This window comes from Georgenia sp. Z1344 (genome assembly GCF_049856295.1).
Taxonomy (GTDB): Bacteria; Actinomycetota; Actinomycetes; order Actinomycetales; family Actinomycetaceae; genus JB111.
Genome location: NZ_JBNDMZ010000004.1, coordinates 222,250 through 279,256, shown reverse-complemented (window position 1 = coordinate 279,256; position 57,007 = coordinate 222,250). Strand labels below are relative to the sequence as shown.

General features: G+C 72.9%; 50 protein-coding genes and 2 tRNA genes (2 of these 52 running past the window's edge). 19 read left to right on the top strand and 33 right to left on the bottom strand.

What is annotated here, in order from left to right:
• Together ACPYO6_RS06300 and ACPYO6_RS06295 are read right to left on the bottom strand one after the other, a co-directional pair.
• A protein-coding gene (locus ACPYO6_RS06300; protein ID WP_425714043.1) for a class E sortase crosses the window boundary here: on the bottom strand, positions 1-502 show its 5' portion. It extends 209 nt beyond the left edge of the window; the window shows 502 of its 711 coding nt (coding positions 1-502); the start codon lies at positions 500-502; its stop codon lies beyond the left edge, outside the window.
• Between the two features lie 89 nt (positions 503-591).
• Positions 592-1,380 carry a DUF881 domain-containing protein gene (locus ACPYO6_RS06295; protein WP_425714042.1) on the bottom strand — a complete coding sequence of 263 codons (789 nt, stop codon included), beginning with the start codon at positions 1,378-1,380 and terminating at the stop codon, positions 592-594.
• Positions 1,381-1,500: 120 nt separating this feature from the next.
• On the opposite strand from ACPYO6_RS06295, the gene ACPYO6_RS06290 reads away from it, so the two are divergent.
• Entirely contained in the window at positions 1,501-1,776 is a 276-nt protein-coding gene (locus tag ACPYO6_RS06290; protein ID WP_425714041.1) for a cell division protein CrgA, read from the top strand.
• Between the two features lie 395 nt (positions 1,777-2,171).
• Here the strand turns inward: ACPYO6_RS06290 and ACPYO6_RS06285 are convergent, their stop codons facing one another.
• Together ACPYO6_RS06285 and ACPYO6_RS06280 are read right to left on the bottom strand one after the other, a co-directional pair.
• On the bottom strand, positions 2,172-3,149 hold the full coding sequence (locus ACPYO6_RS06285; protein WP_425714040.1) for a rhomboid family intramembrane serine protease: 978 nt from the start codon (positions 3,147-3,149) through the stop codon (positions 2,172-2,174).
• Positions 3,146-3,667, bottom strand: a complete 522-nt coding sequence (locus ACPYO6_RS06280; RefSeq protein WP_425714039.1) for a peptidylprolyl isomerase — start codon at positions 3,665-3,667, stop codon at positions 3,146-3,148. The genes ACPYO6_RS06285 and ACPYO6_RS06280 overlap by 4 nt, the downstream gene beginning before the upstream one ends.
• Before the next feature lie 235 nt (positions 3,668-3,902).
• On the opposite strand from ACPYO6_RS06280, the gene ACPYO6_RS06275 reads away from it, so the two are divergent.
• Complete coding sequence (locus tag ACPYO6_RS06275; protein ID WP_425714038.1) at positions 3,903-4,721, top strand: hypothetical protein; 819 nt, start codon at positions 3,903-3,905, stop codon at positions 4,719-4,721.
• Positions 4,722-4,797: 76 nt separating this feature from the next.
• Here the strand turns inward: ACPYO6_RS06275 and ACPYO6_RS06270 are convergent, their stop codons facing one another.
• Entirely contained in the window at positions 4,798-5,442 is a 645-nt protein-coding gene (locus ACPYO6_RS06270; protein ID WP_425714037.1) for an NADPH-dependent F420 reductase, read from the bottom strand.
• A gap of 75 nt (positions 5,443-5,517) precedes the next feature.
• Between ACPYO6_RS06270 and ACPYO6_RS06265 the strand changes: the two genes are divergently transcribed.
• Complete coding sequence (locus ACPYO6_RS06265; RefSeq protein ID WP_425714036.1) at positions 5,518-6,543, top strand: LLM class flavin-dependent oxidoreductase; 1,026 nt, start codon at positions 5,518-5,520, stop codon at positions 6,541-6,543.
• 39 nt (positions 6,544-6,582) lie between these two features.
• On the opposite strand, the gene ACPYO6_RS06260 is transcribed toward ACPYO6_RS06265, so the two are convergent.
• The 3 genes from ACPYO6_RS06260 to fdxA all read right to left on the bottom strand — a co-directional run bounded on the left by ACPYO6_RS06260 (position 6,583) and on the right by fdxA (position 7,929).
• The gene (locus ACPYO6_RS06260) at positions 6,583-7,107 is read right to left on the bottom strand and encodes a hypothetical protein (RefSeq protein WP_425714035.1); all 525 of its coding nucleotides are present in this window, start codon (positions 7,105-7,107) and stop codon (positions 6,583-6,585) included.
• Between the two features lie 95 nt (positions 7,108-7,202).
• Entirely contained in the window at positions 7,203-7,538 is a 336-nt protein-coding gene (locus ACPYO6_RS06255; RefSeq protein ID WP_425714034.1) for a cupin domain-containing protein, read from the bottom strand.
• 34 nt (positions 7,539-7,572) lie between these two features.
• Entirely contained in the window at positions 7,573-7,929 is a 357-nt protein-coding gene (fdxA, locus tag ACPYO6_RS06250) for a ferredoxin (RefSeq protein WP_425714033.1), read from the bottom strand.
• Positions 7,930-7,967: 38 nt separating this feature from the next.
• Between fdxA and ACPYO6_RS06245 the strand changes: the two genes are divergently transcribed.
• Positions 7,968-8,351, top strand: coding sequence for a cupin domain-containing protein (locus ACPYO6_RS06245; protein ID WP_425714032.1), 384 nt, complete (start codon positions 7,968-7,970; stop codon positions 8,349-8,351).
• A 37-nt stretch (positions 8,352-8,388) separates the two neighbouring features.
• Here ACPYO6_RS06245 and ACPYO6_RS06240 read toward each other — a convergent pair whose 3' ends face one another.
• Entirely contained in the window at positions 8,389-8,811 is a 423-nt protein-coding gene (locus ACPYO6_RS06240; protein WP_425714031.1) for a VOC family protein, read from the bottom strand.
• A 249-nt stretch (positions 8,812-9,060) separates the two neighbouring features.
• On the opposite strand from ACPYO6_RS06240, the gene ACPYO6_RS06235 reads away from it, so the two are divergent.
• Entirely contained in the window at positions 9,061-9,456 is a 396-nt protein-coding gene (locus ACPYO6_RS06235; RefSeq protein WP_425714030.1) for a (R)-mandelonitrile lyase, read from the top strand.
• 97 nt (positions 9,457-9,553) lie between these two features.
• Here the strand turns inward: ACPYO6_RS06235 and ACPYO6_RS06230 are convergent, their stop codons facing one another.
• Positions 9,554-10,351, bottom strand: a complete 798-nt coding sequence (locus tag ACPYO6_RS06230; protein ID WP_425714029.1) for an ABC transporter permease — start codon at positions 10,349-10,351, stop codon at positions 9,554-9,556.
• Complete coding sequence (locus ACPYO6_RS06225) at positions 10,344-11,351, bottom strand: ABC transporter ATP-binding protein (RefSeq protein ID WP_425714028.1); 1,008 nt, start codon at positions 11,349-11,351, stop codon at positions 10,344-10,346. Before ACPYO6_RS06225 ends, ACPYO6_RS06230 begins: the two co-directional genes overlap by 8 nt.
• Before the next feature lie 93 nt (positions 11,352-11,444).
• Between ACPYO6_RS06225 and ACPYO6_RS06220 the strand changes: the two genes are divergently transcribed.
• Both ACPYO6_RS06220 and ACPYO6_RS06215 read left to right on the top strand, forming a co-directional pair.
• Positions 11,445-12,275, top strand: coding sequence for a TetR/AcrR family transcriptional regulator (locus ACPYO6_RS06220; RefSeq protein ID WP_425714027.1), 831 nt, complete (start codon positions 11,445-11,447; stop codon positions 12,273-12,275).
• A gap of 46 nt (positions 12,276-12,321) precedes the next feature.
• A complete protein-coding gene (locus tag ACPYO6_RS06215; RefSeq protein WP_425714026.1) occupies positions 12,322-13,416 on the top strand; it encodes a DNA glycosylase AlkZ-like family protein in 1,095 nt (364 codons plus the stop codon).
• Positions 13,417-13,466: 50 nt separating this feature from the next.
• Here ACPYO6_RS06215 and ACPYO6_RS06210 read toward each other — a convergent pair whose 3' ends face one another.
• The 13 genes from ACPYO6_RS06210 to dnaA form a co-directional block, all read right to left on the bottom strand.
• Positions 13,467-14,426 (bottom strand): N5-glutamine methyltransferase family protein, encoded by a 960-nt coding sequence (locus ACPYO6_RS06210; RefSeq protein ID WP_425714025.1) that lies wholly within the window; start codon positions 14,424-14,426, stop codon positions 13,467-13,469.
• Complete coding sequence (locus tag ACPYO6_RS06205) at positions 14,423-14,959, bottom strand: ATP-dependent endonuclease (RefSeq protein ID WP_425714024.1); 537 nt, start codon at positions 14,957-14,959, stop codon at positions 14,423-14,425. The genes ACPYO6_RS06210 and ACPYO6_RS06205 overlap by 4 nt, the downstream gene beginning before the upstream one ends.
• 111 nt (positions 14,960-15,070) lie before the next feature.
• Positions 15,071-15,146, bottom strand: a tRNA-Ala gene (locus tag ACPYO6_RS06200).
• A 100-nt stretch (positions 15,147-15,246) separates the two neighbouring features.
• On the bottom strand, positions 15,247-15,414 hold the full coding sequence (locus ACPYO6_RS06195; RefSeq protein ID WP_425714023.1) for a DLW-39 family protein: 168 nt from the start codon (positions 15,412-15,414) through the stop codon (positions 15,247-15,249).
• A gap of 33 nt (positions 15,415-15,447) precedes the next feature.
• Positions 15,448-15,521, bottom strand: a tRNA-Ile gene (locus tag ACPYO6_RS06190).
• Positions 15,522-15,763: 242 nt separating this feature from the next.
• Positions 15,764-16,072, bottom strand: a complete 309-nt coding sequence (locus ACPYO6_RS06185) for a DUF3566 domain-containing protein (RefSeq protein WP_425714022.1) — start codon at positions 16,070-16,072, stop codon at positions 15,764-15,766.
• 206 nt (positions 16,073-16,278) lie between these two features.
• A complete protein-coding gene (gene gyrA / locus ACPYO6_RS06180) occupies positions 16,279-18,894 on the bottom strand; it encodes a DNA gyrase subunit A (RefSeq protein ID WP_425714049.1) in 2,616 nt (871 codons plus the stop codon).
• A gap of 154 nt (positions 18,895-19,048) precedes the next feature.
• Positions 19,049-21,163, bottom strand: coding sequence for a DNA topoisomerase (ATP-hydrolyzing) subunit B (gene gyrB / locus ACPYO6_RS06175; protein ID WP_425714021.1), 2,115 nt, complete (start codon positions 21,161-21,163; stop codon positions 19,049-19,051).
• Between the two features lie 310 nt (positions 21,164-21,473).
• Positions 21,474-22,121: a DUF721 domain-containing protein gene (locus ACPYO6_RS06170; protein ID WP_425714020.1), complete on the bottom strand. Its 648-nt coding sequence runs from the start codon at positions 22,119-22,121 to the stop codon at positions 21,474-21,476.
• Positions 22,118-23,371: a DNA replication/repair protein RecF gene (gene recF, locus ACPYO6_RS06165; RefSeq protein WP_425714019.1), complete on the bottom strand. Its 1,254-nt coding sequence runs from the start codon at positions 23,369-23,371 to the stop codon at positions 22,118-22,120. The genes ACPYO6_RS06170 and recF overlap by 4 nt, the downstream gene beginning before the upstream one ends.
• On the bottom strand, positions 23,372-24,298 hold the full coding sequence (gene gnd, locus ACPYO6_RS06160) for a phosphogluconate dehydrogenase (NAD(+)-dependent, decarboxylating) (RefSeq protein ID WP_425714018.1): 927 nt from the start codon (positions 24,296-24,298) through the stop codon (positions 23,372-23,374).
• Between the two features lie 26 nt (positions 24,299-24,324).
• A complete protein-coding gene (dnaN, locus tag ACPYO6_RS06155) occupies positions 24,325-25,455 on the bottom strand; it encodes a DNA polymerase III subunit beta (protein WP_425714017.1) in 1,131 nt (376 codons plus the stop codon).
• A gap of 445 nt (positions 25,456-25,900) precedes the next feature.
• Positions 25,901-27,376, bottom strand: a complete 1,476-nt coding sequence (dnaA, locus tag ACPYO6_RS06150) for a chromosomal replication initiator protein DnaA (protein WP_425714016.1) — start codon at positions 27,374-27,376, stop codon at positions 25,901-25,903.
• Positions 27,377-27,751: 375 nt separating this feature from the next.
• On the opposite strand from dnaA, the gene rpmH reads away from it, so the two are divergent.
• The 8 genes from rpmH (at position 27,752) to ACPYO6_RS06110 (ending at position 35,427) form a co-directional block, all read left to right on the top strand.
• Positions 27,752-27,889, top strand: a complete 138-nt coding sequence (gene rpmH / locus ACPYO6_RS06145) for a 50S ribosomal protein L34 (RefSeq protein ID WP_425707255.1) — start codon at positions 27,752-27,754, stop codon at positions 27,887-27,889.
• Between the two features lie 3 nt (positions 27,890-27,892).
• Entirely contained in the window at positions 27,893-28,276 is a 384-nt protein-coding gene (rnpA, locus tag ACPYO6_RS06140; protein ID WP_425714015.1) for a ribonuclease P protein component, read from the top strand.
• A complete protein-coding gene (gene yidD / locus ACPYO6_RS06135) occupies positions 28,269-28,808 on the top strand; it encodes a membrane protein insertion efficiency factor YidD (protein WP_425714014.1) in 540 nt (179 codons plus the stop codon). Before rnpA ends, yidD begins: the two co-directional genes overlap by 8 nt.
• Before the next feature lie 15 nt (positions 28,809-28,823).
• Positions 28,824-29,996 (top strand): membrane protein insertase YidC, encoded by a 1,173-nt coding sequence (gene yidC / locus ACPYO6_RS06130; RefSeq protein ID WP_425714013.1) that lies wholly within the window; start codon positions 28,824-28,826, stop codon positions 29,994-29,996.
• A 260-nt stretch (positions 29,997-30,256) separates the two neighbouring features.
• Positions 30,257-30,727 (top strand): protein jag, encoded by a 471-nt coding sequence (locus ACPYO6_RS06125; protein ID WP_425714048.1) that lies wholly within the window; start codon positions 30,257-30,259, stop codon positions 30,725-30,727.
• Positions 30,728-30,887: 160 nt separating this feature from the next.
• Positions 30,888-31,547: a 16S rRNA (guanine(527)-N(7))-methyltransferase RsmG gene (gene rsmG / locus ACPYO6_RS06120; protein ID WP_425714012.1), complete on the top strand. Its 660-nt coding sequence runs from the start codon at positions 30,888-30,890 to the stop codon at positions 31,545-31,547.
• 1,468 nt (positions 31,548-33,015) lie between these two features.
• Positions 33,016-34,110 carry a ParA family protein gene (locus tag ACPYO6_RS06115; RefSeq protein WP_425714011.1) on the top strand — a complete coding sequence of 365 codons (1,095 nt, stop codon included), beginning with the start codon at positions 33,016-33,018 and terminating at the stop codon, positions 34,108-34,110.
• Between the two features lie 3 nt (positions 34,111-34,113).
• Positions 34,114-35,427, top strand: coding sequence for a ParB/RepB/Spo0J family partition protein (locus ACPYO6_RS06110; protein WP_425714010.1), 1,314 nt, complete (start codon positions 34,114-34,116; stop codon positions 35,425-35,427).
• Positions 35,428-35,551: 124 nt separating this feature from the next.
• Here ACPYO6_RS06110 and ACPYO6_RS06105 read toward each other — a convergent pair whose 3' ends face one another.
• The 8 genes from ACPYO6_RS06105 to ACPYO6_RS06070 form a co-directional block, all read right to left on the bottom strand.
• Complete coding sequence (locus tag ACPYO6_RS06105) at positions 35,552-36,553, bottom strand: D-alanine--D-alanine ligase family protein (protein ID WP_425714009.1); 1,002 nt, start codon at positions 36,551-36,553, stop codon at positions 35,552-35,554.
• 84 nt (positions 36,554-36,637) lie between these two features.
• The gene (locus ACPYO6_RS06100) at positions 36,638-38,005 is read right to left on the bottom strand and encodes a PLP-dependent aminotransferase family protein (RefSeq protein WP_425714008.1); all 1,368 of its coding nucleotides are present in this window, start codon (positions 38,003-38,005) and stop codon (positions 36,638-36,640) included.
• 257 nt (positions 38,006-38,262) lie between these two features.
• Positions 38,263-38,583, bottom strand: coding sequence for a thioredoxin family protein (locus ACPYO6_RS06095; RefSeq protein ID WP_425714007.1), 321 nt, complete (start codon positions 38,581-38,583; stop codon positions 38,263-38,265).
• A 4-nt stretch (positions 38,584-38,587) separates the two neighbouring features.
• The gene (gene trxB / locus ACPYO6_RS06090; RefSeq protein ID WP_425714006.1) at positions 38,588-39,637 is read right to left on the bottom strand and encodes a thioredoxin-disulfide reductase; all 1,050 of its coding nucleotides are present in this window, start codon (positions 39,635-39,637) and stop codon (positions 38,588-38,590) included.
• A 94-nt stretch (positions 39,638-39,731) separates the two neighbouring features.
• Positions 39,732-42,644 carry a hypothetical protein gene (locus ACPYO6_RS06085; protein WP_425714005.1) on the bottom strand — a complete coding sequence of 971 codons (2,913 nt, stop codon included), beginning with the start codon at positions 42,642-42,644 and terminating at the stop codon, positions 39,732-39,734.
• A 199-nt stretch (positions 42,645-42,843) separates the two neighbouring features.
• Positions 42,844-45,543, bottom strand: coding sequence for a murein biosynthesis integral membrane protein MurJ (murJ, locus tag ACPYO6_RS06080; RefSeq protein ID WP_425714004.1), 2,700 nt, complete (start codon positions 45,541-45,543; stop codon positions 42,844-42,846).
• A complete protein-coding gene (locus tag ACPYO6_RS06075; protein WP_425714003.1) occupies positions 45,540-48,005 on the bottom strand; it encodes a DUF6049 family protein in 2,466 nt (821 codons plus the stop codon). Before ACPYO6_RS06075 ends, murJ begins: the two co-directional genes overlap by 4 nt.
• Complete coding sequence (locus tag ACPYO6_RS06070; RefSeq protein ID WP_425714002.1) at positions 48,002-48,523, bottom strand: NUDIX hydrolase; 522 nt, start codon at positions 48,521-48,523, stop codon at positions 48,002-48,004. The genes ACPYO6_RS06075 and ACPYO6_RS06070 overlap by 4 nt, the downstream gene beginning before the upstream one ends.
• Positions 48,524-48,726: 203 nt before the next feature.
• Between ACPYO6_RS06070 and ACPYO6_RS06065 the strand changes: the two genes are divergently transcribed.
• A complete protein-coding gene (locus ACPYO6_RS06065) occupies positions 48,727-50,142 on the top strand; it encodes a CCA tRNA nucleotidyltransferase (protein WP_425714047.1) in 1,416 nt (471 codons plus the stop codon).
• A 169-nt stretch (positions 50,143-50,311) separates the two neighbouring features.
• Positions 50,312-53,140 (top strand): cation-translocating P-type ATPase, encoded by a 2,829-nt coding sequence (locus ACPYO6_RS06060; protein ID WP_425714001.1) that lies wholly within the window; start codon positions 50,312-50,314, stop codon positions 53,138-53,140.
• On the opposite strand, the gene ACPYO6_RS06055 is transcribed toward ACPYO6_RS06060, so the two are convergent.
• Positions 53,115-54,188, bottom strand: coding sequence for an inositol-3-phosphate synthase (locus ACPYO6_RS06055; protein ID WP_425714000.1), 1,074 nt, complete (start codon positions 54,186-54,188; stop codon positions 53,115-53,117). The two genes, ACPYO6_RS06060 and ACPYO6_RS06055, sit on opposite strands and share 26 nt — an antisense overlap.
• A gap of 248 nt (positions 54,189-54,436) precedes the next feature.
• Here ACPYO6_RS06055 and ACPYO6_RS06050 point away from each other — a divergent pair, with 248 nt between their 5' ends.
• On the top strand, positions 54,437-56,695 hold the full coding sequence (locus tag ACPYO6_RS06050) for a transglycosylase domain-containing protein (protein WP_425713999.1): 2,259 nt from the start codon (positions 54,437-54,439) through the stop codon (positions 56,693-56,695).
• A gap of 234 nt (positions 56,696-56,929) precedes the next feature.
• A protein-coding gene (gene rpsF, locus ACPYO6_RS06045; RefSeq protein ID WP_425713998.1) for a 30S ribosomal protein S6 crosses the window boundary here: on the top strand, positions 56,930-57,007 show its 5' portion. It continues 213 nt past the right edge of the window; 78 of the gene's 291 nt are visible here — the first part of the coding sequence; the start codon lies at positions 56,930-56,932; its stop codon lies off the right edge, out of view.

Sequence of the window (57,007 nt, the reverse complement as noted above, 5' to 3'; positions counted from 1 at the left end):
CCGAGCCCGTGACCCGGTAGACGTAGAAGGTGTCGGCGGTCTCGACGACGATCGGGTCCCCCACCTCGAGGTCGGCGACCTGGCCGAGCGGGGAACCGTGGGTCTGCCGGTGCCCGGCGACCGCGTGGTTGCCGATCTCGCCCGGCAGCGCCGTGCCCGGGTAGTGCCCGAGCGCACCGAAGTCTATGACGTCCATGCCGACCCCCTCGAGCAGCGGCAGGGCGTGGTCCTCCCCCCACGCGGGGACGTGCACGACCCCGAGCGCGGTCATCCCGTCGGGAAGCTCGAGGTCGGCGGACGCGAACGGGGGCGCGTCGTCGGTCCGTGCCTCGCCGACCCCGTCCGCCGCGGCACCGATCGCGCCCGCGATGGCGGCCACGGACTCCTCCTGACGGGCGTGCCCCTCGAGGTCGGTCCACCAGAGCTGCCACACGACGTACAGCCCGAGCACGACCCCGGCCGTGAGCAGCAGCTCGCCGAGCACGCCGACGGCGCCCCACACCCGCGACGGCCGTCGCCCCCTGCCGCGCCGTGTCCCCCGCGCCTTCCCGGCGGTCGCCGGCGCATCCCCGGTGGACGAGCTCGGCGCCGTCACGACCCGGACTCGGCGTCGTCGGACCCGGCGCCACGCGCGTCGTCCGCGCCCGGATCGGTGGACGCGCCCGGATCGCCGGTCTCGAGCGGCTCGGCGTACCTCGTCGACACCGACGTCGACGGCGGGACGTCGAGCTGGTCGTGGACCGTGACGGTGTAGCCCAGCCCGATGAGCTCGACCCACTGCCGGTAGACGTCGACGGCCTCGGACTCCTCGAGGGCGTCGGTGAGCTCGTCGGGGTCACCCACGGCCCCGACGACGAACGGCGGCGAGTAGACGCGCGTGCCGACGTAGAGGACGTTCCCGACGCACCGCACCGTGGTCGTGGGCAGGAGGCGCTGCCCCTGGACGGTGAGCGCCTCCGCGCCCCCGGCCCGCAGCGCGTTGATGACCCCCTCGACGTCCTGCTGGTGGACCACGTAGTCGTCCGCCACCCGGTCGGCGGGCATCCCGGACTCCGGGACCGGCGCGTCGTCGAGCGCGACCTCCACCCCGGGACCGCTCACGGGCGCGGCACCGGCGGCGACCAGCACCTCGTCCGGGGGCGCGCCGACCTCGGCGTCGTGGCTCTCGAGGTAGGGCTCGATCTGCTCGCGCAGCTCCTCGTTCTCGCCCTCGAGCGTCTCGATCCGCGTGGTCTGCGCGCGGGCGAGCGAGACGAGGTCGGTGGCGGCGCGCGCGGGGTCCTCCCCGGCGTCGCGGGCGTTGACGGCGATGACGAGTCCGGCGAGCACGCCGACCGCCGCCACGCGGAGCGACGCGGGCGGCACGCGGAACCCGGCCATCGGGCCACCTCCTCGACGTCGCCGCTGCTCTCGAAGACTAGGCTAGGTCCGGGTCGCGCCGCGTGCGCGCACAGACATTCCGCAACCCGCCCCGACGGCGGGACACCACTGGAGGACGACGTGCCGGTCTCGAAGAAGCGCAAGCGCAAGGACGGCTCCCCGGTCAGCCGCACCCCGCAGGAGGAGGCCGAGCTCGAGGCGGCCGCCGCGGGCGAGCCGAGCCCCAGCTGGTGGGCGCCCACGATGGTCACGCTCATGCTCGTCGGCCTCGTCGTCCTCCTCGTCACCTACCTCACGTCCGCCGCGTACCCGGTCCCGGGGATCGGCAACTGGAACCTCGCGATCGGCTTCGGCATCGCGATGATCGGGTTCCTCATGACGCTGCGCTGGCGCTGACGCCGGCACCCGCTCCCCGCTCCTCCGGAGAACGTTCCCGCCGAGCAACCGGTCGATCGACCCCTCCCCGTCCACAGGGATACCCACAGGTGGGGAGGAATGACAGCCGTGTCGTTCGCCCCGACCCCGCCGCTGGGGACGAACGAACGACAAACGTGTGATTCCCACAGGGATACTCACACCTGGGGACGAATGACAGCCGTGTAGTTCCACAGCTGTGAGTTCACATGTGGACGGCGAGCACGGTGCCCGACGACGACGCACGGCCCGGCGTCGAACTGCGTCAGGGCGCCCGCAGGCTCGGGGCGGCGAGGAGTCGCGATCGTCCGACGGCGGCGTCGCAGGTGTGTGTTCCCCGCCCGCGCGGACGCACGGGAGCGTGGAGGCGGCGGGGCTCAGGCCCCGACGGCGCCGAGGTAGACGAGGCAGGCCGCGACGAGTGCGGCAGCGACGGCCACCGACGAGAGCACGGCGACGGCGGTCGGCCGGCGTCGCCAGGTCGACCAGGTCAGGCCGAGCGCGAGCCCGACCACCATCCCGCCGAGGTGCGCCTCCCACGAGATGTTCCACCCGGGGACGAACCCGATGGCGATGTTGATGACGAGGAGCACGAGGAGCTGGCTCGACTCCTGGCCGACGCTCCGCTGGATCGCGAGGACGGCGGCGAACAGGCCCATGACGGCGCCGGAGAACCCGACGACGCCGGTGACCCACCCCTCCGCACCTGGACCGCCGGACAGGAGGAGGACCGCGGTCGAGCCGCCGAACGCGCTGAGGAGCATGAGGACGGCGAGCCGCCACCGCCCGACGACGGGTTCGAGCGCCTGTCCGGCGATCCACAGCGCGTACATGTTGAACGCGAGGTGGGCGAGGCCGCCGTGGAGGACGGCAGCCGTCAGCATGCGCCAGGGCTCGTGCTCGGTCACGGCCGGCCAGTAGAGGAGGTCGGCCTGCAGGCCGGTGGCCCGCTGGAGCAGGTAGACCACGCCGAGGACACCCATGACGGCGAAGGTGAGGTACGGCGTCCCGCCACGCACGCGGACACCGACGGGCGCCGAGCGCCGGGCGGCGCCGCGCTGCGGCCGGTTGTCGGGGTGCGGGGGTCCCGGCACGGGGTGCGGCGGGGGCTGCTGCCCCGGTGCGACGTAGGCGCCGAACCCGGGTGCTGGCGCGTAGTGCGGGGAGCCGGGCGGGGCGTCGGCCCGCCCGGCGGGGCCGTTCGCGCCGCCCCCGTACGGATCGGCGCCGTGGGCGCTTCTCCCGTACGGATCGGCGCCGTAGGCACCGGCGCCGTACGGGTCGGCGCCGTGCACGCCCGGGCCGTCCGGCCGGCGTGGGTCGCGCGGCTCGTCGGGCCCGGGCGCGGAGGTCACTCGACGATCTCGACGGACTCGATGACGACCGGCTCGACCGGGCGGTCGGCGGCACCGGTCGGGACGGCCCCGATCGCGTCGACGACGGCGCGCGAGGCCTCGTCGGTCACGGCGCCGAAGATCGTGTGCTTGCCCTGGAGCCAGGTGGTCGGCTGGGTCGTGATGAAGAACTGCGACCCGTTGGTGCCGTGGCCCATGCGCTTGCCGGCGTTGGCCATGGCGAGCACGTAGGGCTCGGTGAAGCCGAGCTCGGGGTGGATCTCGTCGTCGAAGGTGTAGCCCGGGCCACCGGTGCCGGTGCCCTCGGGGCAGCCGCCCTGGATCATGAAGTTGGGGATGATCCGGTGGAACGTGAGGCCGTCGTAGAACGGCCGGGTGACCTTCTCGCCGGTCTCCGCGTCGGTGAACTCCTTGGTCCCGCGCGCGAGCTCGACGAAGTTGCTGACCGTCTTGGGGGCGTGGTTCGGGAAGAGTCGGATCGACACGTCGCCGTGATTGGTGTGGAGGATGGCGTCCATGGGTCGATCCTCGCACGGTCGGGGGCCCGCGCACACGACTGCCCCGGTGGGTCGGGGCGTGGCGACACCCCGCCGGGGAGCCACCTGTTGTCCAGGTCCGTGTCCTGACTCACCTGGTCTACTGGCAGCACCGGTCCTGATACGGAACTATGGGGGTGGGGCGGATCCAGGCCCGCCGCGAACGACGCGCAGGTCGGGTCCCGACCGCACGACCGCTACGAATGGAGATACGCACATGTCGCGCAAGACCAAGCGCACGTCCACGACGACGGAGCCCGAGCAGGCCGACGTCGGCGCGAAGCTCGCCGAGCTCGGCACGGCACTCTCCGAGCAGGCGAAGATCACGGGGGCACGCGCCGCCGAGCTCGCGCAGGAGGGCGTCGACTGGGCGACCCCCAAGGTCCAGAAGGCCTTCGAGGACGCCCGGACCGCCGCTGCTCCCACGATCGAGCAGGCCCGCACCTCGGCCGCGACCGCGCGGGACAAGGTGAAGGACGACTACGTCCCCCGCGTCCAGAAGGCGGCCCAGTCGGCCGCCGAGGCCGCCCGGTCCGACGCCCCGATCGCCGACCGCGCGAAGGAGGCCTCGAAGGCTGCCCGCTCGTCGCTGGAGAAGCCCGCCGACAAGAAGAAGGGCGGCGCCGGCAAGGCGCTCGGCTGGGTCCTCGTGGGCACGGCCGTCGCCGGTGCGGGCTACCTCGTGTGGCGTCGCACGCAGCCGGTGGACGACCCGTGGGCCGAGGAGTACTGGGACGACACGACCGTCTCGAGCCCCACCGACTCCTCGGGCTCGCTCGGTGACAAGGCCGCGGGCCTCGCGGGCAAGGCGAAGGACGCCGCCTCGTCGGCCGCCGGCGCCGTCAAGGACAAGGCCGCCGACCTCACCGACCGCGGCTCCTCGGAGACCGGCGAGGTGAGCGACGCGGCTGACGCCGCGGACGACGCCACGGCTGCCGACCTTCCGGTCCAGGCCGCGGGCACCGGCGTGACGACCGAGGACACCCCGGTCTACAACGACACGGTGGACCCGACCACGGGCACCACCCGCTCCTGACCCACCGACGACGGGGGCCGACCACGAGGTCGGCCCCCGTCGTCGTGCCGGGACACGGGTCGCTCCCCCCGGCGGTTCAGGCGGCGCGCGCCCCGGCGAGGACGGCCTCGAGGTCGGCGCGCTCGAGCCGGCGGCCGAACACGGGGCCGGACGGCTCGAGCAGGTGGGCGTCCGACGCGGGGACCGGTAGCGGATCGAATCCCGCGCGGTCGACGACCTCGGCGGCCACGCGCACCGCATCGACGTCGTCGCCGGCCACCGCGAAGGCCCGGCGCCCGGGGGCGCCCACCGGTCGGGCGTCCGCGAGCAGGTCCGCGTAGGCCGCGTGGTTGAAGGTCTTGACGATCCTCGCGCGGGGGTGCGTGGCGGCGAGGGTCGCGGTCGTGCCCACCTCGTGCGCCGTCGTCGCGTCCGTGTCGTACCAGACGTTGGTCGCGTCGACGACGACACCCCGGAACGCCTCGATGTCGAGGCCGCGCGCGGCCGCCATGGGCACGGCGAGGACGACCACGTCGGCCCGCTCGGCAATCTCGTCGAGACCCACCAGCTGCGCCTCCGGCAGCACGCTGCCCACCACGAGCTCGAGGTGTGCGGCGTCGGGGCGGTCGGTGACGAGGAGACGGTAGCCGGCGTCGGCGACGAGCCGGCCGATCGCGGTGCCGAGCCGGCCGGCGCCGACGATGCCGATGGTCGTGGTGCTGCCGCCGACGGGAAAGGTCATGCCGGGGGAACGTCGCCCGCCCGGCGCGCTATTCCGCGCCGGAATAGCCCTGGTGCGCCGCGGGTTGGCGCTGTCATGGCACTCGAGCTCGGGATCGACACCTTCGGCGACGTCACCATGGGGGCGGACGGCGAGCTCCTCAGCCATGCCCAGACGGTCCGCAACGTCGTGGAGGAGGGTGTCCTCGCCGACCAGGTCGGGCTCGACGCGATCGGTGTCGGGGAGCACCACCGGGACGACTTCGCGGTGTCCTCCCCCGAGATGGTCCTGGCCGCGATCGCGGCGCGCACCGAGCGGATCCGCCTGGCGTCCGCCGTCACGGTGCTCAGCTCGGACGACCCGGTCCGCGTGTACGAGCGGTACTCCACGCTCGACGCGATCAGCTCCGGCCGCGCCGAGGTGGTGCTCGGCCGGGGCTCGTTCACCGAGTCGTTCCCCCTGTTCGGGTTCCGCATGGAGGACTACGAGGCGCTGTTCGAGGAGAAGCTCGAGGTGTTCTCCCGGCTGCGCACGGCCCAGCCGGTGACCTGGCGCGGGACGCACGTCCAGAACCTCGACCAGGTCACCGTCTACCCGCCGGTCGAGCACGGGCCGCTGCGGGCCTGGGTGGCCGTGGGCGGCAGCCCGCAGTCGGTGGTCCGGGCCGCCCACCACGATCTGCCCCTCATGCTCGCCATCATCGGCGGGCCGGTCCCCCGCTTCGCCCCGTTCGCGGACCTCTACCGCCGGGCGCTGGAGCAGATGGAGCGCGAGCCGCGGCCGGTGGGCTACCACTCCTACGGGCACGTGGCCGAGAGCGACGATCAGGCAAAGGAGGAGATCTACCCGCACTACGTCGAGCAGGTCGAGCGGATCGGTCGCGAGCGCGGCTGGAGCCGGCCCTCGCGCGCCTCGTTCGAGCACGAGGCCGAGCACGGCGCGATGGCGGTGGGCTCGCCCGAGACGGTCGCGCGGAAGATCGCCGAGGGTGTGCGCGCGCTCGGCGCCGAGCGGTTCGACCTCAAGGTGAGCACGGGCCGGCTCCCGCACGAGAAGATCATGCGCAGCATCGAGCTCTACGGCACGACGGTCGCCCCGATGGTGCGCGACATGCTGGCCTGAGGGTCCGCGCGACACTCCCCCGTGGACCGCTGCCGCGCCCTACTGGACGGCGTCGCCGGTCTCGGCCGGGTCGATCGGGTCGGCGCAGTAGGCCAGCGGCCCGTCACCCTCCCCGTGGAACCGGAACTCCTCGCCGTCGACGGTCAGGACGAGCAGCCGCCCCTCGACGAGCGCCTGCGTGTAGGCCTGGCCCGGGGTCGGGCAGCCGATCGACCCGTCCGACCAGGTGACCTCCTCGAGGGAGACCACCTCGATGTCGGCGTCGGCGCTGCCGGTGTCCGCGGCGAGCTCGTTGATCGCGGCTGCGACGTCGGGGTCCTGGTCCGGGCCGGCCGCTCCGTCCGACGGCGTGCCTCCGGTCCCCTCCGACGGTGCCTCGCCGGTCGGGCTCTCCGCGGTCGGTGACTCCCCGCTCGGCAACTCCTCGCCGGGCCCCCCCGACGGGTCGTCGGGCGCCTGGGTCGTCGTCGGCTCGTCCGGTTCCTCGGTCGGGTCCTCGCTGCACGCGCCGAGCGCGAGGAGCGCGGCGGCCGCCACGGCGAGCAGTCTGGGGTTCGTCCTCATCGTCGATCACCTCCGGTGCTGACACCGTAGGCGGTGGCACTCCGCCTCGCACGGGCCGAGGTCCCCACCTGCGCCCGGGCCGACGGCCGCTGCCGTCAGTCCCGGTTGCGGGCGACCGTCAGCACGCACGCCGAGTCCTCGAGGGCGCGGACGCCGTGCCGCTCGGGCGGGATCTCGGCGAGGTCGCCGGCAGCGAGCTCGACCTCGTCGTCTCCGGCGTGCAGGATCACCCGTCCGCGCAGGACCTGGAGCGTCGCCTCACCGGGGCTCTCGTGCTCGGCCAGCTCGGTCCCGGCGAGGAGCACCATGAGGTGCTGCCGGAGGCGGGAGTCCTTGTCCCCCACCAGCGCGGTCGAGGACCGACGGGCCCGGGCCTCACCGGCGAGGGCGAGGTGCTTCTCGGTCAGCGCGGCAAGGTCGATGCGGTCCATGTGGTCTCCCTGGTGTCGGTCCCGTGTCGTCCAGTCACTGCCCGCGTGCGCCCGCTCCCGGCGGGGCGCCCGCGACGAGCTCGGTGTCCACGCCGAGGCGGCCGAGGCGCTGGGCGCCGCCCGGCGACCCGATGGGCTCGTCCCGGCCGGGCAGAGTGTCGTCGAAGAAGCCGGCGTTCTCCACGAGGTACGGCCGCAGGGTCTCGGGCAGGTCGTCCTCGTAGTAGATGGCAAGGACGGGGCAGACGGGCTCGCAGGCCCCGCAGTCGACGCACTCGTCGGGCTGGATGTACAGCATCCGGTCGCCCTCGTAGATGCAGTCCACCGGGCACTCGTCGACGCACGCCCGGTCGAGGACGTCGATGCACGGCTGTGCGATCACGTACGTCATCCGGCCAGCCTAATGACGCCGCCGGATACTCTCGAGGCATGTCGGCAGGCGGATCGAGGCGTCCACGGGTCGTCACGTCGACGACGTCACTCACCCCCGCGGTCGGCGATCGGCGGGCGACGGGCGCCCTCTGGAACCTCACCGGCCCGGACCGCGGGCTCGACGCCAACGTCGTGCAGCTGCCACCGGGCGGGCGGATCGAGCCCCACGAGGGTCCGGCGCTCGACGTCCTCTGGCACGTCGTCGCCGGCACCGGCACACTTCTCACGGCCGACGACGACGAACCCCCGCTCGCTCCCGGCGACGTCGTCCACCTCCCGCGCGGCACGGTCCGCGGTGTGGCGGCCGGCGCGGAGGGGATCCGCTACCTCACGGTGCACGACCGCAAGCCACCGCTCGGGATCGGCCCCACGCGCGGCTGACGGCCGGCTCCGCGCCTCGGCCGACCCCGCGCCTCGGTCAGGCCGGCGGCGTCCCCGCGACGTTGAACGCCCACATCACCCCGTACCGGTCGAACATCTGCCCGTAGTGGTCGCCCCACGGGGCCTCCTCGAACGGCATCTGGACGCTCCCGCCCGCCTCGAGCATGGCGACGCCGACCCGCTGCGCCTCCTCGACCGAGTCGAAGGTGAGAAGGAACGAGTAGGCAGAGCCGCGCAGGGGGTACTCGCCGTCGTCGACGGCGTCCGAGCCGGCCAGCACCCCTGCCGGCGTGGCGAGCATGGCGTGAGCGACGGCGTCGGCGGGCATGTCCACACCGGGCATCGGCATGTCGCCGTACGTGACGATCTCGAGCTCACCGCCGAACAGGTCGCGGTAGTGCTCGAAGGCCTCGCGGGTCTGGCCCTGGAAGGCGATGTAGGTGGCGATGGTCGAGAGCATCTCGGATCTCCGTCGATCGGGGCGGTCAGCCGCGGGCGCCGCTGCCAGAAGAAGTGTGGCGACCGCGGCCGCAGGAGCGCCAGCCCTTCGGGGGCACATTCCCCACGACGAACCCCTCGTCCGGCACATCCCGACCACCGACAAGCCTCTCCCACGCCCCTCTCCCGAACAGGACCCGGCGTCGCTAGCCTGGGTGCGACGGTCGGGCGTCGCCACCGGCGGCCCGCGGCGCCGAGGAGAGGAACGATCATGGACATCCGCTCGAACGCCGCGGCGGTCCGCGGGCCCGAGGACCGCTTCACCGGCGACGTGTGGCTGACCCCCATCACCACCGGTGACACGCCGTCGAAGGTGCACTCGGCGGTGGTGCGCTTCGCCCCGGGCGCCCGGACGGCCTGGCACATGCACCCGGTGGGTCAGACGATCTACATCACCGAGGGCCTGTGCCTCGTGCAGGTCGCGCAGGGCCAGGTGCAGGTCTTCCGGGAGGGGGACGTCGTCCGCTTCCACGGCGGGCTGTGGCACTGGCACGGCGCCGGCCGCCACACGTTCATGAGCCACATCGCGGTGACCGACGGCCCCGAGGTCGGCGCCGAGACCGAGTGGGGCGCCCTCGTGCGGGACTCGGAGTACAACCAGCACTGACCCGTCCCGCCCACGGGTGCGAGGCTGCGCCCGTCCCGGTCGGCACCGACGAGCACCGGGCCGGCGCGGGTGCCCGGCATCCGTCCTGCTCGAGCGGTCAGTCGCGCTTGACGAGAGCGCGGAGCGTGACCGTCAGCCCGAGCACGCACCACACCCCGAGGACGAGCACGTCACGGCCGCTCGCGTCGTAGCTCTCCGACAGCAGGCCGGCCCGGACGAGATCCCCGGCCGGCTGGACCGGGAGCCATGCGTGCACGTCCTGGAACCAGCCGGGCAGCCGGTCGGCGGGGAACGTGATCGGCGAGAACAGCAGGACGAAGAAGACAAGCACCTGGCTGATCACCTGCGCGAGCATCGGCGGAAGCACCACCGCGATCCCGTACCCGACGGCCGTGGCCGTCAGCGCGGTGAGCACCGACGCCAGCACGAGCACGGGCCAGTCGATCGCGAGGTCGAGGTCGAACCGGAGCTGGGCGACGATCACGGCGACGGCCACGCCCGGCAGCGCGACGAGCAGCCAGACGAGGAGGTCGGCGAGGAGGACGAGGGCGCGCGGCACCGGGAGCGCCCGCTGGTAGGTGAACGTCCCGTTCGCCTTCGCCTGCGCCACTCCCTGCGGGACGACGACGAGCCCCACCGTGAGCAGGAGGACCGTGGGGGCACCCGTCGAGAGGAAGGCCGCCTCACCACCGTCGACGTCGGGGATGAGCAGTCCGAAGCCGATGATGATGCCCGCGGCAAGAAGGGCCTGGACCACGATGATGAGCGGCAGCATCGGGCCGGTCTGCGCGAGCGTCCACCGCAGGAGGGTGCCGAGGATCGTGCCGGTTCCGGCGCGCGGCGGGATCGCCGCCGGGCCGCCGGACGTGCGGGGGGCGAGCGCGGTGTCAGTCATGGTCGGCCTCCGAGCCGGTCGTGGCGAGGGCGCCGGGCCGTTCTTCGGCCGCGTCGTCGTGGTTCGCCGAGGTCAGCCCGAGGTAGGCGTCCTCGAGGGTGACGGGCGCGAGCGTGTAGCCGTCGATCAGGCCGTCGGCGCGCAGGGCGGTGGCCCAGGCGACCGCCCGCTCGGCGTCGTGCGCCCCGATCGTCAGGAGGACGCGCCGCCCCACCCGGACGTGGCGCGTGAAGGTGACCGGGACGTCGCCGTCGGACGGATCCGTGCCCTCCGGCACGAGGGCGAGCTCGAGACGCAGCCCGGAGTCCTCGCCGCCCCGGATGCGGGCGGGCGAGCCGGCGGCGACGACTCGGCCGCGGTCGAGGATTACGAGCTCGTCGACGACGCGCTCGGCCTCGGTCACGTTGTGCGTGACGAGCAGGACCCCGGCGCCCTCGTCGCCGATGCGGCGGACCGTGTCCCACAGGCGGCGTCGGCGGGACGCGTCGACGTCGTTGGTCGGCTCGTCGAGGACGAGCAGCGGCACCGGCGCGACGGCGGCCATCGCGAACGCGGTGAGCCGGCGGACGCCGCCGGACAGCCCGGTCCCGTCGGTGGCGGTGCGCCGCGTGTACCACTCGTGGAGGTCGAGCTCGTCGGCGAGGGCGTCGGCGGCGGCGCGGGCGTGCCGCGGGCTCATCCCTCGGAGGCGCCCGGCGATCTCGATGGCCGAGCGCGGGCTCAGTCCGTCGAGGGGCGCCTGCGACTGGCCCTGGAGGGCGACGGCGCGGCGCGCGACGGCGGGGTGGGCGATCGCGTCCACGCCGGAGACGGTGATCCTTCCGGCGTCGGGCCGCAGGAGGCCGACGACCTGGGAGACGAGCGTCGTCTTCCCGGCCCCGTTGTGGCCGAGCAGGCCGACCACCTCGCCGGGCCGGACCCGCAGGTCGATCCCGTCGTTCGCCACCACCTCCCCGAAGCGTCTCGTGAGGTTCTCGATCTCGAGCACGGCGTCGCCCATGGCTGTCCTTCCGTCGGGCCGCGTCGACATACTCACGGTATGTCGATACTGACAGTATCCACGTACTGTCGGTACGTCAACTAGGTTGAGGGGATGGCGAACGACGAGACGGCGACACCGGGACGACGCACCCGGGCCGAGCAGCGCGAGGACACGCGCCGGCACCTCGTCCTCTCGGCCCTCGCGAACTTCACGAGCGACGGCTACCACGGCGCCAGCCTCGAGAAGATCGCGGCCGACGCCGGCTACTCCAAGGGCGCGGTCTACTCCAACTTCGCCGGCAAGGCGGAGCTGTTCCTCGCCGTCATGGACCACAACATCGCGTTCGCCGACGACGCCGGGTGGGACCCGATGACGTACCCCGGTCGCCACGGGCTCGAGGACCCGCCCTCCCCGTACGACGGGGTCGAGGAGCACGATCCCGACGAGCCGACCCCGGCGGAGGCGGCGCAGGCGTTCGGGCTCGCCACGCTCGAGTTCATCGGCGCGACCGCCCGGGACCCGGCGATGCGCGAGGCGATCGGCGAACGGATCGGCGTCCTCGTGCGGACCTACTCCGGCTACGTGGCCGACCGCCGACCGGTCGGCGAGGACCTGACGGCCGAGGAGGTCTCCTTGCTGCTCACGGCTCTCGACCAGGGCACCGCGGTCCTCTCGCTCGGTGGCGTGGAGGTCGATCCCGCGCTCCTGCGCGTCGGTCTCCACCGGCTGATGGACCCGGCCGCTGCCGCAGCCACAGGACGCGAGGGCGCGGCCGCCGGTGACGACGCGCCGACCTGGAGCAGCATCGAGAAGGTGCGCGAGCTCATCGAGCAGGTGCGGGCGGAGGACCAGGAGCTGCGCGGTCGGCGGGACGCGACCGACGGCACCGGCAACGGCAACGGTCACGGCGACGACGACAACGGCGACGAGCGATCCGGCTGATCACCCCCGTCCGTCACCGTGGGTCGCGCCCGCTACCGTGCCGGGCATGACGCCTCGCCTCAGCCCGGACCAGGCCCGGCGCGCCCGGCTCGACGCCCACCTGCTCGCCGGTTCCGACCTGTCCCCGACCGAGGTCGTCGACCGCGCCGTGGCCCTCCAGGGGCAGGACCTCGCGGGCGTGCTCCGTGCCGTCGCTATCCGCTCCCGCCCAGGGACCACGCTCGACGACGTGCGCGCCGCCTTCGACGCCGGCGAGATCGTGCGGTCCTGGCCGATGCGCGGCACCCTCTTCGCCACCACTCCCGCGCACCTGGCCACGCTCCTCTCGCTCACGGCCGAACGGATCCAGCGTCAGGACGCTCGGCGTCGGGGCGAGCTGGGCCTCGACGACGCGGTGGTCGCACGCGCAAGGGAGGTCCTCGGTGCGGCGCTGGCCGAGCGGCCCCGGACCCGCGCCGAGGTGCTCGAGCTGTGGACGGACGCCGGCATCCCCACCGACGCCGGCCGCGGCTACCACCTCATCGCGCACCTCGCGATCGACGGGGACGTCCACTGGGGCTCGTTCGTCGACGGCGGGTCCGAGCAGCTGCTCACGGCGTCCTCCCCGACGTCGGCGGCGGACCCCGAGCAGGCGCTCGCCCAGGTGCTGCGGGGGTGCGTGGCCGCCCGCGGGCCGGTCGCCGAGGCCGACCTCGCGTGGTGGCTCAAGCTGCCGAAGACCCAGGTCCGGCGGGCAGCGGCCGAGGCTGAGGACGTCGTCGAGGTGGAGGTCGACGGGACGGTGGCGTGGATGATCGAAGGCGCGCTCGGGCGCGACGAACGGGCGTCCGGTCGTGAGGAGGAGTCGTCCGGTCGTGGCGCCCCGCGGGTCGACCTCGCCCCCGCCTTCGACGAGTGGATCCTCGGTTACCAGGACCGCTCCCTCGTCGCTAGCGCGGCGATGCTCGACGCGATCGTGCCGGGCCGCAACGGGGTCTTCCGCCCGACCATCCTCGTGGACGGGGTCGCGGTCGGGACGTGGAGGTTCCCCGCGGGTCGAGGGCGCGCCGACGCCGGGCCGGTCGTCGAGATGGTCGAGCGGGTGCCGGCGCGCACGCGCACCGCGATCGACCGTGCGCTGGCGGGGTGGCCGCACCGGTAGCCGCGCCCGCGCGGTGACGGGCGGGGCAGGGACGCCGGACGTCGACACCGTCAGCCCAGGTGCAGCTCGAGGACGACGGTCTGGAGGTCGGCCTCGTCGGGCTCGTCGTCAGGCTCGTCGTCGGGCTCGTCGTCGGGCTGGTCGTCGTCGTCCGGGAAGGTGCCGGTGGCGACGGGACGCGGGGCCGACCCGGCGTCGTCGTTCTCCGCGACGTCGTCCGTGTCGATCGTCGAACCCTGCCCGACGACGACCAGCCCGTTCGCCCGGGCATGCGTCGCCGCGGCCGCAACCTGGGAGCGGTGGAGCTCGAGGAGGAGCAGTCCGTCCGCGGCGAGGAAGCACGGTGCCTGCTCGACGAGAGCACGGGCGAGGTCCAACCCGTCCGCGCCGCCGAGCAGGGCGGCGTGCGGCTCATGGTCCCGGGCCTCGTGCGGGAGGAGGTCGAGGCGGCCGTCGGGAACATAGGGCGGAACGGCCGCGATGACATCCACGCGTCCGCGCACGTACTGCGGGAGGCCCACGAGGACGTCCCCCCGATGGACGCCGCGACCGGCACCGAGGTTCGTCCGTGCGTGCCGGAGCGCCGCCGGGGAGCGGTCGATCGCGTGGATCTCCGCGTCCGGGAACGCCCGCACGATCGCCGTCGCTACGGGTGCGACGCCGCAGAACGCCTCGACGACCACCACCGACTGCGACGACGCGCGCGGGCGCCGGCCCCGAGCGGACGCCTCACCCACCGCTTGCGCCGCCCGCACCGTGTCGAGAGTGCGGTTGAGGAGCGCCCGCGTGCGCTGCCGGGGGACGAAGACGCCCGGTCCCACCGACAGCTCGAGGCCGGCAAGCTCGACCCGGCCGACGACGTGCTCGAGCGGCTCGCCCCCGAGGCGGCGGCGCACGAGCGACTCGAGGGTGTCGTCGTCGTGCGTGGATCGCCGAAGGAGCGCCGCCTCGTCCTCCGCGAAGACCGAACCCGCCGCGCGGAGCCTGTGGACGATGTCGTCCGACGTCACCGGGTCAGGCCCTCGGCGTGCTCCCCGGCACCTGTGGTCCCGCGCCCATCGGTGTCGCGGACGGCGGCGAGGAGGGCGTCGATCGGCGGCGGGACGGCGTCGAGAGCGACAGCCTCGGCCAGGAGCGCCGCATAGCGCACCTTGTTGCCGCTCCTACCGGCGAGGAACCGCACGAGCTGGTGCGCCTGCGAACGGCCGCGCAGCTGCGGCTGGCGCTGGAGCCGGCGGAAGGAGCCGAGCTCGCCCTGCGCGTCGATGACGGCCTCCACACCGGTGACGCCGAGGGCACGGATGAGCTCGGACTCCAGATCGGGGTCGCAGACGAAGACTCGGTCGATGACGCGCTCGAAGTCGCGGCGCTCGGGGGCGTCGACGAGGCCGAGCAGCCGGTCACCCATGTGGTGGGCAACCGCGCGGCGCGCACCCTTGGACCCGCGGACCGGCAGCACTCGCGGGGCGCTCATGTCCAGGCGCCGGGCGAGGGTGCGGACGGCGACGGCATCGCTCTCGCCCTCGACCAGCACGATCGTCACCTGTGCATCGTGGCATCCCGCCCTCTCGGGCGTGCAACGACCACGCGGCTGCTGCCCCGGAACGGCGAAACGGCCGGACCTCGTGGTCCGACCGCCGTCGTGCCGATGTGCTGGTGGAGCCACGGGGACTCGAACCCCGAACCCCCTGCTTGCAAAGCAGGTGCGCTACCAGTTGCGCCATGGCCCCTCGGTGCCGGTCTCCCGGCCGGCCGACCTGCCGGTCGTGCCGTGCGACGACCCTAGCGGTCGGCGCCGCCACCGAGGAGGACTCGGCGGCGTGAAGCGGGTCAGCCCTCGGTCGGCTGCGTCGGCAGGGTGACGCCCGGGGCGTCCGCCGGGTTGGGCTCGTCCGTGACCTCGGCCCAGATGGCCCGCTCCTCGCGGTCCTGCTGCACCTTGATCCAGACGGCGTATCCGGCCACCGCGGCGGCCAGGACGATCAGAACCTTCTTCATGGTGGTCCTCCGGTGCGACGAGGGTGAGGAGAGTGGGCCTGAATGGACTCGAACCATCGACCTCTTCCTTATCAGGGAAGCGCTCTAACCGACTGAGCTACAGGCCCGTGCCCGCGTCGTGCGGGCGAGGCGCGCACGTGGCGCGCCGACGTGCGAGTTTAGCCCACGTGCGCGGTGCTCCCCAACCCGATCGGGCCGCACCGGTCGTGAGTTCCCGCACTGCCGCTCCGTGCCGAACGTCCGGGTGAGCCTCTGCTCCGCACTCTCGACCCGTCTGATGTCGAGAGTGCGGTCGGGGCCAACCGCACTCTCGACGCGCACCAACCGCAGTCTCGACGAAAGAGCCGGGTCAGTCGTCCGTGAAGGTGACCGAGAGGCCGCCGACCAGGGCCGCCACGAGGTTGTAGAGGAACGCGGCGAGCGCGCCGAGCACGGTGAGCAGGAGGACGTCGAGCACGGCGATGATCGCGGCGAGCGACATCACGCGGTCGAACTCGAGGAGCTGCATGAGCTCGAGGAAGCTCGCCGACCCGATCGTGGCGAGGAGCTCCTCGATCTCCGAGAAGACGTACATCCGGTCGAGCACGAACCACACCGTGGCGACCGCGACGACGAGCATGATGCCCGCCGCGATCGACAGCAGGAACGACAGCCGCATGGCGGACCAGGGGTCGATGCGGGCGAGCGTGAGCCGCGCGGTGCGAGCCCCGGCAAACCTGCCGCTCGGCCGCGAGCTCGAGGAAGGCGCACGACCGGAGCCGGAGGAACGGGCCGGCGCTCCGGAGGAGGACCGCTGCGACCGCTCGTCACCGGGCGGCGGCGGTGCGGTATGCGACCGACCTCCGTCGCGGGTCGATGCCTCGCTCACGCGTCACCTCCGTCGTCGTCGGTGCCGACCCCCGGCACCTGCTCGCCAGACGCTACCCGCTCGTCGTCCGCTGCCGGGGACGGGGTGGCCCCGTTCTCACCGGAGTCGCGGTTCTCGCCGGCGTCGGCAGTCTCGCCGGTCTCGGCGCCGGTCTCGGTCTCGGTCTCCGCGTCCGCCTCGATGCGCTCGACCTCCTCGGCGACCTCGCGCTCAGCGTTCTTCGCCACGGCGATGATGCGGTCCCCGTCGTCGACCCGGGCGAACGAGACGCCCTGGGTGTTGCGGCCGGTGAGCCGGACCTCGTCGACCCGCGAGCGCACGATCTTTCCGCCGGCCATGATGACGAGGACCTCGTCGTCGTCGGTGACCGTGAGGGTGGCGACGAGGTCGCCGCGCGCCTCGACGAGGTTGGCCACCTTGATGCCGAGGCCGCCACGGCCCTGCACCCGGTACTCCTCGACCTCGGTGCGCTTGGCGAAGCCGCCCTCGGTGACGACGAAGACCTGGTCGCCGGGGTGGACGACGTCCATCGACAGCAGGTGGTCGCCGTCCCTGAACTTCATGCCGGTGACGCCGGAGGTGGCGCGGCCGGTGGCGCGCAGGGCGTCGTCGGTGGCCGTGAAGCGCAGGGACTGGCCCTTCTTCGACACGAGCAGCACGTCGTCGCCCTCGTCGACGAGCCGCGCGGCGATCACGCGGTCGGGCTCGCCGTCGCCGTTCTCGCGCAGGTTGATGGCGATGAGGCCGCCCTGGCGGGCCGACTCGTAGTCGGACAGCCGGGTCTTCTTCACCAGGCCCCGCTCGGTGGCGAGCACGAGGTAGTCCGCGGCCTGGTAGTCGGCGATGTCGACCACGGACGCGATCGACTCGCCCGGCTGGAACGCCAGGAGGTTGGCCACGTGCTGGCCCTTGGAGTCACGCCCGCCCTCGGGCAGCTCGTAGCCCTTGGCGCGGTAGACGCGGCCGAGCGTGGTGAAGAACAGCTGCCAGTTGTGCGTGGAGGTGACGCCGAAGTGCTCGACGACGTCGTCCTCCCGCAGCTGCGTCCCACGGATGCCCTTGCCACCGCGCCGCTGCGCCCGGTAGGAGTCCGTGCGGGTGCGCTTGACGTACCCGCCGCGGGTGATCGTCACGACGACGTCCTCGCGCGGGATGAGGTCCTCGACCGTCATCTCACCGTCGAACGGGAGGATGGTCGTGCGTCGGTCGTCGCCGTAGCGCTCGACGATGGCCGCGAGCTCCTCGGACACGATCGTCCGCTGCCGCTCGGGCCTGGCGATGATGTCCTCGAGGTCCTCGATCTTCGCGGCGAGCGCGGCGTGCTCGTCGAGGATCTTCTGCCGCTCGAGCGCGGCGAGCCGGCGGAGCTGGAGGGCGAGGATCGCGTCCGCCTGGTCGGTGTCGATCTCGAGCAGGTCCATCAGGCCCGTGCGCGCGTCGTCCGCGGTGGGCGAGCGGCGGATGAGCGCGATGACCTCGTCGAGAGCGTCGAGCGCCTTGAGGTAGCCGGTGAGGATGTGCATCCTCTTCTGCGCCTCGCCGAGCTCGAACTCCGCACGACGACGAACGACCTCGAGCTGGTGGGTGACCCAGTGGCGCACGAACCCGTCGAGGGAGAGCGTGCGCGGGACACCGTCGACGAGGGCGAGCATGTTCGCCGGGAAGTTCGTCTGCAGCTGGGTGTGCTTGTAGAGGTTGTTGAGCACGACCTTCGCGACGGCGTCCCGCTTGAGGACGACGACGAGACGCGTGCCGGTCCGCGAGGAGGTCTCGTCCCGGACGTCGGCGATGCCAGGGGCACGGCCGTCGCTCACCGACTCGGCGATCTTCTCCAGCAGCCGGTCGGGGTTGACCTGGTACGGCAGCTCGGTGGCGACGAGGCAGGTGCGCCCGTCGATCTCCTCGACCTCGACGACCGCGCGCTGGACGATCGAGCCGCGTCCGGTGCGGTACGCCTCCTCGATGCCGCGCGTGCCGAGGATCGTGGCGCCGGTCGGGAAGTCCGGGCCCTTGATGCGCTGCATGAGCTCGCCGAGCAGCTGCTCCTTGGTGGCGTCCGGGTTCTCCAGGTACCACTGGACGCCGGCCGCCACCTCCCGCATGTTGTGCGGCGGGATGCGGGTGGCCATGCCGACCGCGATGCCCTCGGAGCCGTTGACGAGCAGGTTGGGGAAGCGCGCCGGCAGGACGACCGGCTCGGAGTCGCGGCCGTCGTAGTTCGCCTGGAAGTCGACGGTTCCGGAGGTGATGTCCCGGACCATCTCCATCGCCAGCGGGGCCATCCGGACCTCGGTGTACCGGTGGGCGGCGGCGCCCTGGTCGCCGGGCGAGCCGAAGTTGCCCTGCCCGGCGGCGAGCGGGTACCGCATCGTCCAGTGCTGGACGAGGCGCACGAGCGTGTCGTAGATGGCGCCGTCGCCGTGCGGGTGGAACGTCCCCATGACGTCGCCGACCACGCGGGTCGACTTCGAGAACGCCGACTCGGGACGGTAGCCGCCGTTGTACATCGCGTAGATGACCCGGCGGTGCACGGGCTTGAGGCCGTCACGCACGTCGGGCAGCGCGCGTCCCACGATGACGCTCATGGCGTAGTCGAGGTACGACCTCTGCATCTCGTCCTGCAGGTCGACCTGCGTCACGCCGGTCTGCTCGGGTGTCTCGCTCACTGGTGTCCTTCGGTCGGCTGGTGTGCCAGAGGGTGGGGGCCGCGACGGCGGTGCGCGGCTCGGGGTCCCGGCCCGGCTGGGGCGGACGGGGACCGCGGGGTCAGATGTCGAGGAACCGGACGTCGTGCGCGTTGCGCTGGATGAACCCGCGGCGCTGCTCGACGTCCTCCCCCATGAGGATCGCGAAGATCTCGTCCGCGGCCGCGGCCTCGCCGAGGGTGATCTGCTTGAGGGTGCGCGTGTCCGGGTTCATCGTGGTGTCCCACAGCTCGGAGTCGTTCATCTCGCCCAGACCCTTGTAGCGCTGGATCGGTCCGTCCTTCTCCTTCGGCAGCCGCTTGCCGTTCGCCAGGCCGTCGGCCACCACGGCGTCCCGCTCCTTGTCCGAGTACACGTACTCGTGGGGCGAGTTCGTCCACTTGATGCGGAAGAGCGGCGGCTGCGCGAGGTAGACGTGGCCGCCCTCGAGCAGGGGTCGCATGTAGCGGAACACCAGCGTGAGCAGCAGCGTGGCGATGTGCTGGCCGTCGACGTCGGCATCGGCCATGAGGACGATCTTGTGGTACCTCAGCTTCTCGATGTCGAACTCCTCGCCGACACCCACGCCGAAGGCGGTGATGAGGTTGCGGATCGTCTCCGAGCCGAGGGCCCGGTCGAGGCGCGCCTTCTCGACGTTGAGGATCTTGCCGCGGATCGGCATGATCGCCTGGATCCGCGGGTCGCGGCCGCCCACGGCGGAGCCGCCGGCCGAGTCACCCTCGACGATGAAGATCTCGCACTCGCGCGGGTCCTTGCTCGAGCAGTCCTTGAGCTTGCCCGGCATGGACGCCGACTCGAGCACGGTCTTGCGGCGCGTGGCCTCGCGGGCCTTGCGGGCGGCGAGGCGCGCGGCGGCGGCCGACTGCGCCTTGCGGATGACGTCGCGCCCCTCGTTCGGGTGCTGGTCGAGCCAGTCGGCGACCTGGGAGTACACCTGGGTCTGGACGTAGGTCCGGGCCTCGGTGTTGCCCAGCTTGGTCTTCGTCTGCCCCTCGAACTGCGGCTCGCCGAGCTTGACCGAGATGACGGCGGTGAGGCCCTCGCGGACGTCGTCGCCCGTGAGGTTGTCGTCCTTCTCCTTGAGCAGGCCCTTGTCGCGGGCGTACTTGTTGATGACCGAGGTCATCGCCGAGCGGAAGCCCTCCTCGTGGGTGCCGCCCTCGGTGGTGTTGATCGTGTTCGCGTACGTGTGGACGGACTCGCTGTAGCCGCCGGTCCACTGCATGGCGAGCTCGAGGGAGATCTTCTTGTCCGTGTCCTCGGACTCGAACGCGACGACCTCGGGGTGCACGACCTCGACCCGCTTGGCCGCGTTGAGGTGCTTGACGTAGTCGACGAGCCCGTCGTCGTAGCGGTAGGTCACGGTGCGGAAGCCGGGCACCGGGTCGTCCGCCGTGCCCTCCTCGTCCCCCGTCACCTCGTCGCCGGAGTCGACCGCCTCGGGGCGCTCGTCGGTCAGCGAGAGGGTGAGGCCCTTGTTGAGGAACGCGTACTGCTGCAGGCGCGAGCGGAGCGTCTCGTAGTCGTGGTCGACCGTCTCGAAGATGTCGGCGTTGGGCCAGTACCGGACCGTCGTCCCGGTCGCGGTGGTCTCCTCGCCCTTCTCCAGCGGGCCGGTCGGTACTCCGTCGACGAACGACATCCGCCAGACGTGCCCCTCGCGGCGGACCTCGACCTCGAGACGGTGGGACAGCGCGTTGACCACCGAGACGCCGACGCCGTGCAGGCCGCCGGAGACCGCGTACCCGCCGCCGCCGAACTTGCCGCCGGCGTGCAGGACGGTGAGCACGACCTCGACGGCGGGCTTGCCCTCGGTCGGGTGGAGGTCGATCGGGATGCCGCGGCCGTCGTCCACCACGGTCACCGAGCCGTCGCCGCCCAGGGTCACCGAGATCTCGCCCGCGTAGCCGGCGAGGGCCTCGTCCACCGAGTTGTCGACGACCTCGTACACGAGGTGGTGGAGCCCCCGGGGGCCGGTCGACCCGATGTACATGCCGGGCCGCTTGCGGACGGCCTCGAGCCCCTCGAGCACCTGGATGTTCTCGGCGCCGTACTGCCCCTGGGGACGCGCGGAGCCGGCCGGGTCCTGGCCGGGGGTCGACGGGGAGCCCGGTGCAGCTGCGGCCGTCCCGTCGGCAGGGGTCTCGGGGGACGATGCGCTGCTCTCTGCTGCCACGGTCGACGGTTCTCCTCGGCTCTCGAACGACACGGGGACGGGTGCCCGCCCCCTCGGTCGCCTCGTGTCCGACCCCGGGGCGCGCTGCCCCGGACGACGCCGGACCGGTCAGGGGATTCTACCGCGGACAGCGCTCACCACCCAATCATCCACAGGCTGTGTCCACAGGCTGTGGGGTGTTATGTCCCACGCCGGTCCGCGGGATCGTCGGGACCGCGCGCCACCGCGCCGCGAGCCCCGCCGCCCCGCGTCCCCGCCACTGCTCGCAGCCGCATCCACGGTGTCGCACGCCGCTGCCGGCGAGCGAGGGTCAGCCGTACGTGTCGCGTGGCCCCCGCCCCCCGCGCACGGCGAACCGGCCGTGCTTCCAGCTCGGGCCGCCCGGTCCGAGCACGGTGATCGACGTGACCGTCCCGGCGCCGGCCTCCTCCTCGATCCGCCGCTCGAGCTGCGGGAGCAGCAGCCGCACCTGGGTCGCCCACGCGGTCGACGACGTGCGCAGGACGAGCTCCCCCTCGGCGAAGGTCTCGACCTCGCAGTGGTCCGCGACCTGTTCGCCGACGATCTCCCGCCACCTGGTGACGACGGTCGCGAGGGAGAGCTCGCGTCCCCAGCCCCGACGTCGCACGAGCTGCGCCCCGATGCTGCCGAGGAGCTGGGGGTCCCGGCGGGACGGCGAGGATCCTGAGCCGGCCCACCCGAGTCCGGGCCCCGGGCGCCACGGCCGGCCGGACCCGCTCTCCTGCGGCGCCGTCCCGTCGTCGGTGTCGTCCGTGTCGTCCGGCCCTCCGCGCACCCACCCCCCACGACGACGAGGGGCGGGCGTGGTGCGCAGCCCCTTGTCCCATGCTGCAGCGCGCGCACGCGCGAGCACGGCGTGCGCGAGCGCGTCGGGCGAGGCGGGCAGGACGTCCGCCGCGTCGACGTCTTCGCCCGTGGTCGGCCCGTCGGCGCTCATGCCGCACCTCGCACGGTCGCGGTCCCGTCGGCGACGTCGACCCGGGTGCCGGCGAGCTCCTCGGGAACGTCCTCGTCGACGGCGGCGGTCAGCAGCACCTGCTCGGCCTCGGCGACCATGCCGGCGAGCCTGCTGCGCCGGCGGGAGTCGAGCTCGGCGAAGACGTCGTCGAGGACGAGTACCGGGTCGCCCCCACCGGTCTCGGCCGCGGCGTCGCGCAGGACCCGCCAGGCGGCCAGCCGCAGCGCGAGGGCGTAGGACCAGGACTCGCCGTGGCTCGCGTACCCGCGCGCCGGCAGCGGACCGAGGGCGAGGGCGAGGTCGTCGCGGTGCGGGCCGACGAGGCACACGCCCCGCTCGACCTCCCGCGGGCGGGCCTCCCCCAGGGCGGCGAGCATCCGCTCGGCGACGGCGGCCGGTTCCATGAGCGCGGCCTCGAGCTCGGCCGCGCGGTCGCGAGCCGCGCGGGCGGCGTCGTCGTCGACGGTGTCCGGCCCCGTGACCCCGGCGAGGACTGCCGCGTCCGGGTCGGGCCCGCCCTCGGCACCCACCAGCGAGGTCCGCGCGTCGATCCGCGCCTCCCCCTGCCCGCCCGAGACCTGCTCGTACGCCTCGGCGACGTGGGGACGCAGGCGCGCGACGAGGTCCGCGCGCGCGGCGACGATCTCGGCACCGGCCTCGGCGAGCTGGGCGTCCCACACGTCCAGTGTGGACAGGTCGACGCTGCGACCCGCACGGGCGGCGGCCCCGGCGGACTTCAGCAGCGCGACGCGTTGACGCAGGACCCGGTCGTAGCGCTGACGCACCTCGGACAGTCGCGGGCGCAGCTGGACGAGGAGGTCGTCGAGGTACCGCCGCCGCCCCGAGGGGTCGCCGCGGACGAGCTCGAGGTCCTCGGGCGCGAACACGACGAGCCGCAGGTGCCCGAGCAGGTCCCGCGGGCGGGCGGGGTGCCGGTCGAGCCGCGCGCGGTTGGCCCGGCCGGCGATGATCTCCACCTCGAGGAGGGTGTCCCGGTCGTCGTCACGCACCTTCGCCCGCACGACGGCGCCGGGCGTCCCTCGGCGGACGAGCGCCGTGTCCGCCGCGACGCGGTGCGAGCTGAAGGTGGCGAGGTAGCCGACGGCCTCGACGATGTTCGTCTTGCCCTGCCCGTTGGGTCCGACGAACGCCGTGACTCCCGGCTCGAGGGCCAGCACGAGCTCGCGGTAGGAGCGGAAGTCGCTCAGCGCGAGGTCGGTGACCCGCACCTAGCTCGTGGCGGGCCCCACCGGCGGTTCCCCGGCGGGGTCCTGCGCCGGCTTGGTGGCGTGCGCGCCGAACTGGTTGCGCATCGCCGCGACCATGCGCATCGCGGGCGAGTCCTCCTGGCGGGAGGTGAAGCGGGCGAACAGCGAGGCCGAGATCGCGGGGACCGGGACCGCGGCGTCGATGGCGGCGTCGATCGTCCACCGGCCCTCGCCGGAGTCCTCGACGTAGCCGCGGATGTCGTCGAGGTCCGGGTCGCTGTCGAGCGCGAGCACCATGAGGTCGAGGAGCCAGGACCGTACGACCGTGCCCCGGCGCCAGGCGTTGAGGACCGCGCCCGGGTCGTCGACGAGGTCGTCGCGGGCGTGCATGAGCTCGTAGCCCTCGGCGTAGGCCTGCATGAGGCCGTACTCGATGCCGTTGTGGACCATCTTGGTGAAGTGGCCGGCGCCGACCGGGCCGGCGTGGACGAAGCCCTCCTCGCGGGGACCCTCGGGGCGCAGCGCGTCGAAGACCGGCATGAGCCGCTCGACGTCCTCGGGCGAGCCGCCGACCATGAGCCCGTAGCCGACCTCCTTGCCCCAGACGCCGCCGGAGACCCCGGTGTCGACGTAGTGGATGCCGTTCTCCGCGAGCCGGGCGGCGTTCGCCTGGTCCTCCTCGAAGTGCGAGTTGCCGCCCTCGACCACGAGGTCGCCCTCGTCCAGGAGCTCGGCGAGCTCGGCGAGGGTGCCGCGCGTCGGGTCGCCGGCCGGGACCATCACCCACAGGTTCCGCGGGGCGGGCAGGGCCTCGACCAGCTCGGCCAGGGTGGCGACGTCGGACACCTCCGGGTCGCGGTCGTAGCCCGTGACGGCCAGTCCCGCGGTACGCAGCCGCTCGGCCATGTTGCCGCCCATGCGGCCCAGACCGATCATCCCGAGGTGCATGCGAACTCCTTCGTCTGACCGGCCGATCAGCCGGCGAAGCGGATGGGCATGAGGAGGTAGCGGAACTCTCCGGAGTCCTCGCCGTCGGCCTCGTCCTGTCCCGTGAGGGTCGCCGGCTTGGAGGGGTGGGTGAAGGAGAGGCGGGCGAGCGGGCGCGTGAGCGCGCCGAGGCCGTCGAGCAGGTAGACCGGGTTGAACGCGGTCGTGATCGGCTCGCCGACGAGGGTGGCCTCGAGGGCCTCCGACGCCTGCGCGTCGTCCCCCTGCCCGGCCTCGAGGACGACCTGCCCCTCGGTGAACGACAGGCGGATCGGGGTGTTGCGCTCGGCCACGAGGCTCACGCGCTTGGCGGCGGCGATGAGCTCGGCCGCGTCGACGACCGCGTGGGTCGGCGTCTCGTCGGGGAAGAGGCGGCGCACCGGCGGGTAGTCGCCGTCCACGAGCAGCGAGGTCGTGCGGCGGCCGCCGGCCTCGAAGCCGATGAGCGATCCGGCGCCGGAGGTGTCGAGGTCGACCTCGACCGCCCCCGCGGAGGTCAGCGACTTCGCGACGTCGGAGAGCGTGCGGGCGCGGACGAGCGCGACGGCGGAGACCGGCTCGTCCCCGGCGGGGTGCCAGGGCAGCTCACGCATCGCGAGCCGGTACCGGTCGGTGGCGAGCAGCGTGATCGTGTCGCCCTCGATCTCGACGCGGACGCCGGTGAGCAGCGGCAGCGTCTCGTCGCGGGACGCTGCGGTCGTCACCTGGGCCACGGCCTCGGCCAGCACATCGGCGTCGATGGTGCCCGCCGTGTCCGGCATCGCCGGCAGCGCCGGGTACTCCTCGACGGGCATGGACGTCAGGGTGAACCGCGAGGCGCCGCAGGTGAGCGTGACGCGGGTGCCGTCGACGTCGACGTCGACCGGCCGCGCCGGCAGCGAGCGGCAGATGTCGGCGAGCAGGCGCCCCACCACGAGGACCGTCCCGGGCGTCTCGACCTCGGCCTCGACCACCGACCTCGCGGAGATCTCGTAGTCGAAGGTGGCGAGCGTCAGCTGCCCGTCGGCCGCCTCGATGCGGACACCGGCGAGGACGGGGACGGGGGGACGTGCCGGCAGCGAGCGTGCCGTCCAGGACACGGCCTCGGCCAGGACGTCGCGGTCAACCCTGAACTTCACGGTGGATCACTTTCTCTCAAGACTGGTTGCGCTCTCCATCGGCGAGGGTGCGGCGCACCGCACACCTTACGTGCTCGGGAGCTCCTTGCGGTCGGTGGCGGGGGCGGCTGGGGAGAGGGACGGTCGATGTCGGTCCGAGGGGGGATCGTCGGCATGTGCGGATGAACGACAAAGTCCGAGATCTAGGGTTCGTCATCGTCATCGCACCTGTGGAACCTGGGGATCATCGTCGTCGTGCCTGGTCAGAGGCTTGTCATTCATGTGGACGACGCTGCGGACGGCGGCGTGGACGAATGACACGGTCCGTGGATGTCATTCGTCCGTCCACGGGGACGGCGCCGTCGTCCCCAGCTCGTGCACGGATCGGGGCCCGCTCGTCCACGCCGACCCACAGGCTCGTCCACACGGCCGGCCGGTGGTGTGGTTCTCACCGCCGCGGCCGACGTCACCCCTCGCGGGCGCGGGTCTTGATGCGGGCGGTGAGCTCGGAGACCTGGTTGTAGATCTGGCGCTTCTCCGCCATGAGGTCCTTGATCTTGCGGTTGGCGTGCATGACGGTCGTGTGGTCGCGCCCGCCGAACAGCTGGCCGATCTTGGGCAGCGAGAGCTGGGTGAGCTCGCGGCACAGGTACATCGCGATCTGCCGCGCGGTGACGAGGACGCGGGAGCGGTCGGCGGAGGTGAGGGCCTCGAGCGAGATCGAGAAGTAGTCCGCCGTCTGCGCCATGATGAGGCTCGGCGTGATCTCCTCGCTCGCGGGGTCCGTGATGATGTCCTTGAGGACCATCTCGGCGAGCGGCCGGTCGACGTCCTGCCCGTTGAGGTTGGCGAATGCGGTCACGCGGATGAGGGCGCCCTCGAGCTCGCGGATGTTGGTCGAGATCCGGGACGCGATGTACTCGAGCACCTCGGGCGCGGCGTTGAGGCCGTCGTTCTCCGCCTTCTTGCGCAGGATCGCGATGCGCGTCTCGAGGTCGGGCGGCTGGACGTCCGTGAGCAGCCCCCACTCGAAGCGCGAGACGAGCCGCTGCTCGAAACCGTTGAGCTGCTTGGGCGGGACGTCCGAGGTGATGACCACCTGCTTGGAGTCGTTGTGCAGCGTGTTGAAGGTGTGGAAGAACTCCTCGACCGTCTGCTCCTTGCCGCCGAGGAACTGGATGTCGTCGATGAGCAGGACGTCGACGTTGCGGTAGCGACGCTGGAACGACTCGGCCTTGTCGTCCCGGATCGAGTTGATGAAGTCGTTCGTGAACTCCTCGGAGTTCACGTAGCGCACCCGGATCCCGGGGTAGAGGTTGCGGGCGTAGTGGCCGATCGAGTGCAGCAGGTGCGTCTTGCCCAGCCCCGACCCGCCGTAGATGAACAGCGGGTTGTAGGCCTTCGCCGGCGACTCGGCGACGGCCGTCGCCGCCGCGTGGGCGAACCGGTTCGACGAACCGGACACGAAGGTCTCGAACGTGAACTTGGGGTTGAGACGCGAGGCCTGCTCGCCGTTGTCCTCGGCGTGCGAGATGCCCCGGCTCTGCGAGGACCGGTCCGGGGTGGGGCGCTGCTCGTTCCCCCGGTCGGCGGGCGGGACCGACCGCGGCGGGGTGGCCGCGCTCGGCGGGACCGGGAGCTCGGTGACGGTGGGCCGCGGGGGCGTGGGCTCGTCGAGCAGCGAGGGGTCGACCGTGACCGCGATCCGGACCGTGCTGCCGTGGATCTGCGACATCGCGGCGATGATCTGCTCGCGCGCCTGCATCTCGAGGTAGTCCTTGGCGAGGTCCGAGCCGACGGCGAGCAGCAGCGTGTCGTCGATGATCCCCAGGGCCCGGGCCTGACGGACGAAGGCGAGCTGCGCCGGGCGGATGTCGCCGCTGTCCGAGAGACGCGAGACGGCGAGCTGCCATGCCTCGGCGATGGATTCCGCCACGCCCACACCACTCCTTGCGCACCAGTCGCCCGACCGGTGCCGGACGGGTCCCTTACTGTGTCACGGAACGGCCACATCCACATAGTTCTCCACAGTTGTGCGCATCCGGTCGGGGCGCACGAGGCGCGGCACCGTGCCGATCCCGGAGCCGGGCGCCGGCGGGCGGGGGGCAATCCGTGGACGACGACGTTCCACAGGTCACGCCCGCACGCCGTTGACCGGGTGCGGCCGCCGCCCGTAGCCTGGGGCGTCCACTCGTGTGGACACCACTCAAACCTGGGCCCGAGGTCGGGCCCGTGCGCGCGCCCGTCAGGGCTCGAGCGCGGGGGTCGGATCCTCCAGGGCCAGCCAGCACGTCGAGACACGTCAGGGGTACCAGCCGTGAGCAAGCGGACTTTCCAGCCGAACAACCGTCGCCGGTCCAAGGTGCACGGCTTCCGTCTGCGGATGCGCACCCGCGCCGGCCGCGCCATCCTTTCCGCGCGCCGTTCCAAGGGCCGCGCGAAGCTCTCCGCCTGAGTCGTGCTTCCGGCGCACCACCGGATGCGCCGCGCGGCCGACTTCACCGCGACCGTCCGGAAGGGCGTGCGGGCCGGCAGCGACCGACTCGTCGTCCACAGGCGACCGACCGCCGACGAGGACCCCGTCCTCGTCGGCTTCGTCGTCTCCAAGGGGGTCGGCGGGGCTGTGGTCCGCACGGAGGTCAAGCGGCGCCTGCGGCACCTGATGGCTGACCGGGTCGCCGGCCTCGAGCCGGGCACGCGGGTCGTCGTCCGCGCCCTGCCGCGCGCCGCCGGGGCGACCTCCGCCGAGCTCTCGGTCGACCTCGAGCGGGCGCTGCGCGGCACCGCCCGGAAGATCGAGCGGACGCGGACCACCGACGCCGTGGCACCGGGGCATGCCTGAGGAGGGCCCGGGCCGGGAGCGATCTCCGGGAGGCGGTGCACAGCGGCGGGCCGACGACGATCGCCGGCGCGTGGTCGGCGGGGACCAGCACGCCGAGGGTGACGACCGAGGGGGCAGCCGCTTGGAGCGCGGCCGGGTCGGGCCGATCACGTGGCTGCTCCTCAAGGCGGTCCGTGGCTACCAGCTGATCGTCTCCCCCTGGTTCCCGCCGACGTGCCGCTACTACCCCTCGTGCTCGGCGTTCGCCGTCGGGGCCCTGCGGACGCATGGTGCGGGCAAGGGTTTGCTCCTCGCCGTGTGGCGGGTGCTGCGGTGCAACCCCTGGTCACGGGGCGGGGTCGACCACGTGCCCGAGCGCGGAGCCTGGGTCGGCAGGCGTGTCCCGCTGCCCGACCCGGACGAGCCGGGTGAGCAGCCTCACCAGGCGGGCACGGGTGGCCCCGGGCACCCGACGACGCCCGGACCTCCCGGTGCGTCTACCCTCGGGGGGACAGATCGAGGGGCGTGCGACGGCACGCCGCAGGACCTATAGGGAGTCACCGGGCTGATGGATGCCATTCTCGCGCCGATCAGGTGGGCCGTTGCCTGGGTGATGGTGCTGATCCACGACGGCGCCGTCGCCGTCGGGTTCCCCGAGGGGTCCGGCTGGGCCTGGATCATCTCGATCGTCGGCCTCACGGTCGTGGTCCGGATCCTCATCATCCCGCTCTTCTTCCGGCAGATCCGTGCCTCGCGGGCGATGCAGCTCGTGCAGCCGGAGCTGAAGAAGCTCCAGGACAAGTACAAGAACAAGAAGGACCCGGCCTCCCGGCAGCGCTTCCAGGAGGAGATGCAGGCGCTCTACAAGGACGCCGGCACGTCCCCGTTCGCCTCCTGTCTGCCGCTCCTGCTGCAGATGCCGATCTTCTTCGGTCTGTTCTCGGTGCTCAACTCGCTCGACAACATCGCGGCCGGCACCTCCGACGCCATCGGCCCGCTGACCCAGGACCTCGCCCGCGAGGCCGAGAACTCCCTGCTCTTCGGCGCACCGATCTCGTCGACCTTCATGCAGACGTTCGGCGACAGCGCGGCGAACCTCGACGCCGACCTCACGTCGGTCCGGGTCGTCACGGTCGTCCTCATCATCGCGATGTCGCTGTCGACCTTCTTCACGCAGCGTCAGCTGACGATGAAGAACATGCCGCCGGCGGCGCTCGAGAGCCCGATGTTCCGGCAGCAGCAGATCCTGCTGTACATCCTCCCGGTCGTCTTCGCCGTCACCGGCGTCAACTTCCCGATCGGTGTCCTCATCTACTGGTTCATCTCGAACCTGTGGTCGATGGGCCAGCAGTTCTACACGATCAAGCGGCAGCCGACCCCGGGCTCCGACGCCTACAAGGCGATGGTGGAGAAGAAGAACGCCAAGCGTGCGCGCAAGGGACTTCCCCCGCTCGAGGAGGAGATCCCGACCCTCAAGCGGAGCGCGTCTGCCGGTCAGCGCAAGCCGCAGCCCAAGCGTGGGACCGAGGTGGCGGGCGCGACGGCCGCCGACGACGCGGCAGGCTCCGCCGATGAGGCCGGCGACGACGGCGAGTTCGAGGTCCGCGGCAAGGATGGTCTGACCGCCGCCGAGCGCGCGCAGAAGCGGTACGAGCGCAGGCAGGCCGAGCGCAGGCTCGCGGCCGAGAAGCGGCGCAAGCGCGAGGGCGGCTCGTCCTCCGGCGGCGCGAAGAAGAACTGACACCACCGGCCCGGACCGGGGTTGGACACCCGGGCGAGGCCCCACCACATGGCAGGCGCCCCCGAGGGCGTCGGACGAAGGAGCACATCGTGAACGACGACCTCACCACCGAGGAGACCGCTGCCGGCGACGACGCCGGTACCACGCAGGAGACGACGACGCCGGATGAGCAGGCGACGGCGGCCCCGACGAAGGAGACGGCCGACGACGGGCAGACGGCCGACGACGCGAAGGACGCAGAGCCCACCCGGTCCTCTCGGGTGAGCCGGCTCGAGGAGGAGGGGGACGTCGCGGCGGACTACCTCGAGGAGCTCCTCGACATCGCCGACCTCGACGGCGACATCGACATCGAGGTCGACCACGGCCGCGCGGCCGTCTCGATCGTGTCCGAGGAGGACGGCGACCGCTACCTCTCGCGCCTGGTCGGCGACGACGGCCACGTGCTCGATGCCGTCCAGGAGCTCACCCGGCTCGCCGTGCAGGCGAAGCTGGGTGACCGGTCGCGGATCATGGTCGACATCGCCGGTTACCGGGAGGGTCGACGGGTGTCGCTGACCGCGCTGGCGGAGGAGGCGATCGAGCGGGTCCGTACGAGCAAGGAGGACGTGGCCCTCGAGCCGATGAACCCGTTCGAGCGGAAGATCGTGCACGACGCGGTCTCCGCCGCCGGGCTCGTGTCGGACTCCGAGGGCGTGGAGCCGCGCCGGCACGTGGTCATCCGACCTGCCTGATCCCGTGCGTCACGACGACGAGCAGCCCGACCGCTCCCTCGCCGGCGCCCCTGCGGGTGACGGACCCGAAGGTGTCGAGAGTGCGGCTCAGACGGCCGGCGCCGGTTCACCGGCTGCTGTCCCTTCCGGTGTCGCGAGTGCGGCTGAGGACGGTGATCCGGTGTCGTCTGACGTCGACCTCGAGGCTGCCGAGAGTGCGGTTGAGGTCCCGGGCGCCGGGGTCGCCGAGCTGTTCGATCTTGCCTGGGCACCCGCCCAGCACTTCGCCCAGATGCTCGCCGAGGAAGGTGAGCTCAGAGGTCTCATCGGCCCGCGGGAACTACCGCGCCTGTGGAGTCGGCACATCGTCAACTCCGCCGCCGTTGCTCAGTTCGTGTCCGAGGACGACTCGGTCGTCGACGTGGGCTCAGGTGCGGGGTTCCCCGGTGTGGTCGTGGCGATGTTGCGACCGGACGCAGCGGTCCACCTCGTGGAGCCGATGGAGCGGCGGGTCGACTGGCTGCACGACGTGGTCGATGAGCTCGGTCTCGACAACGTCGAGATTCATCGGGCTCGTGCGGAGGAGATGCACGGGGTCCTCAAGGCGTCGGTGGTGACGGCGCGTGCAGTCGCGGCTCTCGACAGGCTCTCCCGATGGACGATGCCGCTGGTGGCAGGTGGCGGGCGTCTGGTCGCGCTCAAGGGTGAGCGGGCGAGCATCGAGGTGGAGAAGGCGCGGAAGGTCCTGCGCAAGCTTGGTGCCGCGAGCACGACCGTCGAGTCGGTGACTCCGGTCCCGGGCGGCGAGAGCACGACCGTGGTAGTTGTCAACAAGCGTTGACTATCTTGCGTCCCCGGAACGCGCGGACGGGCCGCGCGGTTGGCCTCGTCGATCTCGGTGGATCGATGCCTATGCATGGTTTGTGTGACTGCATGAGTTTTGCGCTCGGCCAGTTGAGTGGTGCCGCGAGGCTGCCTTCTGGGAGTGCTGCTGGCCACGGAGCCGCCTCCAGGTTGGGGGGCGTCCCGAGAGATCGCGGTTGAGTTGTCTCGGCTCTGCACTCCGCAATGTCGACCCATGGTGGTGTGCATGCCACAGGTGCGCCGGGTGGCCGGCGCCGAGGCGCGCTGCGTGCGGATCGTGGGGGTGCGTCGGTGCCGGGTACTGGTTCTCAAGAGGGTGGTGCGGCGGTCCCCCGGTCTCGGCCCGGATCCCTGTGGGCATCCTTTGCCGGCAGGCACGTGCGCTGCTTCTGCTGTTGAGCTCCCCGGGTCGCCAGCAATCCTGGCCCATAGGTCGGAGGCCATGTGTCTTCCAGGAGTCCGTCGATGAGGCGTGGCTCCGCTAAGCCGCCTGGTTCAGTGCTGGGCCCGAGCGGTCAAGTGGCGATCTCGAGTTTCACGTGAAACCGGTGTCGCCCAAACTCTGAAGCGAATCAAGCTGCAGATGCGCTGTCGAACGTCCGGTGACCGCGTCGATGACTCGGTGGTGGCACGACAGAAGTAGTGCTCGTGCTGGCACCTGACCATGAGTGCTCACGGTGCTCGAGGCGCTGCCTCGCGACGGACGGTGGAACCAGGCACGACGCGGTTGGTCGATGTAGGCACGACAGCACGGTTTCACGTGAAACGGGATCAATCCATTGGAGCGGTGCTCGAGCACTGAGAGTAGAACTCCGAACGGGCGAGCCAGGTGGTCCCCGAGTGAACGCCGCAAGAGGCCGGCACCCTGCTTCTGGCGTGGCCGATATATCGCATCGTTGCTGGATGTTCGAGGCGGCGAAGACCTGAGCATGCGTCCCGTCCCGTCGCGTTTCACGTGAACCAAGTACGCACAGTGTCGTTGTGCAACCTCGGAGCTTGGTCGGCGGCTACGCAACGACAGATGGTTCATGCTGCACTAGCTCGAGGTACAGGCGGGGGCGACGGATGTGTCCATACGACGGTGAACAACACTCTGGTGGCGGCCGATAGGTGCCCTCGGCCGGAAGGATTCACGTGAAACAGCCGGCGAGCACAAAGCCGCGACTAGTAGCCAGCGGAACGCGACGCCTGGCTGCAGAGGTGCACTCACCATATGTGGTCGGTGCGCTCATGTTGTCGACCGATTGCGCGCATCAAGTGCCCCACCACCGAACGTCCTACATCCTCGTGCGCACAGCTACGGCGATGCGTGCCAAGACGGGTGCCCGGCGAACGGACAGATTGGTGGGTGACAACAGTGCCGTCACCACCTCTGTGCACGATGACGACTACACGGGGGTGGTGTTCCACGTGGAACACCACCCCATGGAGCTGCTCCTCCGTGAGTGGCAAGCCACGGGACAGGCTGTGGACGGACATCAGTTATCGCCAGAACCGGCATAGACTCGGACAGCCTTACACCTCAGGGTCTGGAGACAGGACGCATGGCAGATCGTACGACCGACGCCGCTCAGGACGACGTCCACGGACTTGCGGCCGTGCCGGAGGACGACCAGGACGACGCTCTCTCGCACACCACGTTCGATGCCGACGAAACGACGCCGCTCGCACAGGAGCTCGCTCAGCAGGCGGAGCGCCGACGGCGCCTGTTCGGCAAGGACATGCCAGAGCCCACACAAATGCGGACCATAACGGTAGCCAATCAGAAGGGCGGTGTGGGAAAGACCACAAGCGCCGTGAATCTGGCTGCTGCGTTGGCCGAGGGCGGCCTGCGGGTTCTCGTCGTCGACAACGACCCCCAGGGAAACGCCTCGACGGCGCTCGGCGCCGGGCACGACCCCGGGACGCAGTCGCTGTACGACGTCCTCATGGGGGAGCTGACCATCGCCGACGTCGTGGTGCCGGCACCGTTGCTGCCGGGCGTCGAGGTCGTGCCGTCGACGATCGACCTGTCGGGTGCCGAGATCGAGCTGGTCTCCGAGGACAACCGCGAGCGTCGGCTTGCCGATGCGCTCGACGCCTACGTTCAGCATCGCAAAGACGCAGGTCAGGAGAACATCGACTACATTCTTGTCGACTGTCCCCCGAGCCTCGGGCTGCTGACGATCAACGCCTTCGTCGCGGCTCGCGAAGTTCTCATCCCGATCCAGTGCGAGTACTACGCGCTCGAGGGACTGACGCAGCTCGTCCGTAGCATCGGCCTCATCACCGAGCACCTCAATCCTGACCTCGTCGTCTCGACGATCCTGTTGACGATGTACGACAAGCGCACCAACCTCTCGCGGGAGGTCGAGCACGAGGTCCGGACGCACTTCCCGGACCAGGTCCTCACGACGGCCGTCCCGCGCTCCGTGCGAATCTCCGAGGCGCCGAGTTTCGGGCAGACCATCATCACGTACGACCCGACGTCGTCGGGAGCCCTCACCTACCGTGAGGCCGCGCTCGAGATCGCCGTACGCGGCGCTGCACCGAAGGAGTAGGGCATGGCGGAGAAGCGACGCGGCCTGGGCCGCGGAATCGGCGCGCTCATCCCCACCGGACCGCCCGCAGGTACCCGTGCGGCACGACCGGCGGACATCTTCTTCGATGGACCTGGAACGGCGCAGGCTGAGACGAAACAGCAGGTCACGGGCCCGGCTGACGCGCTCGAGACGATGCCTGGTGCAGCGCCCGACGAGTCGGTATCCGCCGAGTCGCCGGTGACCGCCGCTCCGGACAAGGCGACGGCGGGTTCCATGCGCACGAGCACGACGGTCGACGCAGCAGCGACGCCGGCGGAGCTCGAGCAGTCCCGCTCCGGCAGGACCGCGATACCTGACGACGCGGGGACGTCGACCGGAGCGATCGGCACCCCGAGCTCGGACGGTGACCGCACCTATCCGGATGCTGGTGCCACCGCAGTGCGCCGGTCGGAGGACGCCTCGGTGGCGGTCGACGACGATGGCCTCCGGCCGGTACCCGGGGCGACCTACGCCGAGGTGCCCGTCTCCTCGATCGTCCCCAACGCCCGCCAGCCTCGGCAGGTCTTCGACGAGGACGACCTCGACGAGCTCGCCGCATCCATCCGTGAGCTGGGCGTGCTGCAGCCGGTGGTCGTCCGTCCGATCGCGACCCAGGACCCGCGGCGGAGCGACGACGTCCGGTACGAGCTCGTCATGGGTGAGCGGCGCCTGCGCGCATCGATGCAGGCGGGCCTGACCGACATCCCCGCGGTCATCCGCTCCACGGATGACACCGACCTGCTGCGCGACGCGCTCCTCGAGAACCTGCACCGCGCTCAGCTCAACCCGTTGGAGGAGGCCGCGGCGTACCAGCAGCTGCTCGACGACTTCGGCGGCACGCACGACGAGCTCGCCCGGCGGATCGCCCGGTCCCGGCCGCAGATCTCCAACACGCTGCGGCTCCTCAAGCTGCCCGCGCTCGTTCAGCGGAGGGTGGCAGCGGGCGTCCTGTCGGCCGGTCACGCCCGGGCTCTGCTCGGTCTCGAGGACGGTGCCGCCATGGAGCGGCTGGCGCAACGGATCGTGGCCGAGGGGCTGTCGGTGCGTGCGACGGAGGAGGCTGTCGCGATGGGCGAGGGGCCGACGAGACCCGAGCTGCGTCGGCGTCGGGCGCCTGCTGCCCACTCTGAGCAGCTCGACCGTCTCGCCGGCCGGCTGTCCGACCGGCTCGACACCCGCGTCAAGGTCTCGATGGGTCAGCGCAAGGGTCGGATCACGGTCGACTTCGCCTCGGTCGAGGATCTCGACCGGATCCTGGCGACGTTGGCTCCGGGCGAGCAGGTCGACTCGGACTAGTCCTCCGTGCTGGACCGCGGGCAGACAGATCTGCCCGCGGCCTGACGTCAGATCTCGACGTCGAAGCAGGTCAGGGGGATGGCTGGCGACATTCTGTCGCCATTACCGCCGGTAGGGCCCTGCGTCAGCCGTTCGCCCCGCGCTCCACGGCGCGGCGGGCCAGTGCCAGGTAGAGCTCTTCCGCCGTCGTCGGGCCCTTGGACGCCGCCTGGGGGAACAGCGAGGTCTCCGTCATGCCGGGGGCGACGTTGATGTCGATGACCCAGGGGCGCCCGTCGTGGTCGACGATCAGGTCGATCCGGGAGAGGTCACGCAGCCCCAGGGCGGTGTGCACGGTCGTCGCGGTCCGGGCAACCTCGGCCGCCACGTCGGCGGAGAGCCGGGCAGGGACGAAGAACTCGGCGCGGCCGGGGTTGTACCGGGCGTCGAAGTCGTAGGGGCCGTCCGATGTCGCGATCTCGACGGGCGGCAGGGCGACAGGCCCGTCCCCGAGGTCGACCACCGAGACGGCGACCTCGGTCCCGTCGACCGCACGCTCGATGAGCGCGTCAGGGCCGTAGGCGAAGCAGGCCACCATCGCGCCCGGCAGCTGAGCCCGGTCCTCGACGAGGGTGACGCCCAGGGCGGAGCCACCGGCCGCCGGTTTGACGACGAGCGGCATTCCGAGGCGGCCGACCACGGCGTCGAGCACTCGGCGCGGACCGACCTCACGGAACAGCGACTGGGGCAGTGCCACGTACGACGGCGTGGCGACCCCGGCGTGCTCGAGGACCGCCTTCGACACCGGCTTGTCTGACGCGAGGCGGGCCCCGGCGGCACTCGAGCCGACGAACGGCAGGCCGAGCACGCCCAGGAGGTCCTGGAGCGAGCCGTCCTCACCCTCGGCGCCGTGGACCACGGGCCACACGACGTCGGGGTCGAGGGCCGCGAGCCGCTCGAGCAGGGCGCCGTCGAGGTCGAGGATCTCGACGCGTGCGCCGGCGGACCGCAGGGCACCGCCCACGCGCCGTCCCGACCGGATCGAGACGTCACGCTCGTGGGTGAGCCCCCCGCTCACCACGGCGACGGTCAGCTCCTCGGGGTTTCCTGCACCTCCGGGCGCCGGTGCGGCGGCCGCGTCGTCCATCTCCTGCTCCTCGTCTCCGTGCGGTCCTTCGACCGTCGTCGCTGTGGGCTGTCGTGGGTTGCCCGGGCCGGCCCGGGCGTAGGGTCAGCTGGCGTCGGCGCCCGGGACGTCGATCGTGCGCTCACCGGGGGTGGGGATGTCGTCCGCCGTCCCGAACATCTCGACGAGGTCGCTCTCCGCGCGGACCACGTCCGCGAGGCGACGGACCCCCTCCCGGATGCGTTCCGGCGTCGGGAAGCAGTAGGACAGTCGGATGTGGTCCTGGCCGGTGCCGTCCGCGAAGAAGGCGGTGCCCGAGGTGTAGGCGACCCGGTTGGTGACCGCGCGGGGCAGCATCGCCTTGGCGTCGAGTCCGCGGGGGAGGGTGAGCCACGTGTAGAAGCCGCCGGTCGGGACCGTCCAGGACAGGTGCGGCAGGTGCTCGCCGAGCGCGCCGAGCATCGCGTCGCGCCGCTCGCGGTACATCTCGCGGAACGACTTGACCTGCCCGTACCAGTCGAACTCCTGGAGGTAGCGCGTCACGATCATCTCGTTGATGACCGACGGCGAGAGGATCGCGGACTCCGCGGCGAGCACGAGCTTCTCGCGCACGGCGAGCGGGGCGTACGCCCACCCGACCCGCAGGCCGGGGGCGAACGTCTTGGAGAAGGAGCCGAGGTAGACGACCGCGTCCTCGTCGTACGACTTGAGCGCGGGCAGCGGGTCGGAGTCGAAGCCGAGCAGCCCGTACGGGTCGTCCTCCATGATGAGGACACCGTGCCGGCGCGCGATCTCGACGATGCGGGGGCGCCGCTCGAGGGTGAGCGTGACGCCGGCCGGGTTGTGGAAGTTCGGCACCGTGTAGAGGAGCTTGACGGTGCGGCCGGCGGCCTTGAGCTCGCCCAGGATCCGCTCGAGCTCCTCGGGGATGAGCCCGTGGTCGTCCATCGGCACGTGCACGACGTCGGCCTGGTAGCTCCGGAACACGCCGAGCGCACCGACGTAGCTCGGCGCCTCGGCCACGATGACGTCGCCCGGGTCGATGAAGATTCCGGTGACGAGGTCGAGCGCCTGCTGCGACCCGGTGGTGACGACGACGTCGTCCGGGTGCGCGTGCATCGCGGAGTACCGCATGACCTCGACGATCTGCTCGCGCAGCTCCTCCTCGCCCTGCCCGCCGCCGTACTGCAGCGCACGGGTACCGGACTCGGCGACGATCCGGCCGATCATGTCGCCCAGGTTCCCCAGCGGGAGGTCGGCGATGTTCGGCATGCCCCCGGCGAGGGAGACCACCTCGGGCCGGTTCGCGACGGCGAAGAGCGACCGGACCTCGGACGCGCGCAGGTGGTGGGCGCGACCCGCGTAGCTCGAGCGCCACGGGTCGAGCCGGGTGCCGGCGGCCGCAGCAGCGGCGGCAGCCGCGCGCTGCTCCTGCTGCTCGACCTGGCCGTCCTGGCTGTCCGTGGTGCTCATCGCCTGCTCCTCGTGGCTCGGTGCGCTTCCGCGCGGAGGTGCCAGTGTGCCACCGCGTGCCCCGGCGGCCCGGGACGGCTCACGTGCGGGTGCTCGACGGGTCGGTCGGCGGGGGGCGATGGAGCAGCGGGACGGGAGCCGACGACGAAGGGCAGCCCTCAGCCGCACTCTCGACCACACAGGGGTCGGCGGCGATGAGCGGCGCCTCCCAACCGCAATCTCGACGACGACGAACCGCAATCTCGACGAGGCGGGGGTCAGGGGGTGAGGGCGTCGTCGATCGCGGACAGCAGCGCCGGCTTGGTCTGCGCGCCGACGAGGACGCCCACGCCCTCGCCGGCCCGGCGCAGGTGGTAGGTCGGGATCGTGCGCACGCCCCAGCGTTCGGCGATCTCGGGGTGCTCGGCGGTGTCGACGGAGACGACGCGGACGCCCGGTCGCGCGCCGGCGACCTCCTCGAGGACCGGGGTCATCAGCCGGCACGGGCCGCACCACTCGGCCCAGAAGTCGACGACGACGAGGCCGTCCGACGCGAGGGCACTCTCCAGGCCCTCGGCGTCGACCGGGGTGACGTGCACGCGCTCAGCCGGCGACGGGCGTGGCCGAGCCGACGGCGCGGGCGGCCGGCTCCGCGTCCTCGACGGTGGCGGACTCGACCTCGGGAGCGCCCGGGGACACGGTCCCGTGGGCGAGGTCGCCGAGGTAGCGCTCGGCGTCGAGGGCAGCCGAGCAGCCGGTACCGGCGGCGGTGATCGCCTGGCGGTAGGTGTGGTCGACCGCGTCGCCGCACGCGAAGACGCCCGGCAGGTTGGTCGCCGTCGTCGGGTGGTCGACGACGATGTAGCCGTCGGTGTCGAGCCCGACCTGGCCGGCGACGACGCCCGTGCGGGGGAGGTGCCCGATGGCGACGAACATGCCGGTGACGGGGAGGTCACGCTCCTCGCCGCTCGTCGTGTCGCGCAGCGTGAGCGACTCGAGCCGCTGGTCACCGTTGATCTCGGCGACCTCGGAGTTCCAGGCCATCTGGATCTTCGGGTGGGCGAGCACGCGGTCTGCCATCACCTTCGAGGCGCGCAGCTCGTCGCGGCGGTGGATCATCGTCACCTTGTCGGCGAACTTCGTGAGGAAGAGTGCCTCGGTGGCCGCGGAGTCGCCGCCCCCGACGACGGCGATGTGCTGCTCCTTGAAGAAGAACCCGTCGCACGTGGCGCAGTAGGAGACGCCCCGACCGGAGAACGTCTCCTCCTTCTCGAGGCCGATGTGCTTGTAGGCGCTGCCGAGCGCGAGGATGACGGACCGCGCACGGTAGGTGCCGTCGTCGGTCGTGAGGACCTTGACGTCGCCCGTCAGGTCGGTCTCGACGACGTCCTCGTACAGGACCTCGGCGCCGAACCGCTCGGCCTGCTCCTGCATCTTCGTCATGAGGTCGGGCCCCATCACGCCCTCGGGGAAGCCGGGGAAGTTCTCCACCTCGGTGGTCGTCATGAGCGCGCCACCGGCGTCGATCTGGCCGGCGATGACGAGGGGGGCGAGGTCCGCGCGGGCGGCGTAGATCGCGGCCGTCCAGCCGGCGGGGCCGGAGCCCACCACCACGACGTCGTGGATCTTGTCGGCGGCGCTGGTCTCGGTCATGACTCTCCTCGGATGTGTCGTGTGCTCCTGCGCGGGGCAACAGCGGAGCCGCTCGCGATGTTCCCGCGCGCGGCCGCCGGTGGTGCTCGCCCCGCTACTGGACGGTGATCTCGGCGATCTCCGCCCGGTTGGCCCCGTCGGTCCCGGCGGTCGGGAGCTCGGTGATCCAGACGATGAGGTGGGCGGTCTGCGCGGGCGTGTCCCACGTGAACGTCGTCTCCCCGGCCTCGAGCGGTCCCTCGGCCAGCAGCGCGCCCTCCCCGGGGGTGGCGGGGTCGGAGACGCGGATCTCGACGTGACCGCCCTCGCCGTCGGCGAAGGTGTCGATCGTCAGGCCGCTGACCGCGCTGATGTCCTCGAGCCAGACGAGCAGCCCGGTGCCGGACTTCACCCCGTAGGTGGGGGACTGGTAGGACAGCGACCGCCAGTAGGTGTCGATGTCACCGTCCGCCGCCAGGGGTGCCGTGTCCGCGTTGTCCGTGCCGCCGCCCTCCGGGTCGACGAGCTCGGTGCGCGAGAGGACCGGGGCCGGCAGGTCGGAGTCGGCCCCGGCGGTCGGCGCCTCCGACGGGCTCTCCTCGACCGGGTCGGGTGTGACGACGGGCGGGGTCTCGCTCGGGAGCTCGACCGCGGAGGTGGGCGTCATCAGGGTCCGGGTCGCCCACCAGGCGCCGAGCACGACGACGACGAGGAAGAGCACGACGACCCACGGCATCGGGTCGATGGTCCCGCGGCCGACCTCGCGACCAGCCACCCGGTCGTCCATGAGCGAACCGTCGTCGCGCGCGTCGGCACCGTCGTCGGGCCGGTACGCGGCCGCCCCGCCCCGCGCGGATCGTCCGGAGCGGCCCGCGGCGGAGACGGGGACCTCGCGGGTCCGCTCGTCGACGGCAGGGAGCTCGTCGGAGCCGGACGTGCCGTAGGGGACGTCCAGCGGCTGCTCGCCCGCCTCGTCGTCCTCGAGGCGGCCGGGGTTCGAGAGCCGCTCCTGGATCGAGCTGCGCGCGCGGCCCACCGAGCGGCCGAACGAGGCGGAGGCACCGCCGATCCCGGCCGCAGCCGCTGCCGCGGCGGCGGAGGCCTTGGCCCCGATGGACGGTCCGGCGCCGGCAGCGCCCGGGCCGGCTGCGGTTCCCGCAGCCGCGGGGTGGCCGGACCCGCGGCCGGTGCCGGGCGCGTGCTCGTCCCCGTGGGTGGCGCCCGCACGCTGGACGGTGCCGGTCGTCGCGCCCGGGTGCTCCCCGGGTGGGGGAGGGGGCGCACCGGCCGCGCCGTGCGCGGACGCGGGACCCGCACCCGCTCCGGCAGCGCCGGCGCCTGCGCCGGCTGCACCAGCCGCCCCCGCACGTCGGTCGCGGCCGGCACGGCGCCCGTCGCCCTGCTCGGGGGCGCTCCCCGGTGCGTCGGGATCGGGCAGTGGCAGGTGGGCCGTGGCGACCCGTGCATGCCGGACCGGCGGACGTGCGCCGCCGACGACCCGCCGGGTGAGCGCGTCGAACCGTGCCGCGGTGGTGGTGGGGACGATGCCCTCGAGCGGGTCGGGCGCGCCGTCCTGCCCGGGTCGGCCGTGCGGCGCGGAGCCGTCGGGGGCCCCGGTCGCACCTGCGGCGGTGCCCGACGTGCCACCGGGCGGCGTGCCGTACGGGGTGGGGCCGCGGCGTCCACGCGACGTCCCGTCCGTGGGCCGGGACGTCGGGTCCTGCGAACGGTTCGACGGGTCCTGCGGACCGGCCGGTGCGCTGTGCGGGTCGCGCGGCGCACCGGCCCCCGAGGCAGATCCCTCGGTCGGACCGCCCGAGCGCCCGCCCTGGGCGCGGTCGTGGGAGTCGGTGGTGCCGGACCGGTTCTGAGCAGCGGCCGCACCGGCGGCGAGCGTTCCGGCCGCCGCCGCACCGAGACCGGCGGCACCGGCGGAGGCAGCAGAGCCCGCGGTGGAACCGGAGCCCGCAGCGGCGCCCGCAGGCGCGGAACCCGCGGACCCGTCGCTCGGCGGGATCGACGGCGGTCCCGGGCGGCGGCGCAGGCGGCCGCCGAGCGTCGAGGACGGGCGCTGCTCCGCGGGGGCGGAGGCAGGGGCCTCGGGCCGGTCGTCGTCGACGGCGGAGATCTCCTCGGTGGAGGCGTCCGCGGGCGGAGGCGGAGGGGGCGCGGGTGTCGCCCCAGGGCCGGAGGCCGAGCCGGACGTTCCGCCCGCGGCACCGGTCGCGGCAGCACCCGCAGCGCCGGCAGCACCCATACCTGCAGCGCCCGCACCAGCGCCCGCGGCGGACGCGCGCGAGCTGCGCTCCGGCGTCGTCCCCCCGGCGGGCGGAGGCGGCGGGGGAGCAGCGCCCGCGCCGGCGGACGAAGTCGCGGACGAGCGGCGCACGGACCGCGGTGGCGGGTCGATGTCGCCCCACGGGGCGAGGGTGTGGAAGAGGTCGCCGGCGCTCGACGGACCAGCGCCCTCGTCGAAGGTGCGCACGCACAGGTCGTCGAGGTCGGGCGGGACCCGGTCGACGAGCGTGGCCGGCGGGGGCGGGGCCGAGCCGTCGTCGGTGCCGACGGGACGTCCGGTGAGCGCGAGGTAGAGGAGCCCGACGAGGTCCCCGGCATCCTTCCGGGAGGCGCGGGCCGGGGTGAGGACGAGGTTCTCGCCGAGCGCGTTCGCGACACCGGTTCCGGTGACCATGACCTCGCCGTCGTCGGTCACGCGGACCGACCGCGCGTCGAGGGCGAGGTGCCGGACGCCGTGGCGACGCGCGGAGTCGAGGGCGGCGGCGGCCTCGCCCACGATGGCGCGCGCCTGCTCGGGCGGCACCGGTCCGTGGCTCGCGTAGTCCGCGAGCGTGGTGCCCCGGGCGGGCTCGCCGACGACGAACGCCCGCCCCTCGCTCGTGGCCACCTCGTAGATCCGTCGCAGGCGCTCGTCCTCGACCAGCGAGGCGCGGCGCGCGGCGTCGAGCACCTCCTCGGTGGCCGGCTGCGCCGGGTCGAGGAGCAGGACCTCGACGGGCCGGTCGAGCACGGTGTCCTGCGCCGCGTACCGGGTGGCGCCGGGCGAGGCGGGCTCGAGGGCGTGACCGAGCGCGTACCGCCCCGCGAGCAGCGGGCCGGGTGCGGTGCCCTGGTTCGTGTCCAGGTCTCCCCCTCGATCGTGGCGGGCGGTGCGCCGGTGCGTGGTCCTGCGCGAGTCTAGTTGCCGGAGGTCCAGCCTTCCGGTCGCCTCACCGGCTCGGTGGGTCGGAGCGCCTCGACGGCGGCTCGTCAGGCCCCCGCTCCGGCTCGGGATCGGCGGGTGGTGGGGGTGGCGGCGTCGGGCTCCCGGGTCCTCCCGCGTGGCCGCCCGACCCGGCTCCGCCGTGCCCACGCCCGCTGCCGTCGCCGTCGGTGGGACGCGCGCGGCGTGCGCGGCGCGGGTCGTGGGGCGTTCGTCCCTGCGAGTGCTCACCCGCGGGACGGACCGGGCGGACGACGGTCTCGTCCGGCGCGCCGTCGAGCGCGTCGAGGTGCGTGAGCGGGTCCAGCTCGGCCTCGGTCGGCGAGGGAGGTACGTGGCGCCCCGGCCGCTCACGCCGGTCCGCGCGCTCGCGTCGGGGCATCGTCGGGGACGCGCCGGTGGCGGCGCTCGTCGCCGCGGGCGCGGACGGAGTAGGTCGGGAGGACATCTCGTCCGGGCGGGTGCGCGGCCGGTCGGTCGGCGACGAGGTGCCCGACGACGACGATCCGCCCACCGGTGCGCCGGCGCCCGGTACGGCATCTCGAGGTGCGGCGGACCCGTACCCCGTTCCCGGTGCGACCGCGCCGGGTGTGCCGGTCCCTGGTCCGCCGACGTCGGGCGCGCCGGCTCCCGGGGTCTCGGGGCCCTGATCGGCAGCCTCGGGGCGACGACGCCGCCCCGGGTTCCAGACCGGCTCCCACGCGGACTCGATGTGCGGGGCCCAGGGCAGGTCGCGGGAGGCGTCGACCGCGTCGTCGGCCTGGCGGGAGGCGTCGGCGGCGGACCGTGCCCACAGCGGCCGCTCGTCGTCGGAGCGGGGGTCCGGGCCCCACGTCGACCCTGAGCCGGTCCCGGCACCGCGCATCCGGTGGTCGAGGACGTCGGCCTCGGCCGCGCCCGCGCCAGGACCGCCGGCACCAGGCGCTCCCGGGCCGGACACACCCGCGCCGGGCTCACCAGCACCGGTCCCGCCCGCAGGTCCGCCCGCACGGCCGCCCCGCAGCCCGGGGTTGAGCACCGCCGCGACCCACATGACGCCCGTGCGCAGGGGCCCGGGCAGGCGGCGGGCGATCCCCGCCACCATGTTCCCCAGCGGCCGCGCGACGACCTCGAGCTCGTCGACGTGCAGGGTGCGCAGCGCCACGAAGTAGCCGAGCACCATGAGGACGCCGACGAGCACGACCCGCAGGAACGCGCCGGGCAGGTCGAGGTCGGCCTCGTCGGTGCCGAGGAGGGTGAGCAGGCCCCAGCCGAGCAGCACCGGCCCGGCCGCGGCGATCGTGATCCGCACGTGGGCGCGGACCACGCGGCCTCCGTCGGTGTGGCCGAGCCGGGGCCGCAGGCCGAGGAACGACAGCGCGGCGCCGAACACGTTGGAGACGGCCATCGCCACGCAGGCGCCGACGAGCACCCAGCGCGGGGGCAGCAGCAGGGAGGCGAACGCGCCCACGACCACGACGGCGGTGAGCGGCAGCTGGAGGAAGAACAGCCGGCGCGCGTCCTCGAACGCGTAGTACACGCGCTGGATCACGGTGAACGCGCCCACGCCCACGAGGCCGAGCAGCATGGCCACGAGCACCATCGCGATCGACTCGACCTCGGCGAAAGCGGCCGCGGGCGTGATGACCCGGACGAGCGGCAGCGCGAGCACCATGAGGCCGCCCGAGCAGAACACGGTGAACAGGCCGACCACCCGCAGGCCGAGCGAGAGGTCGGCGCGCACGGCGCCCAGGTCCTGGTGCGCCGCAGACGTCGACATCCGGGTGAACAGCGCGGTGATGAGGGAGACGACGACCAGCGAGGTGGGAAGCGAGTAGAGGAAGTAGGAGTTCGTGTAGGCGGCGTTGCCGGCCACGTCGATCGCGTAGTCGCCCGCCGCCGACGCCGCGGCCGCCACGTTGGAGATCGCGAGCGTGGCGAGCTGCCCGACGAGGAGGGCGGCGAACACCCACATGGCCGTCGAGGTGGCGGAGCCGAGCCCGCGGCCGCGGAACCCGAACCGCGGCCGCAGCCTGACGCCCGCGCTCCGCAGCGGCCACAGGAGCACGAGTGCCTGGGCGGCCACGCCGGCGGTCGCCACGCCCGCGAGCAGGATCGTCCGGTCCTGCGTCCATGCCTGGGCACCCTCGGCGGTGAGGTCGGCGACCGACCCGTGCAGGCCGAGGAACACCACGAGCCCGATGATCGCGACGACGTTGTTGAGGACCGGCGCCCACGTGTACGGGCCGAAGATCCCGCGCGCGTTGAGCACCTGCCCCAGCAGCGTGTACATCCCGTAGAAGAACAGCTGGGGGATGCACCAGTACGCGAACGTCACCGAGAGCGAGTACCAGGGGTCCTCCATCCCGAACGCGAACAGCCGCACGAGCAGCGGCGCCGCGAGCGTGAGCACCACGGTGAGTCCGGCGAGCCCCAGCGTGATCGCGGTGAGCAGCCGGGAGACGTAGTCGTCGCCGCCGTCCTCGTCCTTGGTCATCGCCCGGACGATCTGGGGCACGAGGACCGCGTTGAGCACGCCACCGGCCACGAGGAGGTAGATGAGGTTCGGCAGGCGGTTGGCCACGTCGAACGCGTTGGACGCACCCGTGTTCGCCCCGAGGACCGCGACGAGCAGCACCGGGCCCTTGACGAGCCCGAGCACGCGGGAGACGAGCGTGCCGGCGAACATCGTCACCGACGACCCCGCGAGTCCTCGCCTCCCGTTCATCGCCCGGTCCTCCCGCTCCCGTGGTCCTCGTCGTCGGGCACGTCCGCGTTCTCGCCCGTGCTCCCGTCCGCGTCGGTCCCGACGCGGGGGACATCGTCCGTGACGGCCGGCTGTTCCCCGGTGACGTGCACCGTCGGCGCGCCGGGGTCCCCGGCGATGACGGGGGTGGCGTCCCCGGTCGGGACACGGACACCTCGGCGGATGCGCCGCACGAGCCCGACGACGACGAGCAGCGCGAGCACGAGCCCCGCGATCCGCACGCCGGTGCCCTCCCAGCCCGCGCGGACCCGCACGACGATCGTCGCGGCGTCGCCGATCTGGTCCCCGTCGGGGGTGACGAGCCTGACCTGGACCGGCAGGTCGCCGGACCCGATCGCGGAGACCGGCACGAGGGCGGTCTCCTGACCGCCGGCGGGGACGACGATCTCGACGCCCTCGGGCGCCTCGAGCCGCGGGTCGTCGGGGTCGACGACGACGGTCACCCGCGCGTCGGTCTCGCCGTCGTTGACCACCCGCACCGGCAGGTCGGCGGTCGACGCGATGAGGTTGATGGGGGAGGTGGGGGTCGCGCGGACGGCGTGGGTGGCCGTGGTCAGCGTGTGGAACCAGCCGCCGACCAGCGTCTCCCGGCTCGTCGGGTCGTCGCGCCACCCGGCCGAGACGGCGGTGCGCACGGCGAGCGCGGCGCTCGCGGTCACGGGGTGGGGCGGGTCCGTCATCGTGGCGACCGCGGCGGCCAGACGCTCGGTCGCCTCCGCGCGCTCGAGCTCGGCGCTTCCCAGCTCGCCCGCCCCGACCACCCGGTCGGGGAGCGAGAGCGGGTCGGTCGACGCGGCGGGGGCCAGCCGGAGCTCGGCGAGGGAGGTGAGCTCGACCCACGGCGCGTCCGCGAGCGCGTGCGCGACGTCCCCGACCACCGCCGCCTCGGGAGCGGTGGTGCGGTCGTAGGCCAGGAGGAGCGGGCGCGGGTCGCTGGGCCGCTCGCGGAACACGACGGCGAGGTCGGCGAGGAGGAGCTGGCGGGCCTGGACGTCGGACAGGGAGGTCTCGTCGCCGGTGGACCAGGGCAGCACGGTGCCCTCGAGCAGAGCGCTCGCCCGCTCCTCGGTGACGAGCGCCGGCGCGGGGAGGGCGCGGGCGCCGCCGAGCTCGACGTCCGCCCGGCCGGACACGGTGTACGTGAGGTCCGACGCGGGCGTGAGGACGGGGCCGGGCAGCACGGTGACGCCCGCCGAGGCGTCGTGGGCGAGCTCGACGGTCTCCGTGTCGACCTCCTCGGTCGCGGGCCACGCGAGGGAGGGCACCACGTGGCCGGTGAGGACCCCGATGCGGTCGACCCCGTCGCTCGTCAGTCGCTGGGCGAGGTCGGGCCGGTCGAGGTGCGCGAGCGCGGCGAGGTCCGCGTCGCCGGCGGGCAGCGCGAGCAGACGGTCGTCCTCGGCGAGCTCCGGCAGCGCGGTGCCGGCGGCGGTGCCCGTGCCGTCGAGGAGCACGGGGTCCAGCGCCAGGGTGGCCCCGGTGCCCGCGATCGCGTCCGCGAGGGCGAGCACGCCCCGTCCGGCGGGGGGTGCGTCGGTGTCGGTCGTGGTCCCGGTGCCGGCGGCGTCGCTCGGCGACTCCGCGGGTGGCACCTCGTTCGACGACGGCGCCTCGCCCGAGGGCGACTCCGCCGACGCCGACTCGTCGTCGTCCGGCGGGGGCGTCGCCGGAGCAGTGTCGCTCGCCGCGGGATCGGGACCGAGCCCGGGCACGAGGGAGTCGTCGCCGACGGTTCCCGACGTCGCCGGGACGAGGAGCCCCACGGGCAGCGGCTCGAGCGACCCGGCCGGAGCACCCCAGACGACGGCGGTGCGCAGGACCTCGACGACCTCGCCGGCGTCCGTGAGGACCACCTCGAGCCCGCGGGGACCCCACTCGTGGACGCCCTCGACCAGGCCGAGGTCGTCGGCGGGGACCTCGAGCTCGACCGTGCGGCTCTCGCCGGCGGCCAGCGGCTCGTCGAGCTCGGCGGTCTCGACAGCCGGGTGGCCCGACGGGTCCTCGCCCGACTGCCAGGCCGCGAGCACGGACCGGGAGATGGGGATCGACCGGTCGAGGGCGAGCGTGAGCACGCCGTCGTCGACGTCGGAGGTGGGGGTGAGCGTGACGGTGACGGTGAGGTCCTCGCCGGGGTCGAGCGCGGCGGGCGAGACGTCGTCGAGACCGAGCGGCGGGGCGGGGTCCGCCGGGTCGCCGGGAGCGGTCCGGGCGGTCCTGGCGTTCCGTGGATCGTCCGCCGCGGCGCCCGCGTGCCGTCCGGAGTCGGCGGACCCTGAGGCACCGGCGGACCCGGGGGCACCTGCCGACCGGGCGGCGTCCGCCGCGACGGGTGCCGTGAGCGCGAGGGAGCACAGGAGGGTCGCCGCGAGCGCCGCGACGAGGGCTGCCCCCGCGGCCCGGCCCCGCGGGGCGTCCAGGGTCATGCCCGGCCGGCCAGCACGTCCCGCGCCGTGGCGACCACGCGCCGCTCGTTGGGGTAGGCCAGGCGGGCCGAGACCTTGTCCAGCCGCACCCACGCCACCTGCTCCGCCTCCTGGTCCGGGTCGTTCTCGATGGTCAGCGTGCCGCCGGTGGCCTCGAGGAGGTAGTGGTGCACCACCTTGTGGACGCGGCGGTCGGTGCCGGCGAACCAGTAGTCGATCGTCCCCAGGTGCCGCAGGACCCGGCCGTCGATGCCGGTCTCCTCGGCGATCTCCCGGACCGCGGCCTGCTCGGCGGTCTCGACGCCCTCGAGGTGCCCCTTGGGCAGGCACCACTCGAGGCGGCCGCCCCGGTTGCGACGGGCGATGACGGCGACGTACGCGACGCCGTCGGCGACCTTGACGATGATCCCCCCGGCCGAGGTCTCGTCGACCACGGGCAGGCGGGAGGAGCGGGAGCCCGGGGTCCGCACCCGCAACGGGCGGGGGGCCCGAGGCTGGGGTATCGGTGCGGCAGGCATGCGGTCCACTGTAAGAGACTCCCGCGCCGGTCAGAAGGAGGGCGGGCCGGGCGACAGGGGCGGGAACGGTCAGGAGGCGGTGCCCCGGTCGGCGGGAGGGCTGCTCGGGTGACCAGGACCGCTGCGGCCCGAGGTGGCGGCCGTGGCACCCTTGGTCGGTGCCGGACGACCTCCCTGACGACCTCGCCCTCCAGGTGCGCGCCATGAAGGTGCTCGCCGACCTGCCGCGACCCGTGCTCGACCTCGCCGCGCGGTTCGTCGAGGCGGGCGAGGAGATCGCGCTCGTCGGCGGCCCGGTCCGGGACGCGTTCCTCGAGGTGCCGCCGAAGGACATCGACCTCACCACGTCCGCGAGCCCCGAGGTCACCGAGTCCCTCCTGCGCGCCTGGGGCGCCCGCACGTGGGACATGGGGCGCGAGTTCGGCACGATCGGCGGCGCGCGGGACGGCCTCGAGGTCGAGGTCACCACCTACCGCACGGACGAGTACGAGGTGGGGTCGCGCAAGCCCGTCGTCGCGTTCGGGGACACCCTCGAGGGGGACCTGTCCCGCCGCGACTTCACCGTCAACGCCATGGCGGTGCGGCTGCCCGACCTCGCGCTCGTCGACCCGCACGACGGCCTGGGCGACCTCGCCCGCGGGCTCCTGCGCACGCCCGTCACGGCCGAGCAGTCCTTCGACGACGACCCGCTGCGGATCATGCGTGCCGCCCGGTTCGTCTCGCAGCTGGGCTTCGAGGTGGCCGACGACGTGCGCGCCGCGATGACGGCGATGGCGGCCCGCCTCGAGATCGTCTCCGCGGAGCGGGTGCGCGCCGAGCTCGAGCGCCTCCTGGTCGGCGGCCACCCGCGGGCCGGGCTCCGCCTGCTCGTCGACACCGGTGTGGCCGAGGTCGTCCTGCCCGAGCTCGCCCTCCTGCGCGAGACGGTCGACGAGCACGGCCGCCACAAGGACGTCTACGAGCACACCCTCACCGTCCTCGACCAGGCGATCGCGCTCGAGACCGGTCCGGACGGCCCCGTCCCGGGTCCGGACCTCGTCCTGCGCCTCGCGGCGGTCATGCACGACGTCGGAAAACCCGCCACCCGCCGCTTCGAGCCCGGCGGGGGCGTCAGCTTCCACCACCACGAGCTCGTCGGCGCCAAGCTGACGTCGAAGCGGATGCGCGCGCTGACCTTCGACAAGCAGACGACGAAGGACGTCTCCCGTCTCGTCGAGCTCCACCTGCGGTTCCACGGCTACGGCGACGGGGCGTGGACGGACTCGGCCGTGCGCCGGTACGTCACCGACGCCGGCCCGCTCCTCCAGCGCCTCCACCGCCTCACCCGCGCCGACTCCACGACGCGCAACCGCCGCAAGGCCGCCCGCCTCTCGGCGGCCTACGACGACCTCGAGCGGCGGATCGAGGTGCTCGCCGAGGAGGAGGAGCTCGCCGCGATCCGGCCCGACCTCGACGGCTCGCGGATCATGGAGATCCTCGGAATCACGCCAGGCCCGCTCGTGGGCCGCGCCTACCAGCACCTCCTCGCGCTGCGGATGGATCAGGGGCCGATGGCGACCGAGGACGCCGAGGCCGCGCTCCTGGCCTGGTGGCGCGAGCAGCCCGAGTCCGGGGACTGAGCCCGGGGCCGCGCGAGCAGCTCAGACCGGGGGCCGCGCGAGCGACCGTGCCCGTGACGGGGCGGAGGCTGCCCGCCGGGTCGTCGTCGTCGGGCGTGGGGGTGCCTGAAGAACCGGACAAACGGCAGCGGGACGCCCGGAACTGGCCCCGGAGGGGGACGATGGGGGTATGGCGGACTCCGCACCCCCCGAGCCCCTCCTCGACACCGCGCGACCGGCGATCACGGACCCGTCCGTCCGTGAGCCGGCCGAGATCGCCGACCTCCTCGGCGTCGACCTCGAGACCGGCCTGAGCGATGCCGAGGCGGCCTCCCGCCTCGAGGCCGAGGGGCCGAACGAGCTGCGCGGCACACCGCCCACGCCCTGGTGGCGCACGCTGCTCGCCCAGCTGCAGGACCCGCTCATCTACCTCCTGCTCGTGGCGATCGGGATCTCGCTGGTCGCGTGGATCGCGGACGGTGCCTCGGGCGCGCCGGTCGACGCGATCGTCATCGCGGCCGTGGTCGTCCTCAACGCGGTCATCGGCTACAGCCAGGAGGCGCGGGCGGCCGACGCCGTGGCCGCGCTCGGCCGCATGACCGCCGCGACCTCGACCGTGCTGCGCGAGGGGCGCCTCGTCGACGTCCCCTCCGCCGAGCTCGTCCGCGGGGACGTCCTCGTCCTCGCCGAGGGCGACCAGGTCGGCGCGGACGCCCGGGTGCTGACGGCCACCGCGCTGCGCATCCAGGAGGCCTCCCTCACCGGGGAGTCCGAGGCGGTCGAGAAGTCCGCGGCGGCGCTCGCGGAGCCCGGCCAGATCGGCGACCGCACGTCGATGGTCCACAAGGGCACCGCCGTGGCGCAGGGGGTGGGTCGCGCGGTCGTCACCGCCACCGGCATGGGCACCGAGATGGGCGCCATCGCGGACATGCTCGACCGCACCGAGTCCGAGCCGACCCCGCTCGAGCAGGAGATCGCGGGCGTCTCGCGGACGCTGGGGATCATCGTCGTCGTCATCGCGGTCGTCGTCATGGCGGCGATGCTCCTCGTCAACGGGATCGAGACCTCCGACGACCTCGTCGGCACCCTGCTCCTCGGCGTCTCCCTCGCCGTCGCCGCGGTCCCCGAGGGCCTGCCCGCGATCCTCTCCCTCGTCCTCGCCATCGGCGTGCAGCGGATGGCGTCCCGGAAGGCGGTCGTCAAGGAACTGCACTCGGTCGAGCCCCTCGGCTCCGCGACCGTCATCTGCTCCGACAAGACGGGCACCCTGACGAAGAACGAGATGACGATCGAGCAGGTCGTCACCGCCTCGGGGACGATCGAGATCACCGGGGTCGGCTACCGGCCCGAGGGCGAGGCCGTCCTCGACGTCGCCTCCACCGCGGCCGAGCACGAGGCGCGGCTCCTGCTCAGCGCCGGCTCGCTCGCGAACAACGCCCAGCTCGCCGAGACCGGCGGCGAGTGGCAGATCCAGGGCGACCCCACCGAGGCCGCGTTCCTCGTGGCCGCGCGCAAGTTCCCCGGCGTGACCGACGAGGCGGGGCGGTTCACCCGCGCCGCCGAGGTCCCGTTCACGTCCGAGCGGAAGAAGATGTCCGCCCTCGAGGTCGACGAGGACGGCCGGCGCGTCCTCATGAGCAAGGGCGGACCCGACGTCCTGCTCGCCGACTGCACGCACGTCCAGGTCGGGGACCAGGTCCTCCCCCTCGACGAGAAGAGACGGGCCGACGCCCTCGCCGACGTCGAGTCCCTCTCCGCGCAGGCCCTGCGCACCCTCGGCGTGGCCTACCGGGCCGAGGGTGCGGACCTGGCCGACGGCACGGACGCGATCGACGACGACGCCGAGCACGACCTCGTCTACCTCGGCGTCGTCGGCATCATCGACCCACCCCGTCCCGAGGCCGCCGTCGCGGTGCGGGAGGCCCACCGGGCCGGCGTCCGGGTCACGATGATCACCGGCGACCACCCCGCCACCGCGAGCCGCATCGCCGCCGACCTCGGGATCGCCGAGCCGGGCGCGGCGGCGGTCACCGGAGCCGAGCTCGCGCGGATGGACGACGAGGCGCTCGGTGCGATCGTCGAGGAGACCCGCGTGTTCGCCCGGGTCGCGCCCGAGCACAAGCTGCGCATCGTCGACGCGCTCCAGGCGCGCGGGCACGTGGTCTCGATGACCGGCGACGGCGTCAACGACGCCCCGGCGCTGAAGTCGGCGGACATCGGGGTCGCCATGGGGATCACCGGGACGGAGGTGACGAAGGAGGCGTCGACGATGATCCTCGCCGACGACAACTTCGCCACGATCGTCGCCGCGATCCGTCAGGGCCGCGTCATCTTCGACAACATCCGCAAGTTCCTGCGGTTCCTGCTCTCGTCCAACCTCGGCGAGGTCCTCACCGTGTTCCTCGGGGTGGTCCTCGCCGGCGTCATCGGCCTCACCGACGGCTCCGGCGGGACCGTGGTGCCGCTCCTGGCCACCCAGATCCTGTGGATCAACCTCGTCACCGACTCCGCCCCGGCGCTCGCCCTGGGCATGGACCCCGAGATCGACGACCCGATGGCGCGTCCCCCGCGCCGGCCCGACGACCGCATCCTCGACCGCGGGATGTGGGCGGGGATCCTCTTCGTCGGCGCCGTCATGGCCGTGGTCATGCTGACGACGATCGACATGTTCCTGCCCGGCGGGCTCATCGAGGGATCCGACAGCGTCGAGGTCGCCCGGACGGCCGGGTTCACCACGCTCGTCCTCGCCCAGCTGTTCAACGCTCTCAACTCCCGCTCGGCGACGAGCTCGGCGTTCCACCGGATGTTCGTCAACCCGTGGCTGTGGGGCTCGATCGTCCTCGTGGTCGTCCTCCAGGTCCTCGTCGTCGAGGTTCCGTTCCTCCAGACGGCGTTCGGCACCGCGTCGATGGACCTCGCCCACTGGGCGGCGTGCACCGGGATGGCGGCGCTCGTGCTCGTCGCGGTCGAGCTGCGGAAGCTCGTTCTGCGGGTCAGCGCTCGATCTCGCCGCGGATGAACGCCTCGACGTCGGCCCGGGCGGCGGTGTCCTCCCGCTGCTCGGGCGGCGACTTCATGAGGTAGGCGCTCGCCGCCAGCAGCGGGCCGCCGATCCCGCGGTCGAGGCCGAGCTTCGCCAGCCGGAGCGCGTCGATGACGATGCCGGCCGAGTTCGGCGAGTCCCACACCTCGAGCTTGTACTCCAGGGACATCGGGGCGTCCCCGAACCCGCGGCCCTCGAGCCGGACGTACGCCCACTTGCGGTCGTCGAGCCAGGCCACGTGGTCCGAGGGGCCGATGTGGATGTCCCGCGCCGGCAGGTGACCGGCGATGTTCGACGTCACGGCCCGGGTCTTCGAGAGGCGCTTGGACTCGAGCCGCTCGCGCTCGAGCATGTTGCGGAAGTCCATGTTCCCGCCCACGTTGAGCTGGAACGTCCGGTCGAGCCGGATCCCGCGCTCCTCCAGCAGGCGGGCAAGCACCCGGTGCGTGATCGTGGCACCCACCTGGGACTTCACGTCGTCGCCGACGATCGGCAGCCCGGCGTCCGTGAACTTCTGCGCCCACTCGGGGTCCGAGGCGAGGAAGACGGGCAGGGCGTTGACGAGTGCGCAGCCGGCGTCGATCGCGGCCTGCGCGTAGTGCCGGGCGGCCTCCTCCGAGCCGACGGGCAGGTAGCAGACGACGACCTCGGCGCCGGCCCCGCGGAGCTCGGCGGCGACGTCCACCGGAACGGCGTCGGACTCCTTGATCGTCTCCCGGTAGTACCGCCCCAGCCCGTCGAGGGTGGGGCCGCGCAGGACCTCGACCCCCGTCGGCGGGACGTCGGCGAGGCGGAGGGTGTTGTTCTCGGACGCGCCGATCGCCTCGGCGAGGTCGGCGCCGACCTTGCGGGAATCGACGTCGAAGGCCGCGACGATCTCGACGTCCCGGACGTGGATGCCGCCGAGCTCGACGTGCATGAGGCCGGGCACCGTGCCGCGGGGATCGGCGTCCGCGTAGTACCGCACGCCCTGGACGAGGGAGGAGGCGCAGTTGCCCACCCCGACGACTGCCACCTTGACCACGACGGGACCTCCACCCTTGTTGCCTCCGACGACGGTAACCGGGCCCCGGCGCCGCGATCGACCGCATTCCGGCCGATCCGGTGTGGTGCCGCGCACGGCGCGGCCGGGCGCCCCGTGGCACGCGGGTGGCGGGGCAGGACCCGCGCGATCGTCGTCGTCGGGCCGTGTGATCGCGCACAGCCGCGCGCGCGGGAACGGGAGCGAGCTCCATACTGTTGAGCTCACGTCACGACGAAAGGTTGGCGCGGATGTCGAAGGACACCACGGGCACCGCACGCCGGGCCCCCGAGGACAAGGGTCGCGTGCCGGTGTGGCGACGCATCCTGTTCTGGCTGGTCGGCCTCTTCATCGCCGGGCTCGCCGGTGCCGCCGGCCTGTTCGTCGCCGCCTACGCCTCGATCGACGTCCCCGCCCCGGACGACTTCGCCCTCGCGGAGGGCACGACCGTCTACTACGCCGACGGCGAGACCGTCATGGGCCGCTTCGCCGAGTACGACCGCAGCTCGGTCTCCCTCGACGACGTCCCGGACCACGTGACCGAGGCGATCATCGCGTCCGAGGACCGCCGGTTCTACGAGAACCCCGGCGTCGACTGGCGCGGCATCGCGCGCGCCCTGTGGAACAACATCCAGGGCGAGGCGCGGCAGGGTGGCTCCTCCCTCACGCAGCAGTACGTCGAGCGCTACTACACGGGGACCACGACGTCCTACATCGGCAAGTTCGAGGAGACGATCCTCGCCCTGCGGATCGACCAGGAGCAGTCCAAGGACGAGATCCTGCAGAACTACATGAACACCATCTACTTCGGCCGCGGCACGTACGGCGTGCAGGAGGCCTCGATGGCGTACTTCGGGCACGGCGCCTCGGAGATGACGATCAGCGAGTCGGCGATGCTCGCCGGGATCATCCCCAGCCCGTCCGCGTGGGACCCGGCCAACGACCCGGAGCGGGCCGAGCAGCGGTTCGAGCGCGTCCTCGACCTCATGCTCGAGGACGGGTGGATCACCGCCGAGGAGCACGCGGCCGCCGAGTTCCCCGAGGTCGTCGAGCCCGAGGCGAACGAGACCTACGCCGGACCCAACGGGTACCTCCTCGCGATGGTGCGCGACGAGCTCGTGGCCCAGGGCGACCTCACCCTCGACGAGATCGACACCGGTGGCTACGACATCGTCACCACCATCGACCAGCGCAGCCAGCAGGCCGCGATCGACGCCGTGGGGAACCTCCCGGAGGACCGGCCGGAGAACAACCACGTCGGACTCGTGTCGATGCGCCCGGAGTCCGGCGCGATCGTCGCCCTCTACGGCGGTCCGGACTTCGTCACCGACGCGCGGAACTCGGCCACTCAGGACCGCGCCCAGGCCGGCTCGACGGCGAAACCCTTCACCCTCGTGGCCGCCATCGAGGCCGGCGTGTCCATGGACGAGCGGTTCCCGTCCTACTCGCCGATGGAGGTCGAGGGCTACGACGTCCCGGTCAACAACTACGACTGGCACGACCGCGGCTACATCACCCTGCGCGAGGCGACCGCGCAGTCCGTCAACACGACGTACGCCCTCGTCAACCAGCAGGTCGGCCCGGAGACCATGGTGGACGTGGCGACACGCGCCGGCTGGTCGGAGGAGACGCCCGGCCTCGTGCCGACCGTGTCCAACGTGCTGGGCCCCGCGTCCCCGACGACGCTCGACTCCGCCCGCGCCTACAACACGTTCGCCGCGCGCGGCGTGCGGCACGAGCCGTACATCGTCGAGGAGGTCGTCGACCGGGACGACAACCGGATCTACACCGGCGGCGACGAGGGCGTGCGCGCCTTCGAGGAGGCCGTCATCGACGAGGCCACCTACGCGATGGAGTCCGTGCTCGAGCCCGGCGGCACCGGCGCGACGGCCGGCGAGATCGGGCGGCCCGCGGCCGGCAAGACCGGGTCGTCCAACGCCTACCGGTCGGCGTGGTTCGCCGGCTGGGTCCCCCAGCTGACGACCGTGGTGAGCATGTACCAGGTCGGCGAGGACGGCACCGAGGAGGAGCTGACCGGGTTCGGCGGCGTCGACCTCGTGGCCGGCGGGACCTTCCCCGCCCAGATCTGGCGCGACTACATGATGGTGGCGACCGAGGGCATGCCCGTCGTCGACCTGCCCGAGCGGCCCGACCCGGACGACCTGCCCGGCTCGCAGGGGTGGTCCGACCAGACGCCGACGCAGGCGCCCGACCCGACCGAGGCCCCCACCACGGAGGAGGAGACCACCACCGAGGAGGAGTCGACGACCGAGGAGGAATCCACCACGGAGGAGGAGACCACCGAGGAGCCGACGACGGAGGAGCCCACCACCGAGGACCCGACAACCGAGCCGCCGCCGGAGCCCACTCCCGAGCCGACGCCCGAGCCGACACCCGAGCCGACGACGCCGCCCTCGACCCCGCCCGGCAACGGCGGCGGCAACGGTGGCGGTAACGGCGGCGGCGGGAACGGCAACGGACGCGACCCCGGCGCGGGCGACGGCGGCTGAGGACGCCGGACGCGGGGTGACCCGCGTGCCCGGGGTGAGTGCCGCCGTCGGGCGGTGATGCTCCCGGGGTGAGTGCCGCCGTCGGAGGTGACGGGCGGCACCAGACCTGCCTCTCCACGGGGTGCCCGGAGCGGGTACCGTTGACGGTCGGCCCCGGTACGCACCGGGGACACGCATGACCCTCCTGTCACGGAGAGACCGTGACCGCCCAGTCCGAAGGAGGTGGGGATACCCATGCGGCAGTACGAACTGATGATCATCCTCGAGCCGGAGGTCGACGAGCGCACCGTCGCCCCGTCGCTCGACAAGCTG

Excerpts from the sequence above, each read along its gene's own strand:
- ACPYO6_RS06295 (WP_425714042.1), bottom strand. The coding sequence starts at position 1,380 with ATGGCCGGGTTCCGCGTGCCGCCCGCGTCGCTCCGCGTGGCGGCGGTC.
- ACPYO6_RS06280 (WP_425714039.1), bottom strand. The coding sequence starts at position 3,667 with ATGGACGCCATCCTCCACACCAATCACGGCGACGTGTCGATCCGACTC.
- ACPYO6_RS06275 (WP_425714038.1), top strand. The coding sequence starts at position 3,903 with ATGTCGCGCAAGACCAAGCGCACGTCCACGACGACGGAGCCCGAGCAG.
- ACPYO6_RS06270 (WP_425714037.1), bottom strand. The coding sequence starts at position 5,442 with ATGACCTTTCCCGTCGGCGGCAGCACCACGACCATCGGCATCGTCGGC.
- ACPYO6_RS06265 (WP_425714036.1), top strand. The coding sequence starts at position 5,518 with ATGGCACTCGAGCTCGGGATCGACACCTTCGGCGACGTCACCATGGGG.
- ACPYO6_RS06260 (WP_425714035.1), bottom strand. The coding sequence starts at position 7,107 with ATGAGGACGAACCCCAGACTGCTCGCCGTGGCGGCCGCCGCGCTCCTC.
- ACPYO6_RS06255 (WP_425714034.1), bottom strand. The coding sequence starts at position 7,538 with ATGGACCGCATCGACCTTGCCGCGCTGACCGAGAAGCACCTCGCCCTC.
- fdxA (WP_425714033.1), bottom strand. The coding sequence starts at position 7,929 with ATGACGTACGTGATCGCACAGCCGTGCATCGACGTCCTCGACCGGGCG.
- ACPYO6_RS06245 (WP_425714032.1), top strand. The coding sequence starts at position 7,968 with ATGTCGGCAGGCGGATCGAGGCGTCCACGGGTCGTCACGTCGACGACG.
- ACPYO6_RS06240 (WP_425714031.1), bottom strand. The coding sequence starts at position 8,811 with ATGCTCTCGACCATCGCCACCTACATCGCCTTCCAGGGCCAGACCCGC.
- ACPYO6_RS06235 (WP_425714030.1), top strand. The coding sequence starts at position 9,061 with ATGGACATCCGCTCGAACGCCGCGGCGGTCCGCGGGCCCGAGGACCGC.
- ACPYO6_RS06230 (WP_425714029.1), bottom strand. The coding sequence starts at position 10,351 with ATGACTGACACCGCGCTCGCCCCCCGCACGTCCGGCGGCCCGGCGGCG.
- ACPYO6_RS06225 (WP_425714028.1), bottom strand. The coding sequence starts at position 11,351 with ATGGGCGACGCCGTGCTCGAGATCGAGAACCTCACGAGACGCTTCGGG.
- ACPYO6_RS06220 (WP_425714027.1), top strand. The coding sequence starts at position 11,445 with ATGGCGAACGACGAGACGGCGACACCGGGACGACGCACCCGGGCCGAG.
- ACPYO6_RS06215 (WP_425714026.1), top strand. The coding sequence starts at position 12,322 with ATGACGCCTCGCCTCAGCCCGGACCAGGCCCGGCGCGCCCGGCTCGAC.
- ACPYO6_RS06195 (WP_425714023.1), bottom strand. The coding sequence starts at position 15,414 with ATGAAGAAGGTTCTGATCGTCCTGGCCGCCGCGGTGGCCGGATACGCC.
- ACPYO6_RS06185 (WP_425714022.1), bottom strand. The coding sequence starts at position 16,072 with ATGCGGCTGTCGTTCCTGCTGTCGATCGCGGCGGGCATCATGCTCGTC.
- gyrA (WP_425714049.1), bottom strand. The coding sequence starts at position 18,894 with ATGCAGAGGTCGTACCTCGACTACGCCATGAGCGTCATCGTGGGACGC.
- ACPYO6_RS06170 (WP_425714020.1), bottom strand. The coding sequence starts at position 22,121 with ATGAGCGCCGACGGGCCGACCACGGGCGAAGACGTCGACGCGGCGGAC.
- gnd (WP_425714018.1), bottom strand. The coding sequence starts at position 24,298 with ATGCACCTCGGGATGATCGGTCTGGGCCGCATGGGCGGCAACATGGCC.
- yidD (WP_425714014.1), top strand. The coding sequence starts at position 28,269 with ATGCCTGAGGAGGGCCCGGGCCGGGAGCGATCTCCGGGAGGCGGTGCA.
- yidC (WP_425714013.1), top strand. The coding sequence starts at position 28,824 with ATGGATGCCATTCTCGCGCCGATCAGGTGGGCCGTTGCCTGGGTGATG.
- ACPYO6_RS06110 (WP_425714010.1), top strand. The coding sequence starts at position 34,114 with ATGGCGGAGAAGCGACGCGGCCTGGGCCGCGGAATCGGCGCGCTCATC.
- ACPYO6_RS06105 (WP_425714009.1), bottom strand. The coding sequence starts at position 36,553 with ATGGACGACGCGGCCGCCGCACCGGCGCCCGGAGGTGCAGGAAACCCC.
- ACPYO6_RS06100 (WP_425714008.1), bottom strand. The coding sequence starts at position 38,005 with ATGAGCACCACGGACAGCCAGGACGGCCAGGTCGAGCAGCAGGAGCAG.
- trxB (WP_425714006.1), bottom strand. The coding sequence starts at position 39,637 with ATGACCGAGACCAGCGCCGCCGACAAGATCCACGACGTCGTGGTGGTG.
- murJ (WP_425714004.1), bottom strand. The coding sequence starts at position 45,543 with ATGAACGGGAGGCGAGGACTCGCGGGGTCGTCGGTGACGATGTTCGCC.
- ACPYO6_RS06075 (WP_425714003.1), bottom strand. The coding sequence starts at position 48,005 with ATGACCCTGGACGCCCCGCGGGGCCGGGCCGCGGGGGCAGCCCTCGTC.
- ACPYO6_RS06070 (WP_425714002.1), bottom strand. The coding sequence starts at position 48,523 with ATGCCTGCCGCACCGATACCCCAGCCTCGGGCCCCCCGCCCGTTGCGG.
- ACPYO6_RS06065 (WP_425714047.1), top strand. The coding sequence starts at position 48,727 with ATGAAGGTGCTCGCCGACCTGCCGCGACCCGTGCTCGACCTCGCCGCG.
- ACPYO6_RS06060 (WP_425714001.1), top strand. The coding sequence starts at position 50,312 with ATGGCGGACTCCGCACCCCCCGAGCCCCTCCTCGACACCGCGCGACCG.
- ACPYO6_RS06050 (WP_425713999.1), top strand. The coding sequence starts at position 54,437 with ATGTCGAAGGACACCACGGGCACCGCACGCCGGGCCCCCGAGGACAAG.